Origin of the sequence: Flavobacterium sp. BFFFF1 (assembly GCF_002256285.1) — a bacterium.
Lineage (GTDB): Bacteria > Bacteroidota > Bacteroidia > Flavobacteriales > Flavobacteriaceae > Flavobacterium.
In genome coordinates this window covers 1-57,671 of record NZ_NKJE01000007.1, presented here as the reverse complement: position 1 = coordinate 57,671, position 57,671 = coordinate 1, and the positions used below count along the sequence as shown (strand labels likewise).

The 57,671-nt window shown below is 44.2% G+C and carries 50 protein-coding genes and 2 tRNA genes (1 of these 52 running past the window's edge); 30 read left to right on the top strand and 22 right to left on the bottom strand.

Features of this window, described 5'->3' with window-relative positions; all coding sequences use genetic code 11:
- The 6 genes from CFE23_RS06145 to CFE23_RS06120 form a co-directional block, all read left to right on the top strand.
- Positions 1 to 217, top strand: the 3' portion of a protein-coding gene (locus tag CFE23_RS06145; protein ID WP_291085608.1) for a LysE family transporter. Its footprint begins 419 nt before the window's first position; the window shows 217 of its 636 coding nt (coding positions 420–636); its start codon lies off the left edge, out of view; its stop codon occupies positions 215 to 217.
- Positions 217 to 537, top strand: a complete 321-nt coding sequence (locus CFE23_RS06140) for an MGMT family protein (RefSeq protein ID WP_291085605.1) — start codon at positions 217 to 219, stop codon at positions 535 to 537. Before CFE23_RS06145 ends, CFE23_RS06140 begins: the two co-directional genes overlap by 1 nt.
- 255 nt (positions 538 to 792) lie before the next feature.
- Positions 793 to 1,932 carry an Mrp/NBP35 family ATP-binding protein gene (locus tag CFE23_RS06135; RefSeq protein WP_291085602.1) on the top strand — a complete coding sequence of 380 codons (1,140 nt, stop codon included), beginning with the start codon at positions 793 to 795 and terminating at the stop codon, positions 1,930 to 1,932.
- A 136-nt stretch (positions 1,933 to 2,068) separates the two neighbouring features.
- Positions 2,069 to 2,308 (top strand): NifU family protein, encoded by a 240-nt coding sequence (locus CFE23_RS06130; RefSeq protein WP_291085599.1) that lies wholly within the window; start codon positions 2,069 to 2,071, stop codon positions 2,306 to 2,308.
- Between the two features lie 198 nt (positions 2,309 to 2,506).
- Positions 2,507 to 3,559, top strand: a complete 1,053-nt coding sequence (locus tag CFE23_RS06125; protein WP_291085596.1) for an NAD(P)/FAD-dependent oxidoreductase — start codon at positions 2,507 to 2,509, stop codon at positions 3,557 to 3,559.
- A gap of 141 nt (positions 3,560 to 3,700) precedes the next feature.
- Positions 3,701 to 4,027, top strand: coding sequence for a 2Fe-2S iron-sulfur cluster-binding protein (locus tag CFE23_RS06120; RefSeq protein WP_291085593.1), 327 nt, complete (start codon positions 3,701 to 3,703; stop codon positions 4,025 to 4,027).
- A gap of 350 nt (positions 4,028 to 4,377) precedes the next feature.
- On the opposite strand, the gene CFE23_RS06115 is transcribed toward CFE23_RS06120, so the two are convergent.
- From CFE23_RS06115 to CFE23_RS06105, 3 genes are all read right to left on the bottom strand, one after another.
- Complete coding sequence (locus CFE23_RS06115) at positions 4,378 to 5,574, bottom strand: YCF48-related protein (protein WP_291085590.1); 1,197 nt, start codon at positions 5,572 to 5,574, stop codon at positions 4,378 to 4,380.
- 169 nt (positions 5,575 to 5,743) lie between these two features.
- Positions 5,744 to 6,736 carry an AraC family transcriptional regulator gene (locus CFE23_RS06110; protein WP_291085587.1) on the bottom strand — a complete coding sequence of 331 codons (993 nt, stop codon included), beginning with the start codon at positions 6,734 to 6,736 and terminating at the stop codon, positions 5,744 to 5,746.
- 45 nt (positions 6,737 to 6,781) lie between these two features.
- Positions 6,782 to 7,510: an SGNH/GDSL hydrolase family protein gene (locus tag CFE23_RS06105; RefSeq protein WP_291085584.1), complete on the bottom strand. Its 729-nt coding sequence runs from the start codon at positions 7,508 to 7,510 to the stop codon at positions 6,782 to 6,784.
- 106 nt (positions 7,511 to 7,616) lie between these two features.
- Between CFE23_RS06105 and CFE23_RS06100 the strand changes: the two genes are divergently transcribed.
- The 6 genes from CFE23_RS06100 to CFE23_RS06075 all read left to right on the top strand — a co-directional run bounded on the left by CFE23_RS06100 (position 7,617) and on the right by CFE23_RS06075 (position 13,716).
- On the top strand, positions 7,617 to 7,979 hold the full coding sequence (locus CFE23_RS06100; RefSeq protein WP_291085581.1) for an S-adenosylmethionine decarboxylase: 363 nt from the start codon (positions 7,617 to 7,619) through the stop codon (positions 7,977 to 7,979).
- Positions 7,980 to 9,197 carry a DUF4178 domain-containing protein gene (locus CFE23_RS06095; RefSeq protein ID WP_291085578.1) on the top strand — a complete coding sequence of 406 codons (1,218 nt, stop codon included), beginning with the start codon at positions 7,980 to 7,982 and terminating at the stop codon, positions 9,195 to 9,197. It abuts the gene before it with no gap.
- 202 nt (positions 9,198 to 9,399) lie between these two features.
- Positions 9,400 to 9,612 carry a DUF350 domain-containing protein gene (locus CFE23_RS06090; RefSeq protein WP_291085575.1) on the top strand — a complete coding sequence of 71 codons (213 nt, stop codon included), beginning with the start codon at positions 9,400 to 9,402 and terminating at the stop codon, positions 9,610 to 9,612.
- Positions 9,605 to 11,122 carry a polyamine aminopropyltransferase gene (locus tag CFE23_RS06085; RefSeq protein ID WP_291085573.1) on the top strand — a complete coding sequence of 506 codons (1,518 nt, stop codon included), beginning with the start codon at positions 9,605 to 9,607 and terminating at the stop codon, positions 11,120 to 11,122. The genes CFE23_RS06090 and CFE23_RS06085 overlap by 8 nt, the downstream gene beginning before the upstream one ends.
- Entirely contained in the window at positions 11,100 to 12,719 is a 1,620-nt protein-coding gene (locus CFE23_RS06080; protein ID WP_291085570.1) for an NAD(P)/FAD-dependent oxidoreductase, read from the top strand. Before CFE23_RS06085 ends, CFE23_RS06080 begins: the two co-directional genes overlap by 23 nt.
- A complete protein-coding gene (locus CFE23_RS06075; RefSeq protein ID WP_291085568.1) occupies positions 12,697 to 13,716 on the top strand; it encodes a hypothetical protein in 1,020 nt (339 codons plus the stop codon). Before CFE23_RS06080 ends, CFE23_RS06075 begins: the two co-directional genes overlap by 23 nt.
- A 282-nt stretch (positions 13,717 to 13,998) precedes the next feature.
- On the opposite strand, the gene CFE23_RS06070 is transcribed toward CFE23_RS06075, so the two are convergent.
- The 4 genes from CFE23_RS06070 to CFE23_RS06055 all read right to left on the bottom strand — a co-directional run bounded on the left by CFE23_RS06070 (position 13,999) and on the right by CFE23_RS06055 (position 17,482).
- Positions 13,999 to 15,177: an acyl-CoA dehydrogenase family protein gene (locus CFE23_RS06070; RefSeq protein ID WP_291085565.1), complete on the bottom strand. Its 1,179-nt coding sequence runs from the start codon at positions 15,175 to 15,177 to the stop codon at positions 13,999 to 14,001.
- Positions 15,178 to 15,382: 205 nt separating this feature from the next.
- On the bottom strand, positions 15,383 to 16,048 hold the full coding sequence (locus CFE23_RS06065; protein WP_291085562.1) for a methyltransferase: 666 nt from the start codon (positions 16,046 to 16,048) through the stop codon (positions 15,383 to 15,385).
- Positions 16,049 to 16,322: 274 nt separating this feature from the next.
- Complete coding sequence (gene rimM / locus CFE23_RS06060) at positions 16,323 to 16,847, bottom strand: ribosome maturation factor RimM (RefSeq protein WP_291085559.1); 525 nt, start codon at positions 16,845 to 16,847, stop codon at positions 16,323 to 16,325.
- 14 nt (positions 16,848 to 16,861) lie between these two features.
- A complete protein-coding gene (locus CFE23_RS06055) occupies positions 16,862 to 17,482 on the bottom strand; it encodes a 30S ribosomal protein S16 (protein WP_291085556.1) in 621 nt (206 codons plus the stop codon).
- Positions 17,483 to 17,715: 233 nt separating this feature from the next.
- On the opposite strand from CFE23_RS06055, the gene CFE23_RS06050 reads away from it, so the two are divergent.
- The 9 genes from CFE23_RS06050 (at position 17,716) to CFE23_RS06010 (ending at position 27,441) form a co-directional block, all read left to right on the top strand.
- Positions 17,716 to 18,273, top strand: coding sequence for a DUF6252 family protein (locus CFE23_RS06050; protein ID WP_291085553.1), 558 nt, complete (start codon positions 17,716 to 17,718; stop codon positions 18,271 to 18,273).
- Positions 18,274 to 18,347: 74 nt separating this feature from the next.
- Complete coding sequence (locus CFE23_RS06045; RefSeq protein WP_291085550.1) at positions 18,348 to 19,562, top strand: ATP-binding protein; 1,215 nt, start codon at positions 18,348 to 18,350, stop codon at positions 19,560 to 19,562.
- 107 nt (positions 19,563 to 19,669) lie between these two features.
- Complete coding sequence (locus tag CFE23_RS06040; RefSeq protein WP_291085548.1) at positions 19,670 to 20,032, top strand: RNA-binding protein; 363 nt, start codon at positions 19,670 to 19,672, stop codon at positions 20,030 to 20,032.
- A gap of 171 nt (positions 20,033 to 20,203) precedes the next feature.
- Complete coding sequence (gene dnaE, locus CFE23_RS06035; RefSeq protein WP_291085546.1) at positions 20,204 to 24,706, top strand: DNA polymerase III subunit alpha; 4,503 nt, start codon at positions 20,204 to 20,206, stop codon at positions 24,704 to 24,706.
- 122 nt (positions 24,707 to 24,828) lie between these two features.
- Positions 24,829 to 25,146, top strand: a complete 318-nt coding sequence (trxA, locus tag CFE23_RS06030; protein WP_291085543.1) for a thioredoxin — start codon at positions 24,829 to 24,831, stop codon at positions 25,144 to 25,146.
- 138 nt (positions 25,147 to 25,284) lie between these two features.
- Positions 25,285 to 26,211, top strand: coding sequence for a DUF58 domain-containing protein (locus CFE23_RS06025; protein ID WP_291085540.1), 927 nt, complete (start codon positions 25,285 to 25,287; stop codon positions 26,209 to 26,211).
- A gap of 86 nt (positions 26,212 to 26,297) precedes the next feature.
- Positions 26,298 to 26,371, top strand: a tRNA-Asp gene (locus CFE23_RS06020).
- A gap of 219 nt (positions 26,372 to 26,590) precedes the next feature.
- Positions 26,591 to 26,953 carry a hypothetical protein gene (locus CFE23_RS06015; RefSeq protein ID WP_291085537.1) on the top strand — a complete coding sequence of 121 codons (363 nt, stop codon included), beginning with the start codon at positions 26,591 to 26,593 and terminating at the stop codon, positions 26,951 to 26,953.
- 11 nt (positions 26,954 to 26,964) lie between these two features.
- Positions 26,965 to 27,441 carry a hypothetical protein gene (locus tag CFE23_RS06010; protein ID WP_291085534.1) on the top strand — a complete coding sequence of 159 codons (477 nt, stop codon included), beginning with the start codon at positions 26,965 to 26,967 and terminating at the stop codon, positions 27,439 to 27,441.
- A 26-nt stretch (positions 27,442 to 27,467) separates the two neighbouring features.
- Here the strand turns inward: CFE23_RS06010 and CFE23_RS06005 are convergent, their stop codons facing one another.
- The gene (locus tag CFE23_RS06005; RefSeq protein WP_291085531.1) at positions 27,468 to 28,550 is read right to left on the bottom strand and encodes a glycosyltransferase; all 1,083 of its coding nucleotides are present in this window, start codon (positions 28,548 to 28,550) and stop codon (positions 27,468 to 27,470) included.
- Complete coding sequence (locus tag CFE23_RS06000) at positions 28,547 to 29,440, bottom strand: lysylphosphatidylglycerol synthase domain-containing protein (protein WP_363331563.1); 894 nt, start codon at positions 29,438 to 29,440, stop codon at positions 28,547 to 28,549. The genes CFE23_RS06005 and CFE23_RS06000 overlap by 4 nt, the downstream gene beginning before the upstream one ends.
- A 65-nt stretch (positions 29,441 to 29,505) precedes the next feature.
- Here CFE23_RS06000 and ruvC point away from each other — a divergent pair, with 65 nt between their 5' ends.
- From ruvC to CFE23_RS05970, 6 genes are all read left to right on the top strand, one after another.
- Complete coding sequence (gene ruvC, locus CFE23_RS05995) at positions 29,506 to 30,060, top strand: crossover junction endodeoxyribonuclease RuvC (RefSeq protein WP_291085525.1); 555 nt, start codon at positions 29,506 to 29,508, stop codon at positions 30,058 to 30,060.
- 38 nt (positions 30,061 to 30,098) lie between these two features.
- A complete protein-coding gene (gene hemW, locus CFE23_RS05990) occupies positions 30,099 to 31,229 on the top strand; it encodes a radical SAM family heme chaperone HemW (RefSeq protein ID WP_291085522.1) in 1,131 nt (376 codons plus the stop codon).
- 91 nt (positions 31,230 to 31,320) lie between these two features.
- Positions 31,321 to 31,698, top strand: a complete 378-nt coding sequence (locus CFE23_RS05985) for a GxxExxY protein (RefSeq protein WP_291085520.1) — start codon at positions 31,321 to 31,323, stop codon at positions 31,696 to 31,698.
- A gap of 40 nt (positions 31,699 to 31,738) precedes the next feature.
- Positions 31,739 to 32,512: a cyclase family protein gene (locus tag CFE23_RS05980; RefSeq protein WP_291085517.1), complete on the top strand. Its 774-nt coding sequence runs from the start codon at positions 31,739 to 31,741 to the stop codon at positions 32,510 to 32,512.
- Positions 32,513 to 32,533: 21 nt separating this feature from the next.
- On the top strand, positions 32,534 to 32,908 hold the full coding sequence (locus CFE23_RS05975) for an MmcQ/YjbR family DNA-binding protein (RefSeq protein WP_291085514.1): 375 nt from the start codon (positions 32,534 to 32,536) through the stop codon (positions 32,906 to 32,908).
- A 77-nt stretch (positions 32,909 to 32,985) separates the two neighbouring features.
- A complete protein-coding gene (locus CFE23_RS05970; protein WP_291085507.1) occupies positions 32,986 to 33,723 on the top strand; it encodes a PH domain-containing protein in 738 nt (245 codons plus the stop codon).
- Between the two features lie 98 nt (positions 33,724 to 33,821).
- Here the strand turns inward: CFE23_RS05970 and CFE23_RS05965 are convergent, their stop codons facing one another.
- From CFE23_RS05965 to CFE23_RS05930, 8 genes are all read right to left on the bottom strand, one after another.
- The gene (locus tag CFE23_RS05965; protein ID WP_291085502.1) at positions 33,822 to 34,922 is read right to left on the bottom strand and encodes a DUF4407 domain-containing protein; all 1,101 of its coding nucleotides are present in this window, start codon (positions 34,920 to 34,922) and stop codon (positions 33,822 to 33,824) included.
- A 118-nt stretch (positions 34,923 to 35,040) separates the two neighbouring features.
- Positions 35,041 to 36,720, bottom strand: coding sequence for a M56 family metallopeptidase (locus CFE23_RS05960; RefSeq protein WP_291085499.1), 1,680 nt, complete (start codon positions 36,718 to 36,720; stop codon positions 35,041 to 35,043).
- The gene (locus CFE23_RS05955) at positions 36,717 to 37,088 is read right to left on the bottom strand and encodes a BlaI/MecI/CopY family transcriptional regulator (RefSeq protein WP_291085496.1); all 372 of its coding nucleotides are present in this window, start codon (positions 37,086 to 37,088) and stop codon (positions 36,717 to 36,719) included. Before CFE23_RS05955 ends, CFE23_RS05960 begins: the two co-directional genes overlap by 4 nt.
- Before the next feature lie 99 nt (positions 37,089 to 37,187).
- The gene (locus CFE23_RS05950) at positions 37,188 to 38,261 is read right to left on the bottom strand and encodes an energy transducer TonB (RefSeq protein ID WP_291085493.1); all 1,074 of its coding nucleotides are present in this window, start codon (positions 38,259 to 38,261) and stop codon (positions 37,188 to 37,190) included.
- Positions 38,258 to 38,797 (bottom strand): sigma-70 family RNA polymerase sigma factor, encoded by a 540-nt coding sequence (locus CFE23_RS05945; RefSeq protein WP_291085490.1) that lies wholly within the window; start codon positions 38,795 to 38,797, stop codon positions 38,258 to 38,260. Before CFE23_RS05945 ends, CFE23_RS05950 begins: the two co-directional genes overlap by 4 nt.
- Entirely contained in the window at positions 38,797 to 39,240 is a 444-nt protein-coding gene (locus CFE23_RS05940; RefSeq protein ID WP_291085488.1) for a WG repeat-containing protein, read from the bottom strand. Before CFE23_RS05940 ends, CFE23_RS05945 begins: the two co-directional genes overlap by 1 nt.
- Before the next feature lie 105 nt (positions 39,241 to 39,345).
- Entirely contained in the window at positions 39,346 to 39,801 is a 456-nt protein-coding gene (locus tag CFE23_RS05935; RefSeq protein ID WP_291085485.1) for an energy transducer TonB, read from the bottom strand.
- Between the two features lie 2 nt (positions 39,802 to 39,803).
- A complete protein-coding gene (locus tag CFE23_RS05930) occupies positions 39,804 to 41,192 on the bottom strand; it encodes a dipeptidase (RefSeq protein WP_291085482.1) in 1,389 nt (462 codons plus the stop codon).
- A gap of 109 nt (positions 41,193 to 41,301) precedes the next feature.
- On the opposite strand from CFE23_RS05930, the gene CFE23_RS05925 reads away from it, so the two are divergent.
- Both CFE23_RS05925 and CFE23_RS05920 read left to right on the top strand, forming a co-directional pair.
- Positions 41,302 to 41,383 (top strand) — tRNA-Leu (locus tag CFE23_RS05925).
- A 785-nt stretch (positions 41,384 to 42,168) separates the two neighbouring features.
- Positions 42,169 to 42,915 carry a hypothetical protein gene (locus CFE23_RS05920; protein WP_291085479.1) on the top strand — a complete coding sequence of 249 codons (747 nt, stop codon included), beginning with the start codon at positions 42,169 to 42,171 and terminating at the stop codon, positions 42,913 to 42,915.
- 95 nt (positions 42,916 to 43,010) lie between these two features.
- Here CFE23_RS05920 and CFE23_RS05915 read toward each other — a convergent pair whose 3' ends face one another.
- From CFE23_RS05915 to CFE23_RS05895, 5 genes are all read right to left on the bottom strand, one after another.
- Positions 43,011 to 43,832 carry a mechanosensitive ion channel domain-containing protein gene (locus CFE23_RS05915; RefSeq protein WP_291085476.1) on the bottom strand — a complete coding sequence of 274 codons (822 nt, stop codon included), beginning with the start codon at positions 43,830 to 43,832 and terminating at the stop codon, positions 43,011 to 43,013.
- A gap of 254 nt (positions 43,833 to 44,086) precedes the next feature.
- Positions 44,087 to 45,853 (bottom strand): DUF885 domain-containing protein, encoded by a 1,767-nt coding sequence (locus tag CFE23_RS05910; protein WP_291085473.1) that lies wholly within the window; start codon positions 45,851 to 45,853, stop codon positions 44,087 to 44,089.
- 1 nt (position 45,854) lies between these two features.
- The gene (locus CFE23_RS05905) at positions 45,855 to 47,897 is read right to left on the bottom strand and encodes a CotH kinase family protein (protein ID WP_291085470.1); all 2,043 of its coding nucleotides are present in this window, start codon (positions 47,895 to 47,897) and stop codon (positions 45,855 to 45,857) included.
- Between the two features lie 51 nt (positions 47,898 to 47,948).
- On the bottom strand, positions 47,949 to 49,988 hold the full coding sequence (locus CFE23_RS05900) for a thioredoxin domain-containing protein (protein WP_291085467.1): 2,040 nt from the start codon (positions 49,986 to 49,988) through the stop codon (positions 47,949 to 47,951).
- Between the two features lie 182 nt (positions 49,989 to 50,170).
- Complete coding sequence (locus CFE23_RS05895) at positions 50,171 to 51,076, bottom strand: NifU family protein (RefSeq protein WP_291085464.1); 906 nt, start codon at positions 51,074 to 51,076, stop codon at positions 50,171 to 50,173.
- A gap of 131 nt (positions 51,077 to 51,207) precedes the next feature.
- Here CFE23_RS05895 and CFE23_RS05890 point away from each other — a divergent pair.
- Positions 51,208 to 57,671 (top strand): choice-of-anchor L domain-containing protein (locus CFE23_RS05890; protein WP_291085462.1); only part of this gene is annotated, 6,464 nt, incomplete at its 3' end.

Below are 57,671 nucleotides of genomic sequence, written 5' to 3'. Positions count from 1 at the left end.
CCACTATTTTGAGTTCAGGCTGCCGTTTATTTATACGTTCGTATTTGGTTCCGGGCTGGGTGCGTTTTTTGGGTTCTACTGCTACATCGCTTTCTTTAAAAAGATGCAGTCCAAAACAACCTTTATTCTGAAAAACATGAACTATATTATTGGTTCAATAACAGGACTTGTATCAATCATTACATTGGTAAACATCATTTTATATTACTTCAGCTAGTGGCTGCCGACGACAATTTCTTTGAACGGGTATACGCCGTAGCGAGACAGATTCCATACGGAAAAGTCACTTCATACGGCGCGATTGCCAAAGCCATTGGCAGCGCGCGCTCCGCCAGGATGGTCGGCTGGGCCATGAACAATTGCCCCGATGATGTGCCGGCGCACCGGGTGGTAAACCGCGTTGGGCTTTTGACAGGCAAGCACCATTTTGACGGCACCAATTTAATGCAGCAGCTTTTGGAAAGCGAAGGCGTTGAAGTGGAAGACAACCAGATTGTGGATTTTGAAAAGCATTTGTGGAAGCCGGAAGTGCAGTAGGCCATTTCCATTTTTCAATATAAAAATTTGATTTTGATTGACTTTAAGTCTTAATAACACGTACATTTCGCCAACTATATTTTGAAGGGAGATCGGCGTTGTCACTTTTAAATCCGGTCGATTCCACTTATCAGGATTCCAAATTAAAGCCATAGACAAATCCAATCCAAATCCTTTAAAATCACAACTATTCCTATTATCTTTGCTCCCGAAGCTTCAGGACTTAATTTAGTCTTAATAAGACAGCAAAAAACTATGAAACTAGACAGAAAAGAAATCCTAAAAGCGCTCGAAACCATCACGGTGGCAGGCGAAGGTAAAAATATGGTCGAAAGTGGTGCCGTGACTAATGTACTCACTTTCGGTGACGAAGTAGTGGTCGATGTCGTGTTGCATTCGCCGGCATTACATATTAAGAAACGTGCGGAAGACGATATCCGTAAAACCATACTGGAAAAGATATCGGCAGAGGCGAAAGTAAAAGTAAATATTAAGGTGGAAACACCGGAAAAACAGGACGCCAACCAAATTAAAGGCAAGGCGATTCCCGGAATCAGCAACATCATTGCAGTGGCGTCCGGGAAAGGCGGTGTCGGGAAATCAACGGTTACGGCGAACCTGGCAGTAACATTGGCGCAAATGGGATTCAAAGTCGGTGTCCTCGATGCCGACATTTATGGACCATCGATGCCCATCATGTTTGACGTGGAAATGGCAAAGCCCATTTCAGTGACCGTGGATGGCCGCTCTAAAATGAAGCCGATCGAAAGTTATGGCGTGAAGATATTGTCCATCGGATTTTTTACCGCACCGAGCCAGGCCGTGATCTGGCGTGGTCCCATGGCGTCGAAGGCATTGAACCAAATGATTTTTGATGCAGATTGGGGCGAACTTGACTTTATGCTGATCGACCTTCCGCCTGGAACCGGTGACATCCATTTGTCGATCATGCAGGCGCTGCCAATAACGGGTGCGGTCGTAGTCAGTACCCCACAGGCAGTCGCATTGGCCGATGCTAAAAAAGGCGTTTCGATGTTTCTTTCGGAGAGCATCAATGTACCTGTTTTGGGAATTATCGAGAACATGGCGTATTTCACTCCGGAAGAATTGCCTGAAAACAAATACTATATCTTTGGGCAGGAAGGTGCAAAAAATTTGGCCGAAGACCTCAATGTGCCGTTTTTAGGTGAAGTGCCCATCGTACAATCGATTCGCGAAGCCGGCGATTATGGCCGGCCTGCCGCATTGCAGACCGCCTCGGTTATCGAAACGGTTTTTGAGGAAATTACCCGCAATGTGGTTCAGCAAACCGTCAACCGGAATGAGAATCTTCCCGCTACAGAGGCCATCAAGATTACGACCATGGCAGGCTGCTCAGCAGTGAAGAAAAATTAGCAAATTTGAGGATTTGGAAATTTGAAAATGTTACGGCAGACAATTTCCAGGTCAATAGTACTAAAAGCGTATAGATTGAACAACCGGAACACATTTCCGAATTTTCGAATCATCACATTTTCAAATTAAAAAAAAAATGACAACAGAAGAATTAACGCAGAACATCGAAATGGCACTGGCAGAAATTAGGCCGTTCCTGAATTCCGATGGCGGCGATATCACGCTGATCGGGATCGAGGATGACAAGCACGTCACCGTTCGCCTCGAAGGCGCCTGCATCGCCTGCAGCGTCAACCAGATGACATTGAAAGCCGGTGTCGAAACCACGATTAAAAAATTCGCTCCGCAAATCGAAACTGTAAAAAATATTGCTTAAGCTTTTTTGGCGTGCCCCTTCGGGTCGGGCTCTCGGCTTAATCTTGCCTGAAAAAGGCAAGGATACCGCCTCGATCCCTCACGCGGTACCGGACCAAATATTTGCCAAAACGTGATGGTTGTCATAAATGGTGTCCCGCTTTTTCAGGAATTTTGCACACTAAGCTGAAAACAGATGAATGCCGGAATTTCAAAAACAATGATTAAAACAGATATACTTATAATAGGAGCGGGACCCACGGGGCTTTTCGCTGTATTTGAAGCAGGTTTATTAAAACTGAGGTGCCACATCATTGATGCGTTACCGCAAATTGGAGGACAACTTGCGGAGCTTTACCCGAAAAAGCCTATTTTCGACATTCCCGGTTTTCCGGAGGTTTTGGCGGGCGATCTCGTGAACAACCTGATGGAACAAATCAAGCAGTTCCAACCCGGATTTACATTGGGTGAACGCGCTGAAACGATTGAAAAGCTTGACGACGGGACTTTTATCGTCACCACCGACAAAGGCAAAAAGCACCATGCAAACGCCGTAGCGATTGCCGGAGGGCTTGGCAGTTTTGAACCGCGCAAACCCTTGATCGAGGACATCGCCTTCTATGAAGATAAAGGGGTGAAATACTTTATCAAAAACCCTGAAAAATTTCGTGATAAGAAAGTGGTAATTGCCGGCGGCGGCGACTCGGCACTGGACTGGAGTATTTTCCTCTCCAATGTCGCCTCTGAAGTTACCCTGATACACCGCCGCAACGAATTTCGCGGGGCACTCGATTCAGTCGAGAAAGTCCAGGAACTCAAAAACCTCGGAAAGATTAAGTTGATTACGCCGGGAGAAGTCGTCGGGCTGAATGGTGCTGAGCGACTTGAATCGATTGATATTGACGAGAACGGTGCACACCGCAAAATCGAAACCGATTATTTTATTCCGTTGTTTGGATTGTCGCCAAAACTGGGCCCGATTGCAAACTGGGGACTCGAAATCGAAAAAAATGCGATTAAAGTGGACAATGCTTTGGATTATCAAACCAATGTTCCGGGCATTTATGCGATTGGCGATGTAAATACGTATCCCGGGAAATTAAAGCTCATCCTTTGTGGTTTCCATGAGGCGACATTAATGTGTCAAAGTGTTTACCAACGCCTGAATCCCGGCAAGAAATATGTAATGAAGTACACCACGGTGTCTGGAGTGGATGGTTTTGACGGATCCCGAAAGGAAGCGGAAAAAGCGGTCGTAAAATCGATTGACTAAATTAACACTATAATGCAGACGCCAGCCCCGATGGAAGCGGCATCCTTTTTATTTGCCTTTGACGGGCGCGGTTTCGGCGGCTTCGTTCATCGCAAATAAAAAGATACAGCGGACAGCGGGAAACAGCTCCAACAACAAAAGATGGATATTACCATAAAAATAACGGATCGGGAAGGCCAAATCCACGAGGTTCAAGCGCCTACTGATATGTCCATGAATATCATGGAACTTTGTAAGGCTTACGAACTGGCACCGGAAGGTACAATAGGGATTTGTGGCGGCATGGCCATGTGTGCCTCCTGCCAATGTTATGTCCTGAATGATGTCACGCTGCCCGAAAAAGGCGACGACGAAGAGGCCATGCTGTCTGAAGCATTCTATGTAAAGCCCAACAGCCGCCTGGGCTGCCAGATCCACATCACTCCAGAGCTGGACGGTTTGGAACTCGAACTGGCTCCTGAGTACTAGTCTTCCTAAAATAAGAAAGGCCTCGAAAAGGGGAATTCCGAGGCGATTCAAGATATAAACAAACTACTATAAAATTTTTTTGGGGTTAGGTTTTGTTATACCGTTAATCTGTGTTATCAATTAATTACACGACAAACATATAACACACTAAAATCCCTCAAAAATAAAATAGGCGAATGATATTTTTTAAGCGGTAAAACCTTTATTCCTGCAATGCTGCGAGCGCTTTGGGTAAGATGCATGCCACGAAACGGGAATAATCGAGCTGTGAAGGATGCCGGCCAGCGGAAGCAACCCGGGCCGGATCTCCGATTTTTTAGGTTTCGATTGCGAAGGTGTATTTTTGCGCCTTATTCTTTAATTATTTTTCCAATTTTGACAATCTCGTTGTTTGCGTTAAGCAACTGGTATAAGTATACCCCTTTTGAAAGATCAGACAGTTCAATTGTATTTGAATTTGATAACAATCGATGATCAATCAAATTTTCGCCAAGAGTATTATTCAGTTTAAAATGAATTGGAAACATCAAATTGGAATCAACTTCAATTTTTAAACGATCAGCGGTTGGGTTTGGATAAACCGCAATGGTGTCAGGCGCAGTAGCTGCAATACCCAGACTTCCACCATTTGTGGTTTTAAATATTTCACCAATTCCGCCAACTACAAATCCAACGTTATCACTGGTGAAATAAATATCATAAAACATAGCGGTACCGAGGTTTTGCGAGGTCCAGGTTTCACCACCATCCATTGTTTTTAAAATATTATTTTGAGATTGACTAACAGCATATCCGACAGTATTTGAGGAGAAATAAATAGATTTAACTCCAACACCAAGATCAGCTTGACAGTCAGTATTGATACAATTCCAACTGGTTCCGCCGTCTGTAGTTTTTGTAAAAGCCGCATAATAGTAACCACCAAAAAAGCCTTTATCTTCAGTTGTAAAAAACAGAGTGCTCACAATGGAGATTGAATTAGGATTAGCGTTTGGATTGGAAAGTGTCCAGGTTTCTCCTCCGTCAATGGTCTTGAAAATTGAGTTGGAATTAGCATGAATATAACCCACATTTTGAGAAGGAAAACTCATAGACATACATGGCATAGAAGATTTTAAAGCCCAGTTGTTTCCGCCATCGGTAGTTTTATAAAGCCCTGTGCTACTGCTCAAGAATCCTATTTGATCTGTGGTAAATGTAATTTTATTGATATCTGTAATGGTTGAATTGATGATTTCCCAACTATTGCCGCCGTCGATAGTTTTTAATATGTTATTTCCAACCGCAAATCCAACAGATTCGTTAATAAAATAAACTGACTTTAAAGAAATGTTTGCATTGGAATAGACCGTATTCCAGGTTTCACCGATATCGGTAGTTTTCAAAATAGTTCCTCCGATGCCCACCACAAAACCAACGTTTGCCGAAGGGAAGTGTACTCCCGTGAGGATATCATTTGTGCCTGAAGGTTTTTGAACCCATTGCGCCATAATGGTTGCTGAGGTTAAGAAGATGAGACTGACAAAAAATAGTTTTAATCTTTTCATGATTTCTTATGTTTTTAAGTTAGTAGTAACATCGCACTTTTCGCTATTCAATTGATGCGATATCGTTTCTTGAAATTTCTTGTACCAGGTAATTTTGGTATGAACATGCCCTAAACTTAAAACAAAGATAAATCAACAGTAAAAAATGGAAATTATAAAAATGAGACAATTACTTATGAATTTCAACCAGGTGCTTGCTTAACTCCGATGGTGTTAAACCAGTCTTAGATTTGATAAACGTTGAAAATGACGAAGGCGAATCAAATCCCAACCGGAATGAAATTTCCTTGTGCGAGGAATCTTCGAACAACAAGATTCGTTTGGCTTCCAGTAGAATTCTGTTGTGAATTACCTGCAATGGACTTAATCCAGCATATTTAGAGGTTGCAGCAGCTAGTTTTTTTTCTGTCGTGGACAGTTTTTGAACATAACCTTTTACACTCAAGTTTTCGCAATAATGAACGTCAAGAAGTTGATAAAAATGCAACAATAGTATTTTATTTTGATCCGATGAAACCTGCTCAGAATGAACCCGATTTTCGAGAAGTAAAGACACCAAAGCACATAATAAATGGGTAACGGAAAGTGCACTTTCCCTGGTATTGCGAAAAATAGCCTCTTTGATAAGGTTCGTCAAAACCATACATCCGTCCAGTAAATCTTTACGGTTCTCAAAAATAACGGCCGCTTTTTCATCAAAAGAATGATTTTTCAGCGCAGCACGCAACTCGGGAGAATTGATTTTTTCCTCCGTAAATTGGATGATAGTTCCTAATGAACCATTCCGGTTCATTAGATGTACTTGTTGTGGGGAAATGATATAACAGCTGTTATCTAATGCTGGATAATTATTGAAATCTATCAATTGATTACCTCCGCCACGTGCGATCAACATGATTTCAAAATAGGCATGACGGTGCTCTCTTTTGTAATCATAAGGATTGTTATAGTCCAGGGGTAGGATATTGACGTGAGTAGAACCATACTCTAATGAATGCACAGGTATTTCTGATTCCTTTCGTTTGTGATCCATAGCAGCTATTCTTACTTTAATTAGTTTACAAACATCAAATTTAGGGCAAACAAAAGAAGATGCATTTTGCCAAAATTTGGCTGAAAATAATACAATCGCTTTATATTCAAGTATTGGATAAGCTGCCAAAGTTAAAAAAGATTGCTGATAAATTGAAAAACCTCAAAAAGGGTGTTAGTTTCTTATGGCTGTTAATGCCTTTGGAACGATCCTTTCTACAAACTGCGCATAAGCCAACTCAGACGGATGCAGGCCATCGGAAGCAACCAGTGCCGGATTGTTCAGTCCTTCCCTGGTGATATCAGTGATGTTTACAAAAACAATCCCATTGTTTTCGGCATAATTCCTTGCGAAATTATTGTATTGGTCAATCGCAGCTGAAATGGCAGCCTGATTGCCTGCGCCTTCACCATAGGGTGTGTAGGCATAATCCGGAATGGATACGATAATGACGTTATTTTTATCCCCTTTAGCCAAAATGGTCGCCATGGTCACGAGTTCAGGAAACTCCTGTTGGTACAAGGAAAAAGGTTTTCCCTGGTATTGATTATTTACACCGATCAGCAACGTAACCAAATCAAATGTATTCGGAGGATTTTGAGCCGCGATAGCGTTCTTAAGGTTGGTTGTTGTCCATCCCGTCTGCGCAATAATTTGCAGGTCATAGTTTGCGGTAATAGTATTTGCGATGCTTTCCTTTAATTGGAATGGGAAGCGGCAGGTTTCACAGACACTTTGCCCAATCGTGTAGCTGTCGCCCAGAGCAAGGTATTTGATTTGCCGTGCTGTTGGGGTGGTTGGTAAAGGATTAGCAGTAACGGGATCAGTCGTATCATCATTGCTGCTGCACGAAATCAGCAGAAAAAGGCATGCTATTTTGGTTAATACAGCGATTACTTTCATGGATTGTGATTTTTTATTATCTACGGGAGGCTGCCAATTTTGGTTTTTTTAACTTTTTTGTAACAAATGAAAATAGCGTTCGTATAATCAAAGTCAAAATACTTTAATGGATACATCCGACTATTCCCCAGGTCTTCATCAACTGCTTACACTTCGTGTTTCTGTTTCTGATAAACTTACTGAAAGTAAGGATTTTATTCTGTTTACGAAAGAACTGCTTGCAAAATTCGAATTGGAACAGGTGGGTCTGGCGGTACACGATTTTGAAAATAGAAGTTTCACACTGGCTTTCTGCCTAAAGGAATCCCACATTTGTATTCATACCTGGCCTGAATTTAAGCAGCTGACGCTCGATGTATATCTATGCAATTACTTACAGGACAACTCTGAAAAAGTGAAGGCCATTTCAGAAGCTTTCATTGGATATTTCGAAGCTGAAGTCATTAACAATTTCCAAATAAACAGATAGATGCTTAACAACTGTACAAAATGCGGTGTTTCCACGGAGCTTAATTTATCATTTACTGCGGACAGTTTTGCCTGTCCCGGCTGCGGCAGCCATTATACGCTTGACAAAGGAGAATGGGTCTTTAGGAACATGTTTAAAACAAAACCGCCTGAAACCGCGTTAAAAGTTGGTGCTAAAGGCGTTCTGAAAGGCATCTCATATACTGTTTCGGGGGTAATTGTAAAACGAGCCTACCGGAATTTTTTCTGGAACGAATATATACTTCAGGACGGCAAAGGTAACTTCCGGTTTTTATCTGAAGCTGATGGTCATTGGATTTTTCTAGAGGAAATTCCTGAAGTTTTTGAAATTAGCAACCACCCTAAAACCATTGAGTATAAAGAACAGGTATACGATTTGTATGATTACACGACCACCCATATAGCAGGTGCTGCCGGTTTTTTTGATTTCAGGCTAAGTGATGATGGAATTCAAATGGATGAGTTCATTAATCCACCATATATTATTTCCGTTGAGAGTATGAATGGGAAAACCAGCACGTATTTTGGAGAACACATTAATCCACGTGAAGTTAAGAAGGCATTTGATCTTCCATACATCAGAAGCAGGGTAGGTATTGGACTCGTGCAGCCGCAACCCGTTGACACCAGGCTGATGGCCATGATTTTCTGTGTCTCGATAATATTAATGTTCCTAACCCATGTTTTTATTTATAGTGGGCAATCAGAACAAAGCGTTCTCAATACGGCACTGGTTCCGGACAGCAAAGACTTTACCAGCCCTTCATTTGAACTTAAAGGCGGATCTGCCCCTTTGAGCGTTTTTGTAAATGCAGATGTAGACAATTCATGGGCAAACATACAGGTCGCCCTTGTGGATGAGAAAACCAGTGATGAGGTTTATGCCAGTAAAGATGTAGAATATTATCACGGTTACACCGATGGAGAAAACTGGTCGGAAGGCAGTACAGGGGACCGGTTTAATATCTGCGGCGTTTCAGCAGGTAAATACCATCTTGTGATTACCCCTCAAATTGCTGCTGACAATTTTTCAACGAAATCCGTCAGTGTCAGGGCCGTGTGGAATGAACCTTCTACACGAAATGTATGGTTGCCGGCCATATTCATGGGCGTGATTGTATTGGCATTTTTTTATTACAACAAGAATTTTGAAACCAGGAGATGGGCAGACAGTGCTAACTCACCTTACAAAGAATAATATGGAAAAAGGTATTAAGCTTTTAAAGAACAATATTCCGGCCCTAATCATTGGGGTATTTTTCTATGGATTATTTCTCTACTTTTCATACTCCGGCAACAGGATGTGTGACTGTGAAAGTACCGAAAAGTACAGGCCAAATAATCACGGCGGACGAACCTCAGCATATCATTATTACCACAAATAACCAAAGTCAAATTTTATGGAAAACCTAATTAAACCACTCTTGAACTCTGTTGTATTTTCAGTTTTAGGCATCGTTATCTTATTCATTACGTATGCCATCGTCGAAAAAATCACTCCGGAAAATACCTGGAAGGAAATAGTACAAAAGAACAATACTGCGATAGCGATCGTTTTCGCCGCCTTTATTATCGGTATTTCAATCATTATCAGCGCTGCCATTCATGGCTAGTAAATTCCTGAAATTCGAATACCTTTTGCTTTTTGCAGTCTTTACCATCGCGACCTGCGGACTGGTATACGAACTCGTGGCCGGAACGCTGGCGAGTTATTTATTGGGAGATTCCGTAAGGCATTTTTCCTTTATCATAGGGGTGTACCTTTTTTCAATGGGTATCGGCTCCTATTTTTCAAAATTCTTCCGTAGGAATATGCTCAATACCTTTGTTGAGATTGAAATACTTGTCGGTGTAGTTGGCGGACTAAGTTCTGTAATTCTTTTTATCTTATTTGAAAGTGTCAGTTATTTCCAGCCGATTTTGTATTCGCTCGTGTTCCTGACCGGTTGTCTTGTGGGTCTGGAAATTCCGCTGTTGATGAATATCCTGAAAGACCGCGTTCGGTTTCGCGATCTGGTGTCGAACGTTTTTACATTTGATTATATTGGCGCTTTGCTTGCATCATTGCTGTTTCCGTTGGTATTGGTGCCAAAACTGGGTATAATGAGGACTTCACTTTTGTTCGGGATGATTAATATCGGTATTGCAATAGTGCTTTGTTTTATGCTGAAAAATGAATTGCAAAGGACTGGCATCTTAAAGATAAAGGCAATCGGATCATTCCTTTTATTGCTGGTGGTTTTTATTTTTGCAGACAATATCCTCGCGTATTCGGAAGGTAAATTATATGGAGAGAATATTATCTACACGCATTCAACACCTTATCAAAGAATCGTACTGACACATAATAAAAACGATTACCGCCTCTACCTGAATAACAATCTGCAGTTCAGTTCCGCAGATGAATACCGCTACCATGAGGCGTTGGTGCATCCCGCTATGTCAATGGCGAAAAAAGCGGAACATATTCTTGTTTTAGGAGGCGGTGATGGTCTTGCCGTTAGGGAAATTCTTAAGTATAAAGATGTAAAAGATATTACGCTCGTCGACCTCGATGAAGGCATGACCAATCTTTTTAAGACGAATGTCATCCTGACTGGTTTCAACCATAATTCCCTGAATCAAACCAAAGTAACCGTGCTGAATAAAGACGCCTACGTCTGGGCAAAAAGCAGCAATATGGTTTTTGACGTCGCAATCATCGATTTTCCTGATCCGTCAAATTACAGTCTTGGTAAATTGTACTCACTGAATTTCTATGCAACAATCAAACATCTGCTTTCACCTGATGCTGTTGTTGTCGTTCAGACCACCTCGCCTTATTTTGCTCCGAAATCATTCTGGTGCATCAATAAAACCATGAAGGAAATTTTCCCGAAGGTTGATTCTTACCATGCTTATGTGCCTTCTTTCGGGGAATGGGGTTACACCATTGCCGCCAACAATACCGCAACACATTTTGATGATGTACACCGAAAAGTTTCCGGTCTCCGGTTTTATAACTATAATTTCAACAGGTTCAATTATTTTCCTAAGGACATGATTTCAAAGAATATAGAGATCAACAGACTTGATAACCAGATTTTAGTACGTTATTTTGATGAAGAATGGGGGAAATTATAGCCGTCGCAGGTTCCTGAAAAATGTTGGATTGACAGCTGCCATGCTGCCATTGCTTCAATACTGTAAAAATGAAGCGCTAAAGCTGGTGCTGCGTATTTCCGGAACAAATCATATTTTAGGACACCGTCTTTGGATAAAGGATTTTCCAAAACCCATCCAAAAAATCGAGATTCCTTACCTTATTATTGGAGGCGGAATTACCGGGCTGAGTGCGGCAAGGCAATTTAGAAAAAACGGAATTAGTGATTTCCTGTTGCTCGAACTGGAAAACCATTTGGGCGGAAACGCTTCTAATGGACAGAATCAATATTCAAAATTTCCATTAGGGGCACATTATCTTCCGTTGCCCAATTTCAGCGATAAGAAGCTATTGCAGTTTCTTGAAGAAGAAAAAATAATTACCGGTTATGATACTTCCGGCTTTGCAATATTTGATGAAACTCAACTCACGTTCTTCCCTCAGGAGCGTCTTTTTTATAATAATTCCTGGCAGGAAGGCCTTGTGCCAAAAACCTTAAATGAAGCAGGCCGCGATAATTTTGATACTTTTTTTGAAAAAATGGAAAAGTACCAGTCAGCTAAAGGAGCCGATGGTAAATTCCTGTTTGATATCCCAGTCAAAATGTCTTCTGCGGATAAGATGGTTCGGGATTTCGACAAGATTACAATGAAAGAATGGCTGCAACAACAGGGATTGGTTTCAGAAACTTTGTGCAATTATGTTGATTATTGCTGCCGTGATGATTTCGGATTGGGAATTGATTATGTGTCGGCCTGGGCAGGAATCCATTATTTTGCAGCCAGGAAGCATGATTCCACTGCCGATAAAAAAGAAAATGTATTGACTTGGCCTGAGGGCAACGCACGTCTGGCCCAACATTTAAAAAAGTACAGTGAGGGTAAAAACCTTCCGAATCATCTTGCCTATGAGGTAAAGATGGTTGATGATAAGGTTGAAGTGAAAGCTTTTGACAGCGTGAAAAAGCAATCAGTGTCAATTGTTGCAGATAAAGTCCTGATGGCTTCACCACAATTTGTAAACCAATATTTATTTGAAAGCCGAAAGCAAACAGCATCAAAATTTCACTATGCCCCGTGGTTGCTGGCAACGCTTACTGTTAGAGACCTGATTGACAATGAAAGCTATCCGCTGAGTTGGGACAATGTCATTTATGGGTCAAAAGGGCTGGGTTATGTTCATGACCAACACCAGTCATTGGCACAAACGGAAACCCGGAAAGTGATTACATATTATTATAGTTTTTCCGGGCCTGATTTGAGAAAAATGCGGAAAGAAATCTATTCCGGAAAAGAAGAAAAATGGAAGAAGCTGGTATTTGATGATCTTAAAATGGCCCACCCGGATATAGAAACGCAAACTGAAAGTATTGATATTCATCTGCTCGGACACGGCATGATCAGTCCTGTTCCCGGATTTATTTTCGGTGATGCCAAAGCACAAGCCGCTAAGCCGATAGGAAACAGGATTTTTTTTGCGCATAGTGACTTATCGGGGATTTCTATATTTGAAGAGGCGTTCCATCAGGGAATTGATGCCGTAAACCAAATGACCCATGCAGCAACCCTGGATTCATAAAGCCAAAACGGATGGTATTTTTATCCTCGCCCCTTCATTTCTGGTGCTGGGAATCGTCTTTGTTTTTCAATCACATCTCGAAGCGCTGCAGGAACGATACCCTTTTTACACCTGGTTGTTCCTGATTGTTTTTATTGATGTGGCCCATGTTTATGCTACACTTTTTAAAACCTATTTTAAAACGCAGGAGTTTCAAAAAAGGAAAACACTGTTGACGCTGCTTCCGGTCGGTTGTTTTGTAATTGGAATGACACTTTTTGCATTCGGTAGTGCTGTATTCTGGAGGGTTTTAGCCTACATCGCGGTGTTTCATTTCATTCGCCAGCAGTATGGTTTCATGCGACTGTATTCCCGAAAAGAACTGAAGACGCCCAGAAGTATTTTTATTGATAACCTAATCATTTATTCCGCGACAGGATATCCGATGTTGTTTTGGTTCTTATCGCCGGCGCGGAAATTCAACTGGTTTACCACAGATGATTTTTTCAGTTATGAGAATGCGGCCACGCTAAATGTGCTGCAATGGATTTATTTTGCAATCATGGGATTTTATGTCTTGCGTACGTTACATAAATATGTCACTGAAAAATATTTCAATATCCCAAAGAATGCGATCATTATAGGAACGGCATTGTCCTGGTATTTCGGAATAGTATATTTTAATGACGACCTGATTTTTACCCTGCTGAATGTCGTATCCCATGGTATTCCATATATGGCCCTTATTTATTTGAAGGAGATCCATACAAAACCTGAGCCTGAATTGGGGAGATTGCATTTTCTTAAAGCTTTCCGCGGCATTTTTATCTACATCGGAATCCTGTTAATTATTGCTTTTTCAGAAGAATACCTTTGGGAGATCCTGGTGTGGAACGAGCAGTTTTCTGTGCTTTCGCCAGGTATGGGAAAATATGCCTTCCTATTGGTGCCATTGCTTACTGTGCCTCAGTTTACACACTACATTCTGGACGGGCTGATATGGAAAACCAAAAAATAAAAGATGTTGTGCTGGAATGATGGTTGAGGCAAAATTTTAAGAAAAAGTGTAATTTTCCCATAACCACCTGTTTTCGGAAATTTGTATTTTTACCATAGGGAAGGGGATAATGGAAGTATTCCCTACAAAATTCTGAAATGGTTTTAATACGGGAATCCCGTAAATTTTGTTAATATTTTGGTTCGTTTGCTGACCTGAATAAAGTAACATACTATTGTAAGACAACGCCTAATAAAAAAAGCTTCCGTTTCGGGAAGCTTTTTATCGTAATAATTCTTTCGCTTATTTGAATGCTGCGATTCCCGTAATGTCCATACCGGTAATCAGCAGGTGAATGTCATGTGTTCCTTCGTAAGTAATAACCGATTCGAGGTTCATCATGTGCCGCATGATAGAGTATTCGCCGGTGATTCCCATGCCGCCAAGGATTTGCCTGGCCTCACGCGCGATTTCGATTGCCATGTTCACATTGTTTCTTTTCGCCATCGAGATTTGAGCAGTAGTCGCTTTTCCTTCGTTTCTTAAAACGCCAAGCCTCCAGGTCAGCAATTGCGCTTTCGTGATTTCAGTAATCATTTCAGCCAATTTCTTTTGTTGCAATTGTGTGCCGGCAATAGGTTTGTCGAACTGCACGCGTTCTTTAGCATACCGTAAAGCGGTGTCATAGCAATCCATTGCAGCACCAATCGCGCCCCAGGCAATGCCATAACGTGCAGAATCAAGACAGCCCAGCGGTGCACCCAATCCCGATTTATTAGGAAGTAAGTTCTCTTTTGGAACTTTTACATTGTCAAAAATCAATTCTCCGGTAGCGGAGGCACGCAGCGACCATTTGTTGTGGGTTTCAGGAGTAGAAAAACCTTCCATGCCACGTTCCACGATCAATCCGTGAATCCTTCCGCTTTCATCCTTTGCCCAAACTACGGCAATATCTGCAAAAGGAGCATTCGAGATCCACATTTTAGCACCATTCAAAAGATAATGGTCACCCATGTCTTTAAAATTTGTGATCATGCCGCCAGGATTTGATCCGAAGTCAGGTTCAGTCAAACCAAAACAACCCATGAATTCTCCGGATGCCAGTTTTGGCAGGTATTTCATACGCTGCTCTTCGTTTCCGTATTTCCAGATGGGATACATCACTAATGAAGATTGTACCGAAGCGGTCGAACGCACGCCCGAATCGCCCCTTTCAATTTCCTGCATGATTAATCCGTAAGAAATCTGGTCAAGACCTGCGCCGCCATATTCTTCCGGAATATAAGGGCCAAACGCACCAATATCTGCAAGTCCTTTAATGATTTGTGTCGGAAATTCCGCTTTTTGCGCGTAATCTTCGATTATCGGTGACACTTCGCGTTTCACCCATTCGCGGGCCGCATCGCGCACCAATTTATGCTCGTCAGATAATAATTCGTCAAGATTGTAGTAATCAGGGGCCTGGAAAAGGTCTGGTCTCATGTTTTTTGTTTTTCAGCGTTCATTAAAATCCATGCAAAAATAGGCAAACAATTGCATTTAAAAAAACAAACGAAACCGATTTCGTGAAGTGTTTTATTTTTTTTGGCAACCCCTGCGGGCCGGGCTGTTCGCTGCAGGTCCTCGCCCTTCGGGACTGCGGGCTTTACGCTGCCCTCGAAGTTTCGGGGCCTGTTGCGGTTTGGGATTACATATTAAGGTAGAAATCCTGAGTCAGCGCCATGTATTCCGGGGTGTATTGATGGCGGGCCGTTTCAACGGTCAATTCGTCAACGGGGAAGTCAGGGACTTGCATGCGGGAAAAAGCCAATAGGCTCCTATTAATTTCGGAAGTGGGTGTGCCCCTGACACGGGTGATTTTTTTGGGGAATAGATTTTCAGTCGCGGCGAGCGCAATAAAATCAGGTTCTTCCTTATAAGGTATAATCACGCAGAAAATTCCGTCTTCGGAGAGTAGTAAACCAGCGGCTTCGATTAAATCGGAGAAAGGCAGTGACATGTTTTGCCTGGCCTGATCCCGTGCAGCATTTCCTGAAGATACATTTTCGCTGTAAAATGGCGGATTCGACACAATAAGGTCATATTCCTCTTCTTCAAGCTCCGCCATAAAACCGTCAAGCGAAGCATGGAAGCAAAACAGGCGGTCATTCCAGGGGGAGTTTTCAAAGTTGTCGACGCATTGTTCAAATGCATCCGCATCGATTTCGATGGCTTCGATGTGTTCGGCATCGGTGCGTTGGGCGAGCATTAATGCGATCAGGCCAGTTCCCGCACCAATATCAAGAATGGAAAACGGCATATTGTCGATAGGTGCCCAGGCGCCAAGCAATACGCCGTCAGTGCCTACTTTCATGGCAGTCTTGTCCTGTTGTATCGAAAATTTCTTGAATTGGAACAATTTAATTGATAGTTGACGATGGATAATTGATAATGAAACGGCGTGCGTAAATTGACCTTCAATTTCCTAGCCCCGATAGAGCTGGTATCCTTGCTGGAGCGATAGCGGAAGCAAGATAAAGGCGAAAGCGGGAATAGCTCCTGAAAAATTAACAATTAACAATTAACAATTAACAATGAAACAATTGATAATAAGGCAATTGGTTTTGACGCGTAAAATTATTAATTAACTAAAGGTACATCTCGATCAATCCCTCCGGTAAATCCATCACGATTTTTTTATTTGCGCGGTCAACTTTCACAAGGAACTGGTCAATCATTGGGATTAGGATTTCGACATCACCATTAATCACTTCAAACAGCGGTTGTGCCGTGCTATCATTGATCGCGACAATTTTCCCGAAAACGCCCACGCGCTTGTCTTCGATTTCAAAACCGATGACTTCGTGGAAGTAAAATTTGTTGCCGCTAAGTTTCGGCAGCATGCGCAGCGGAAGGTAAATGCCACAATTGAGTAAGTCATCTGCTTCGGCTTCCGTTTTTACGTCTTCAAAACGGATGCGGAGGAAGTCATTTTTGTGTAACGAACTACTCTCAATAAAAAAAGGAACCAGATGTTTGTCGATTTCAACAAACACTGATTCCAGATTTTCGTACAAGCCGGGTTCGTCGGTGTCCAGATAGGCCAGGACTTCACCCTTAAAGCTAAATTTTTTTGCAATCTTACCTAAATAGAAACAATCTTCTTTACGCATGAGCGCTTTAAAAATTAAGCCTGAGCTTCTTCGTTGTTTTCTTCTGCAGCAGGTGCCTCTTCAGTTGCTTCTGCAACAGGAGCCTCTTCAGTAGCTACTTCAGCCGGAGCTTCAGTTGCTTCTACGGTTTCAGCAGCTTCTTCAACTTCTTCAACCGGTGTAGCGGCAGCAATTGCATCGGCTTCAGCCTGTGCGGCAGCAGCAATACGTTTTGCATTTACATCCTGTTCAGCCTTAAGTGCTTTTGCTTTAGCGTCAGCCTGTGCTTTAGAAAGGGTGTCTTTTTTCGAATCTACTTTACCAGCTTTTTCGTCTAACCACTTGGCCAGTTTTTCGTCAGCCTGCTCTTGCGAAAGTGCTCCTTTGCGAACACCTCCATCAAGGTGGTGTTTCAATAATGCACCTTTGTAAGAAAGGATGGCTCTCGCCGTGTCGGTTGGCTGCGCCCCATTGTGCAGCCACTGTACAGCGCTGTCAAGGTTCAGTTCAATCGTTGCGGGATTTGTGTTTGGATTGTACGTACCGATTTTTTCAAGGTATTTACCATCTCTTTTTGAGCGCGCATCAGCGGCTACAACCCAGTAAAAAGGTTTTCCTTTTTTTCCGTGTCTTTGTAATCTAATTTTTACAGACATAATCTTAAGATTAAATTGTGGGGTACTCGACCCCGGTTAATTAAGGGCGCAAATATACAAATTAATTTAACTGAAGCTACAATTATGTTGATTTTTAATCAGTAACGTTGCTGTAAATTAGTTAATATTTGGCGATATGGCGAAATATTATAATTTTCTTTAGCATATTTCGTTTTAAAAACTATTTTTGTAACCTGAATTATTTGAATACCCAATCTAAAATTATTATTTTAATGAAAAAAATAGTATCTCTGTTATTGATTTTAGTTGCTTTTTCCTCTTGCGAAACCGACGTAAAGTTCAGTGACCCAGGACTTCAGGGGAGAAAAGACAATTTTATCTGGAGAGCAGATCTTACGCAAGCGAGCTTTGAGGCCACCGATCCGGCAGTCGATCCTAATGTTGGTAATTTGACAATACTTGGATTCAGGGGGCTTGAAATTGTGAGCCTGCAAATACCATTCGATTTTGGTTCAGTGATCGGTTCAAGTAATCCTGAAACATACCGTTTTGGATATGATAATGCGCATCCTGAAAATGATGATGACATGGTAGTTGGTTATAGTTATCAGGATAACGGACTCGCGTTGGAGTATTATACAGGGACAGGATTTAATGTTGATGCCCAGGAGCGTGGAAATGCCCAGGTTACAATAACGGAGTATGATCCAATTGCTAAAGAGGTTTCGGGTAATTTCAAATTTAATGTGAAATATCAAGGTGATAGTGATATTGTTCCTGAGAATGTAAATTTCCAGGAAGGTGCTTTTTACCGTGTTAAAATATACTAGACAGCTTTATAAACAGCTTTAAAAAAACCATCCATTCGGATGGTTTTTTTTTCTAAACCATAAAATTTTCAGCGATGATCCTCCCTCCAATCCCAGAAAATGAAGCAGAAAGATTAAAAGCCTTAAAAGAGTACTCTATTTTAGATACTTTGCCAGAGGAAGAATACGATGACATCACAAAACTCGCTTCCCAGATTTGCCAGACGAATATTTCAACGATCAGCCTGATTGATGAAAAGCGACAATGGTTCAAGTCGAAGATAGGAGTGGATGATTACGAATCTTCGCGCGATGCTGCATTCTGCGCGCACGCCATTATTAACCCGAACGAAATTTTTACAGTCAAGGATTCAAGGCTTGATGAGCGTTTTCATGACAATCCGTTGGTGGTCGGAGAGCCTCATGTCGTTTTTTATACGGGAATCCCACTGGTCAGTCCCGATGGCCTTGCGCTCGGAACTTTATGTGTTATTGACGATAAACCAAAAGAGCTCAGTCACGAGCAATTGAAAGCGCTGAAGTCGTTGTCTAACCAGGTGGTGAGTCTTTTCGAACTTCGGAAAAGCAAAATATTGCTTGAAAAATATGCAAAAGACCTGGTCAATAAGAACAAAGAACTGGAGAAGTTTGCTCATGTTGCGGCGCATGATATCAAATCGCCATTAAATAATATTTCCGGGCTGAGCCAGATTCTGATCTCAGATTACAGTGGTAAACTGGACAAAGACGCGTTAATGTATCTGTCCATGTTGGATGAATCTTCTAGTATACTGCGAAATCTTGTAGACGGAATTTTAGAGCACAGCAAAGGTGATGCCATCCTCGTCGAGAAACGAAGCGTCTTTAATTTAAGTGAACTGGTAAATGAGACCATTGCGTTGCTCGACAACCAATCGGAATACCGCTTTATATTTTCGTTTCAGGACCAGAAATTGTACACCAATCGCGTCGCACTGCAGCAAATATTGATTAATCTCGTTGCGAATGGAATTAAGTACAATAATAAGGATGAAGTGGCAATCGAAATCGGGTTTGATGAAGCTGACGAGTTTTATGAGTTTTTCGTGAAAGACAACGGCAATGGTATCAAAGCCGAAGACCAAAGAAGGGTTTTCGATATTTTCGAAGTGCTGACGAATGAGGATCGGTTTGGTAAAAAAGGCAGTGGTATTGGGCTTTCGACCGTCAGAAAACTCGTTGAAGGACTTGGCGGGACAATTAGTTTAGAATCGGAAATCGGGAAGGGAACCCGCTTCCTGTTCACCATCACGAAATATAATTTCTTATAATATACGTAAAACATTTCGTATTACACTGTTATAAATAACCAAATAAATAGTGCCATTGAGAAAATTAGGTTTACATTTGTTTAAATTTTTAAAATAATAGCACTAGTATGAATATTTTTGTAGGAAATCTTCCGTTCAGTATTGAGGAAGCAGATTTAAGAGAGTCTTTCGAGGCTTATGGTACAGTAGATTCAGTTAAAATTATCAGCGATAAATTTACCGGAAGAAGCAAAGGGTTTGGATTTGTTGAAATGACAAATGACGATGAAGCCCAAAAAGCAATTGACGAACTTAACGGCGCTTCAGTTCAGGGTCGTAATATCGTAGTCAATAAATCAGAGCCAAAACCGGAAGGTGAAAGAAAAAGCTTTGGTGGAAATCGTAGCGGCGGCGGTGGAAATCGCGGTGGTGGTTACGGAGACAACCGCGGCGGTGGTGGATACAACCGTGGCGGAGGCAGAGACTACTAGTCGCTGACGCAAAAAGAAAGTTTTACAATTTTCAACATATTAACCATCCGGCTTCATTGTCGGATGGTTTTTTTTTGTTGAAAACTTCCATTTTCTGTTTGCTTAAAATACGCTATTTTTGAAAATCATGCTTTGCTATTTTCTTCATTTGCAAAGAATTCATATTCAGCTATGTACTTAATTTTCGATACCGAAACGACCGGATTGCCAAAACGTTGGGATGCTCCCATAACCGATACATCCAACTGGCCCAGGTGTGTTCAGATTGCATGGCAGCTGCATGACGACATGGGCCGGCTCATCGAGCACCAGGATTACCTGATTAGCCCGGAAGGGTTTAATATTCCCTATGATGCGGAACGGATTCATGGTATTTCGACTGAACTGGCGCAATCACAAGGTGTGCCGCTGCTTGAGGTGCTCCAAAAATTCAATGCGGTTTTAGAAAAGGCTAAGTTTATTGTGGGCCAGAATATCGGCTTCGATGTCAATATCATGGGTTGTGAGTTTCACCGTTTCGGGTTGGACTCTAAAATGGCCGCCATGCCTGTCCTCGATACTTGTACCGAAGTTACCGCTTCTCTTTTAAAACTTCCTGGAGGTCGGGGTGGAAAATTCAAACTGCCTACGCTAACAGAGCTCCATGAATACCTATTCAACGTGCCTTTTTCCGAAGCGCATAACGCCACCGCCGATGTTGAAGCCACAACGCGTTGTTTCCTTGAGCTGATCCGGCGCGAAATTTTTACGAAGGAGGAGCTCGATGTGCAGCAGGATTATTTCCGCGAATACCAGCAAATCAATACAGCAGAGATACAGCTTATCGGTCTAAAGCACATCAATCTTAAGGCCGCCTCTGACGAAATCCGCGAGCAATTTAGAAAAGCAAACCAATCGGAAGCTCCTGTTACGCCAACGGGAGCAAATACAGCGATTGATGTCGACTTCGTGCATTTGCATAACCATACGCAGTTTTCCGTGTTGCAGTCTACCATCAGTGTGGCATCGCTTGTTAAAGCAGCAATCCAGCATAAAATGCCCGCGGTAGCCATTACAGATCATGCCAATCTGATGGGTGCGTTCCACTTTGTCCGGGATATCTTAAACCACAACAAATCCGCTGAATCCAAGAATGCAGCTGCTTTGGAGAACGGGGAGCAGCCTTCTGAAGTTGTGATGAAACCCATCGTAGGTTGTGAGTTTTTTGTTTGTGAAGACAGGAAAGACAAAACCCGAAAAGATAATGGGCACCAGGTGGTATTTTTAGCTAAAAACAAGAAAGGATACCACAACCTGGCCAAATTGTCCTCCATTGCGTATACTGAGGGATTTTACTATGTGCCGCGTATCGATAAAAATGCCATCGAAGCGTACAAGGAAGACCTGATCGTGCTTTCGGGCAACCTGTATGGCGAAATCCCCAATAAAATCCTGAATTTGGGAGAACACCAGGCGGAAGAGGCGCTTTTATGGTGGAAACAACAATTTGGCGCGGATTTCTATATCGAACTCATGCGCCACAACCAGGAGGATGAAAACCGTGTGAACCAGACCCTCGTCGAGTTAGCCCAGAAGCACGAGGTCAAAATCGTCGCGACGAATAATATTTTCTATATTGATAAAAAGGATGCGAATGCACATGATATTTTGCTGTGTGTACGGGATGGCGAGAAACAGGCAACGCCAATAGGCCGAGGCCGTGGTTTCCGTTATGGTATGCCGAATCAGGAATATTATTTCAAATCCGGCGACGAAATGAAAGCGCTTTTTCATGACTATCCCGAAGCAATCCGCACCGTTGCTGAAATCACCGATAAAATTGAAATATACAGCCTGGCGCGTGAAGTGCTTCTGCCGAAATTTGTCATTCCCGATGAATTTCTGGTGTCTGAGGACCACACCGATGGCGGTAAACGTGGGGAAAACAAATACCTGCATTACCTCACTTATGAAGGTGCAAAGCGGCGTTATGCCGAAATAACACCCGAGATTAAGGAGCGGATAGATTTCGAGTTGTTGACGATCCAAAACTCCGGCTATCCAGGTTATTTCCTGATTGTCCAGGATTTCATTGCCGAAGCCAGGAAAATGGATGTGTCAGTAGGGCCCGGAAGGGGATCAGCCGCTGGCTCGGTGGTAGCATATTGCCTCGGGATTACAAATATCGATCCATTGGAATACAACCTGCTTTTTGAGCGTTTCCTGAATCCGGATCGTGTGTCGCTTCCCGATATTGATATCGACTTTGATGATGAAGGACGCGGAAAAGTAATGGACTATGTCATTCGGAAATACGGCTCAAAACAAGTGGCGCAAATCATCACCTATGGTACGATGGCAGCGAAATCAGCGATTCGGGATACTGCCCGCGTGTTAGACCTTCCTTTGTTTGAAGCCGACAAAATCGCGAAGCTGATTCCTTTCAATCTGAACCTTGCGAAAATTTTCTCGATGGAGGAGTCCAAACTCAAGGCGTCCTTGCGTCCTGAGGATTTCGAAAAAGTACAGGAACTGATTGGTTTGGCCAAAGAAAATGACCTCGGCGGAGAGACCTTGCAACAGGCGCAGATACTGGAGGGGAATTTGCGGAACACCGGAATACATGCCTGTGGCGTAATCATTACCCCCGACGATATTACCAACTTTGTCCCCGTGGCCACCGCAAAGGATTCTGAGTTGTATGTGACGCAATTTGACAACTCCGTTGTAGAAAGTGCAGGACTGCTTAAGATGGATTTTCTTGGGCTTAAAACACTTACGCTGATCAAAGATACCGTGAAACTCGTCAAATACCGTACGGGTAAAACAATCGATCCCGACGCGTTTCCAATTGATGATGTGAAAACATATGAACTGTTCCAACGGGGCGAAACGGTTGGGATCTTCCAATATGAAAGTGCCGGAATGCAGAAGTACATGAAGGAACTGAAACCAACGGTTTTTGGCGATTTGATTGCGATGAACGCCTTGTATCGCCCTGGGCCAATTGCCTATATTCCAAGTTTTATCAAACGGAAAAATGGGGAGGAACCGATTGTCTACGATCTTGATGCGTGTGAAGAACTGCTTAAGGATACGTACGGAATCACCGTTTACCAGGAGCAGGTAATGCTTTTGTCACAGAAGTTGGCCGACTTTTCGAAGGGCGATGCCGATGTCCTGCGTAAAGCAATGGGAAAAAAGCAGCGCGATGTACTCGATAAGATGAAGCCGAAGTTTATCAACCAGGCGATGGCAAAAGGACACGCGGAAGACAAGCTCGAAAAAATCTGGAAGGATTGGGAAGCGTTTGCAGAATATGCGTTCAATAAATCGCACTCCACTTGTTACGCGTGGATTGCTTACCAGACCGCTTACCTTAAAGCCAATTACCCGGCCGAATACATGGCAGCGGTACTTTCCAATAACATGAGCGATATTAAGCAGGTATCATTTTTCATGGAAGAATGTAAAAGGATGGGACTCGAAGTGTTGGGCCCTGATGTGAATGAGTCATTTTATAAATTTACCGTAAACGAAAATTACGCGGTCCGCTTTGGTATTGGGGCGGTAAAAGGCGTTGGGATGGGTGCAGTTCAGACGATTGTGGAAAACCGGAAAGACGGCAGGTATAAATCCATTTTTGATCTCGCAAAGCGGGTTGACCTGCGGGCGGCAAATAAGAAAGCCTTTGAAAACCTGGCGCTTGCCGGTGGTTTCGATTCGTTTACAGGGACGCACCGCGCGCAGTATTTTCATGACGAAGGCGATGGAATTACCTTTTTGGAAAAAGCAGTCCGGTATGGTTCAAAATTTCAGGAAAATGAAAATTCCTCCCAGGTGAGTTTATTTGGAGAGGCCAGTGACGTGCAGATTCCGGAACCGGTTGTGCCGCCCTGCGAAGACTGGAATACGATGGAAAAACTCGCAAAAGAGAAGGAGGTTGTCGGGATTTATATTTCAGGACATCCATTAGATGATTATCGTTTTGAAATGCAGTATTTCTGTAGTAATAAACTCGAGTCGCTTAAGAACCTGGAGCAGCACGTAAACAAGACGCTGAGCCTTGGGGGTATCATTACCAATGTGCAACACCGTACCGCAAAAAATGGCAAGGGCTGGGCTTCATTTATGCTGGAAGGATATGATGAGAGTTACGAGTTCAGGATATTTGGAGAAGAATACCTGAAATTCCGCCATTTCCTGATTCAGAATAATTTCACCTTTATTAAGGTTTTGGTCCGGGAAGGCTGGGCCGATAAGGAAACTGGTAAAAAAGGCGAGCCAAGACTGCAGTTTATGCTGGTGCAGTACCTTCAGGATGTACTCGCCGCTTTTGCAAAGAAACTAATCATCAATCTCAATATTAATGAACTTCAGCCTGATGTGGTGCATCACCTGAGCCATGTTTTTCAACAGAATAAAGGCGATAATTCGGTTACCTTTGAAGTAGAGGAAACCGAACAGATCAAGAAAATCATCGCGGCTCCCGAAGTGAATTTAGAGGATGCTGTTATCGCGGATGATGCTGACGGTGCTGAAGTGGACGCTATGGAGCTCAGTGTAGCGACGGAGATCGAGGAGACGAAAATCATTACGAAACTTTCTATGCCGAGCCGCAAGCTCAAAGTAAGGATCTCGAATGAACTGCTTCGGGAGCTTGAAAAGATGCAGCTTAATTTTAAGTTGAATTAGCGCAAAACTTCTCCGTATCAATTACAAATATAATTTCATAACCAAAACTGATTTACATATAAAAAAAGTACCATCTTAATTGATTACTTTTGGCGTATTAAATATCCTTAAAAATTAATATTATGGCATTAGCAATAACAGATGCTACTTTTGATGAGGTAGTGTTAAAATCAGATAAACCGGTGATGGTCGATTTTTGGGCTGAGTGGTGTGGACCTTGTCGCATGGTCGGGCCGGTAATCGATGAAATCGCAACAGAATATGATGGCAAAGCGGTAGTCGGAAAGGTGGACGTAGACGCCAACCAGGAATTTGCTTCTAAGTACGGCGTCAGAAATATACCAACGGTCCTGGTTTTTCATAAAGGGGAAGTGGTAGGACGCCAGGTAGGTGTTGCGCCAAAACAGACCTATGCAGATTCTTTGAACGCATTGTTGTAATAAAAACGGTATCGCATAAATCAAGGCCTGGAGAAATCCGGGCCTTTTCATTTTTTGGCAACATTTTAATTTTTAATCTTTCAATCTTTTAATACATTTGACACAAGCCGTCGAAAAAGACGGACTCAAGAAGTAAAGATGAAGATTGAATCGCAATTAGAAAAAATATCGAGTTTCCAACATTTGGAACTGCTGGCAAACCAAGTCGTAGAAGGATTTATTTCCGGGATGCACAAAAGTCCGTTTCATGGATTTTCTGCCGAGTTTGCAGAGCATAAAGTCTACAATTCCGGCGAAAGTACAAAGCACATTGACTGGAAGCTTTTTGCCAAGACCGACAGGCTGTATACGAAACGTTATGAGGAAGAGACAAACCTGCGCTGCCACCTGATTGTTGACAACTCTTCTTCGATGCATTACCCGAAACTGAATGACGGTCAGCCTTTCTATGAGAGTAAAATTGGTTTTGCGGTCCTGGCGTCCGCAGTGTTGATGAATCTGCTTAAAAAGCAACGTGATGCGGTAGGCTTAAGTGTTTATTCTGACAACTACGAATACTATGCGCCCGAAAAGGGCAGCGAACGCCACCACAGGATGTTACTCGACAAACTGGAAGGACTGCTGCAGGCCGCAAAGGAACCCCGGAATACCGATATTACCACGTACCTGCACCAGATTGCTGAGAAAATGCACCGTAGGTCAATGATCGTTATATTTACGGATATGTTTCAATCCGGGAACGAGGAAGCCATGTTTAACGCATTACAGCACCTGAAACACGACAAGCACAAAGTGGTGCTTTTTCATGTGGTGGATAATAAGACGGAACTGAGTTTTAATTACGACAACACGCCCAGGAAATTCATTGATTTGGAAACCGGTGAAGATGTCAATATCTTCGCGGACAATGTGCGTGAGCAGTATGAAAAGCAGGTGGAAAGCTATTTTTCAAAATTAGCAGCCACCTGTATACAGAACAAGATTAAGTATGTTCCGGTGAGTGTCGGCGATAGTTTTGAAAAAATATTGACCACATACTTGGTTGAAAAACAAAGTTTTGGATAATTTGAAATAAAAAGCCTGTATTTTTTTTAGAAAAACACTTGCAGGAATTAAAATCTATAGTATATTTGCACTCGCAATTAAGCGCAGGTTTGGTAGTTCAGTTGGTTAGAATACATGCCTGTCACGCATGGGGTCGCGGGTTCGAGTCCCGTCCAGACCGCTAAATTGGGGAAAGCCTTTCATCACGAAAGGCTTTTTTGCCCAAAAAGCATTTAAGATTAGTTGTGTTGTTTAGGCACGAAAGTGCCAAAGGTTTAGTAGTTAGACCAATGAAAAGCTTTCCATTTATTTGGAGGGCTTTTTTGATTTAAGCTACCATCAATCCTGCTCAAAATTCCAAAATATTTTTTATTACATTTGGATTCAAAACGTTACTGTTATGAAGAAGCTGTTTGCATTAATGCTGTTTTTATTTGTCGCTTTGGCAACGCATGCCCAGGATCCAAAAGACCCCGATTTTGAGGTGAAGGATCGGCTTTTTAAAAAATACAAGAACGAAGTCCGCGCCTATGACCGGAAACATTTTGACGACCTGTTCATGGAATTTTTTGAAAAGCAGGCAGAGGAGTCCCCTACACTGACAAAAGAAGAGTATTATACCTATACCGTCAAAATCGCCATCTATTCAGAGAAATACGGGCTGCTTTATAAAAAGGAAAAAGCACAGGCGCAAAAAACGAAAGACGAATGGCTTTCAAAGCAGTATAGCGACTATCTTGCAGGCCGCCCCGCAAAACCCTAATATCAATCAAGTTGAAAAAGTTTGTGTTGTTCACCTGTTGCCTTTTGCTGTATTCGTGCCAATATTTTTCGCGCGAAGTACCGTCAAAAGACGCCTTGGTAAAACAGCAACTGGATGCCATCAATTGGAAGGAGGTAGACGAGTTTCCCTCCACATCGGCTTGCGACAGCCTCACAGACAAATCGGTCCACAACCAATGTTTCCTGGATTTTATGACTGCTGAGATTCAGCGGAGGCTTAGTGTGGACACGCTCACCGTGAAATATGCCCAATTGGACACTATTGCGGTCAAAGTAACTGTTTTCCGCGATGCCAGGCTGAAATTTGAACCCCAGTTTCCGGAAAATACGGCTTATGACAAAGCGATGATGGACAGCATTATCCAGTCGAAACTCACCGACTTCCCGATAGTCAGCCCCGCATTAAAACGTGGGATTCCGGTCAATGTCGAATTCACACTTCCCGTCATCCTGAATGTAATGCACTGATTTTCTTTGTGTACCCTCCTCGAAACTTAAAACCGACGGCCTTTCCACTCGAATTTTCCAAAGACCGAGTACACTGCCACCGCTGTACTGAAGAAAGGATACACCGCCGCTGATATTGGATGAAAACGAACTTCAGTCTTAAGAAATCGGGACGCCTTCAGAATCAACAAATAATCAATCGCTATTTTTAGGATAAGGAATCCTGGTAGCGCCAATCGCGTATGATTGATTGCAAATAAAACCAATCCGGCAATCCACCCCAGATTTCCTAACAACACAACCATTCCCAAAAACTGCCCGAACTTACTCTGGTATCCCGCAGCTTTCGATGCCCAGCGTACGCGTTGGTTAAACAGTTCATGCCAGGTAGAGGATGTGTTGGTGTGGACAATGCCGTGTGGCGACTTTAAATAGCCCACCAGCTTCGGAAATTTACTCATCGCTTTTTGAAGGAGAAAGACATCATCCCCGCCAGGATAGCCTTCATTACCACCGAACCCATTGAGCTTACTGAACAGCGTCTTCGTGTAGGCGAAATTCGCCCCATTGCACATGAAGCCTTTACCCAAATGAAAACTCCCAATTGTCGCGCCTTGTAACGAGGCGAGGTCTGCGTGTTGGAAATTAGCTAAGAAAGAGTCCGTAGCGCGATAGGCAACGGGTCCGCAAATCATTTCAACATCGTTTCCCCTTAGGAACGAATCCATCATCGCGAGCCAGGTTTCGGGCACTTCACAGTCGGCATCCGTAGTGATAATCCATTCGAATTGCGCAATGTCTATGGCTGTGAGGATGGCATCTTTTTTTGGAGAAGCAGACCTTCTGACGCTTTTTAGGAGTCGATAGGCAGTGCTTTCCAATACAAATCCGTCGGAAGAATCGTCATCGACCAGAATCACTTCAAACAATTCCCGGGGATAATTCAGTTTTGAGAAACTATCCAGCAGCAATGGAAGGTTTTCGGCCTCATTCCGAAATGGGACCACGATGGAAAAACGGGTGATGGGAATGGTATGTTCCATTACAGGCTCCGTTGCTTTGTCAAATCCATAAACAAGCGAAGCAATCGCAACCGCATATACAATAAGAATGATATAAATGACAATCATGGCAAAGGTTTAAACCGCAGGACAAAATAGCTGCCAATGCCAACTGGAACCACAACATTTAAGAACCAAATTGCGGTGGTCACAAAGATGACGATCCACTCGTTTACGCCCAATTGCCCGAAGAAGAACACCGCAACACTTCCTTTCACTGCAAAATCAAAGAACTGGAACGATGGAAGGGAAGATGCGAGAAGATAACTGATGGCGATGGTTGATAAAACCATCAGATAGGGTAGCTTTACGCCGAAGCAGACCAAAAGCAAATACTGCTGGTGTGAGAAAAATACATAGCGAAAAAATGCCAACCCCATGTTTTTTAGGTGGATATTTCTGGGCAGCGTATTGATTTTGTGGAGCAGTTTTTCAATTGAATATCCTTTTATCGAGAACCGTTTCATAAACAGCAAGGCGACAAACCCCACACAGCAACCTATAAAAAGGAAAAGAATAACCTGGGAATCGATTATGGCATGTTTCGTATTAAAGTAGAGTAAACCAAAAACACCAAAAATGAGGGTGTGCATCATTTGGGCGCCGTTGCATATTAAATTCAGGAATACAATTTTTTTCGCCAAAGATTTTTCATAAAAAAGTGCTTTCCCTGCATATTCGCCTACACCATTTGGCGTAAAAATTCCGGCCGTCAGCGAAGCCATCACTTGTCTTGTGGCCTCAAAGAGGGAAATGTCACGAATTGACATAACCAGATTCCGCCATTTCAGAATCTCGAAAAACCGATTCAAAACAGCAAGGATTACGACGCCAATAAGCAGATAGGTTGCCTTGGGGTTTTCCAGCAAATGCTGCACTTGCTTCCAATCCAGCCTGGTATGGCTTAGCCTGTCATAGATAAAATAAAAAGCCGCAGCGACGATCAAAACTTTGACCATTGCAAACAGGAATTGTTTAGCTTTGTCTGGGATAGCAACCATTACCGCAAAATAACAAATTAAAATTGGCAAACGAACGCATCATATTGGGAATCGACCCCGGAACCACCATTATGGGTTTTGGATTGATAAAAGTCACAGGAAAAAAAATGGAGTTCCTGCAGTTGAATGAATTGCAGTTGAGCAAACTCGACGACCACTACCAGCGGCTGAAAATTATTTTTGAACGCACCATCGAGCTCATTGAAACACACCATCCTGATGAAATTGCGATCGAAGCACCTTTCTTTGGGAAGAACGTACAGTCGATGCTGAAATTGGGCAGGGCACAGGGGGTAGCGATGGCGGCGGGCTTGTCCCGACAAATCCCGATTACCGAATACGAACCGAAGAAGATAAAAATGGCCATTACCGGCAATGGAAACGCTACGAAAGAACAGGTAGCCAAAATGCTGCAGCAGCTTTTAGGGTTAAAGGAGTTGCCTAAGAATCTTGATTCAACCGATGGCTTAGCCGCCGCAGTTTGTCACTTTTTTAACTCGGGTAAGGTCGTTGGCGGAAAGAGTTATACGGGTTGGGATGCTTTTGTGAAGCAGAATGAAGCGCGCGTTCAAAAGTAACCGATAGCAGTAAATTTTATAACCATACAAATCTGAAGATGTCCGGAATATACATTCACATTCCTTTCTGCAAGCAGGCCTGCCATTATTGTGACTTCCATTTTTCGACTTCGATGAAAAACAAGGAAGCAATGGTCCTGGCTTTAGCAAAAGAAATCGGGATGCGGAAAAATGAATTCGGTAATGAGTTTGTTGAAACCATTTATTTTGGTGGAGGCACTCCTTCAATATTGCCAATTGACGATATTCAGTTGTTGATTGATATGGTTTATGAAAATTTTGATGTTGCGGACAATCCTGAAATCACACTGGAAGCCAATCCTGATGATTTAAGCGATGAACGAATCCGTGAATTAGCAAATTCACCCATTAACCGCCTAAGTATCGGCATACAGTCCTTCTTTGAGGAAGACTTAAAGATGATGAACCGCGCGCACAATTCAAGGGAAGCAAAGCATTGCCTGGAGGAAGCGAGAAAGTATTTTGACAACATTTCCATCGACCTGATTTATGGCATTCCCGGCATGAGCAATGAGAAATGGAAGCAAAATATCGCAACTGCTTTATCATTTGGCGTGCCACATATTTCGAGTTATGCGTTGACCGTTGAGCCAAAAACAGCTTTAAAGAAACTCATCGAAACCGGGAAAATCGCCGCGCCAAAAGACGAAACAGCGCAGGAACATTTTGTAATACTTACCGAAATGCTTGCGAAAAATGGATTTGTGCATTATGAGCTTTCCAATTTCGGGAAGCAAAATTACTTCTCACGGAACAATACCGCCTATTGGCTTGGCAAAAAATACCTGGGGATTGGGCCGTCGGCGCACAGTTATGACGGTGTTTCCAGAAGCTGGAATGTGGCCAATAATTCCCTTTACCTGAAATCTATTGGGGAAGATAAAATACCAAATGAAACTGAAGTGCTATCCGTAAATGACCGTTATAATGAATACGTCATGACCGGGCTTCGAACGATTTGGGGCGTTTCTTTGGCTAAAGTGCAAGATGATTTTGGCGGCATTTTTTCAAATCACTTAGCTGCGGAATCTGCTAAATACATTCGAGAAGGTTTTTTGAAAATAGAGCACAATACGCTCAAAATAACTCATAAAGGCAAGTTTCTGACAGATGGTATCGCGAGTGATTTGTTTTTGGTAAATTTGTGATAGCGCACCGCAAAGTGCGCAAAGGATTGCGCGATGGACACAATGCCAGTCACGGAATTAGAGATAAATATACGCCACGAAATTAATTACTATGATTGAAAACGAATTGTCAGCAGTTGTATTTGATTGCGCTTTGAGAGTGCATCGAAAATTAGGTCCCGGCCTATTGGAAAGCACATATGAAGCGTGTCTGTTTTACGAATTGAATAAAACGGGACTGTTAATTGAAAGACAAAAGCCAATGCCTTTATTTTATGACGACGTAAAATTAGACATAGGGTATCGTCTTGATTTGATGGTTGAAAATAAGCTTATTTTGGAGCTGAAATCGGTCGAAACTTTAAGCGATGTCCATTTTGCGCAGTTGCTTACGTATTTGAAATTGTCAGAATGTAGATTAGGAATGCTGATTAACTTCAACGTTTCTTTGATTAAAAATGGAATACGCCGTATCGCAAACAATCTTTAGCGATCTTTGCGAAACCTATAAAACTTTGCGTTAAGAATTGATGAAAGCAACAATCACACACAACAATAAAACGTTCACAGCCGACTTGTCCAAGCCGCTCGACATCTCCATACCATTGACCAATACAGACGCCAATCCGATCGCATGGTATCTCGAAAAGCCAGTAATCGAGCCGGTGCGTTCCGGGGATTGGATTGGAAAGGTATCAGCAGGGAATTCGTCGACGAATTTCAACAATATATTTTTCAATCCGCACGGGCATGGTACCCATACGGAATGTGTTGGGCATATTACCAAAGATTTTTACAGCATCAACGAAAGCCTGAAGACTTTTTTCTTTTTGGCTGAAGTCATTTCCTTACAGCCCGAGGTGTTCGGCGATGACCTGGTGATCACCAAAGAAATGATTGCGCAAAGAATCCCCGAACAGGCGCCGGAAGCACTCATTATCAGAACACTTCCGAACCGGCAGGAAAAGCTTTCAAAAAAATATTCCAATACCAATCCGGCATACCTGCAGGAAGCAGCCGCTATTTTTCTAAGGGAAAGCGGCATCAGGCATTTGCTGATAGATTTGCCCAGCGTGGATAGGGAGCATGATGAAGGCAAACTGTTGGCGCATAAAGCTTTCTGGAATGTGAAAGACGTGAATGTACTGAATCCCGATGCCCGGTTGGACTGTACGATAACAGAGTTGATTTTCGTGCCGGATGACATTGCCGATGACGTCTACTTACTGAACATCCAGATGGCGTCATTTGAAAACGATGCCAGTCCGTCAAAGCCGGTATTGTACGCGGTTAAATCGGTTTAAAAATCTTAAAATCTAAATAAATTGGACATTCAGCAATATTTTGAATTCTGCTTAAGCAAAAAAGGCGTTACGGAGCATTTCCCATTTGATGAAGATACACTCGTGTTTAAGGTAGGAGGGAAGATGTTTGCACTTTCTTCTTTGTCCGAATGGGAAAAAGGGAATCCTTCGGCAAATCTCAAATGTGATCCAGGGAGAGCGGAAGAACTTCGCGCCGAATATAACGGCATCACTCCAGGCTGGCACATGAGTAAAGTGCATTGGAACACGGTGAAAATTAATGCGGATGTTCCTGATAAAATATTGAAAGAACTCATCAACGATTCTTATGAGCTGGTTTTCAAAAGCCTGACCAGGAAATTACAGGCTGAAATTAATGATTTGGAAATGGGATAATTAGATAATCTGGAAATTACATATTACTTTTGCGTGACAAAACCCAGTTACTTTGTGACTTTGCAACTCAATAAACAATGAAAGACAGCATCAAGAAATTCCTGAACGAGGAACAGGATCCAAAAGCAATCGAAAAAATCACAAGCAAGCTCAATGACCTGCTGATGAAAGGCGAGGAAGTGGGTTACATTGGCGTTCAAAAGAAACCGGCAATCAATGTGTTTCCGGACAGTATTGTAGCCTCCAATAAAAGATTAATTCTTTGCCGTCCTAAGAATTTAGGGTTGTCGATGGATTTTACCGATTATACCTGGGACGATATCGAAAGTGTTTTTGTAAAGGAAAATATCCTGGGTTCCGAGTTTTCTTTTACCACCAAAACGGACCTGGCTATTTCTATTGATTATATCCCGAAAACGCAGGCCAGGAAATTATATACGTATTCAAAGGAACAGCTTGACATCTTGAAAAACGGAGCGCCTGTGCCATTGGCTGCGCCTTTTGATGAACCCAAAGTGGAAGACGAAATCAAGGTGGCAGAAATTCCGGCAGTCGAACCAGAGCAAATCGAAGAAGTGGCTACAGAAGAAGTTACCGATTTCGCAGAAATCATGCCGATTGCCCAGCCCGAATTTGCGGCGACAAGCTTGGCGGCAAACATTCAGGCAGAAACCAATAAAGACAGGCCTTTGAATGAAATGTCTAGCGAAGAGTTGTTTGTCAAGCTTCAGAATTACAAAAAGTTACTGGATAACGGCCTGATCATGCAGGGTGAATACGACAACCTGAAAAAGGAGATTCTCGGATATATGTAAATGGAAGTTAAGAATTCAAAGAGCGTAAGTATACCATAGAAAAGTCCGGAACGATGATGTCTCCGGACTTTTTTTTTCGCCATTCCGAACTTTTTATTTTATAAAGTTTTTCTTTGTTTTTCAACAAAATTGTTTGCCTGCAATTCGAGCAATTCCGTAGCCTTTTTTCGCTGTAGGTTGTACAGCGATTTGTCTTCAGCGATATCAGCATATACTTTGTCATGCATCGAAGCGCTTGTTTTAACCAGCAGTTCACGTTGGTACTTATCCTGTGATAATGTGGCTTTCAGCGCAGTTTCCAGGTCTTCGAGCTTGTAGTCGTATTCTCCTTTCGGCGACAACAACTTTGCGATAATGGGCGCCGTTTCGATAGCGAGAAACAGCAGCATAATGAAAAACGACGGCAGCCAGGGCAATTTATCGAGCGCGTTGATGCGCGCCATCAGTCCGTCGAATCCTTCAATGATAGGCTTTGTCAGCGAGACTTTCTTGTCAAGGTCCGATTGAAGGGTTTTCGTTTTGGCTTCCTTTTCCGCAATTACCGCCAGGTTTTTCTTCCGTAAAGTGTCCAGTTCTTTTCTCGCCAGGTCGTGCTTGGCAATTTTTTCTTTGAATACGGGGCCTTTGCCAATTTTCAGTGTGCCTTTAGTGCCTTCTGCTTCGGTGATATAAGTGTCGTATAAGGTGTTGACTTCTTTTTCTTTGGCAACAATTTCGGTTTTTAGTGAATTGATATCGGCCTTATTCTTATCGAGGTCCGACTTGAAATAATTGGCAATTTCCTTTTTATTATTCAGTTCCATGGCATTTTTTTCTTTCAGCAGCACGGTGTTGATTTCCTTTTCAAAAATTTTGATCTCCAAAGGCTTGGAAATGACAATAGCGATAATGATGGCCAGAACAATCCTGGGTAAGGCCTGTAGGAATTCACTGCCGAAGCGCTCCCGTTTGCGAATGGTGGAAACAATAAAACGGTCCAGATTGAAAATTAGTAATCCCCACACAAGTCCGAAGGCAATCGCAGGATAAATATTATCAAAAACGGTGTAAAGGGCATATGCGCCTGCGATAAAGGCCATGACGGCAGTAAAAAAAACGGTGGCGCCGATGCCTGCGAATTTGGTTTTTTCGCCTTCGGAACAGCCTGAAATCAGGTTTTTATCTGCTCCGGAACAGAGTAGGAAGAATTGTTGCAGCATAATAATTTTGATTGATGATGATGTCTGCAAAAGTAACGGTAAAAACAGTAAGTTGTTGCCTGTGAGCGCTAAAAACAAGACTAAAAAAAATCCATCCCTTTGGGGATGGACTCTTGTATTACTTATCTAAGGCAAGGACGATAGGAATGGTGTAGGGCAGTGCAATGGGTTTGCCGCCACGGGTTCCCGGTTTCCATTTTGGAGACATTTCCAATACCCGAATGGCTTCTGCGCTTGTTTTTTCATCTGTTTCCCGGAGGATTTTGATGTCTTTGAGGCTGCCGTCTTCTGTAATTACAAAAGAGGCCACAATCTTGCCGTTACCCTTATAGCCGGCAGGGATTTTGTAATTGCTGCTGAAGAATTTAATAAATTCAACCATACCACCAGGAAATTCTGCCTGGGTATCGTCAGCGTACCGATCACCTTCCTGTAAAGCTATTGCGGTGGCTTTCGCTTTCGTTGTTTTGGAAGTATTTTGATTGTAAATGGTTGCCGTATAGACGGAAGAGCCGTATTTGAGGTGGCTGAATTTTAAGGTTTTGTCAAAATAGTCCCGTGTATAAAAAGAATATTGGAAAGGCTGCGGAAATTTGGCGCTGCGGGCATTTTTCATGACTGAACTGCCACTAAAAAAAACAAAGGAATTTGCTGCGTATTGATCCAGCGCACTATTCTTAACAGCAACACCGTCAATCCAGATGGCGTATTTTTTCGGATTGCGGAAATCCTGATACTCCGCTGTCGTTGGCGATTTTTCTACCAATGGTGCCGGGACATACCACAAATATTTGCGTTGCTGCTCCAGCGTCATACTTTCGTAAGGCTGATCAATTGTAACGTTGTCAATGTAATCGTGAATCTTGACCTGCACGCCGGCATAATAGCGGTTTCTTGCCTGATCGTCACTAGTCCCGCGGGTTGAAGCGGTTAAGGGTTTTGCCTGTGCTTGATTGTCAACACAGATAAAGAACACCAGCCCAAATAAGACGGGCAGTACGCACATTTGTTTGGCCAATCCTCTAGCCTTTGAAGTGGTTTTTGTCATCATAAGAAATCTTTTTTTAGTTATAGAAAAATTAAGTGTACTTGCAAGTGGATGCGCCGCGAGGCCTTGTGCTTTTGACAGCAGTAGCGATTGGTAGGACGGAATGTCCTTATAGGAAGACAACACGCGCTGATCTGCCAGAAATTCATGGTTGAGCTGTATCGCTTTTTTGTACAGCAGCAGCATTGGATTAAACCAAAGGATTGTCCGGAGCGCTTCGATAAACAGGATGTCTAGTGAGTGTTTCTGCCGAACGTGCGTCAACTCATGCGCCATCAACACGGCGTCGTTATCCGGGTCGTAATAGTCTTGCTGATTTACGAAAATGGTGTTTAGGAAGGTGTAGGGCGGCACTTGTTCCTTCAGTAAAACGATGGTTGCTTCGGGATGCCTGATAGAAGGGGAGCTCATGGCCAGCCGTTTGAACTTTTTCAGGTTCAGGATAAAACGCAGTGTCAGGATAAACGTGACCAGGCCATACAAAGCGTATCCAACGAGTGACAGGTAATCGGTGGTGGGTTGCTGCTGAGGTTGTGCCTGGAGTAAGATCGTGGCAGGCGCCGGGTTCAGCGGCAGGCTGATTTCACGCACCGTTTCGATCGTGATCAGCGGAAGCACCAGGGAAACCGCGAGTGCAGCCAACAGGTAAAACCTGTTGAAATGATGCATCTTTTCTTTTTCGAAAAAGGCATAGTATACCGCCAGGAGGACGAGCATACTCATTCCGGATTGTACGACGAAATCAATCATTTTTTCTTTTTTTGAATTTCTTCGTCAATGATTTTTTTCAGGGATTCCAGCTCCGACGTGCTCAGGTTCGTTTCGGTCGTAAAGAATGAGGCAAATTGCGATGCCGAGTTTCCAAAGAAGTTTCGGATCAACCCATTCACATGTTTGGCAAAATAATCGGATTTACTGACTAAGGGAAAGTACTCCCTGGAATTTCCAAATTCCCGATAGCTGATAAACTGCTTATCAGCCATGCGTTTCAACAGGGTTGCGACGGTGGTCGTAGCTGGTTTAGGCGCTGGATAGGCGTCCAGCAGGTCTTTCATAAACGCTTTCTCAAGCGTCCAGATGTGTTCCATCAATTGTTCTTCTGCGGTGGTAAGGCTCATATGCTCTATATTTATAGAAATAACTCTACAAATGTAGAGATTAATTTTACATGAGCAAATTTTTCTGAAAAAATTTTATGTCTTATTCCGGATGGAGCATCAGTTGCTATTGATTGTCAGGGGTACGCTGTATTTGGAGCGCACGGGTTTGCCATCCTGATAGGCGGGTATCCAATGTCCTTCCAGCGCTTTAAACACGCGTAACGCTTCCTCTTTGGTGCCATGGCCCAGGTCTTTCAGGACTTCCAGCCCGGTCATCGAGCCATCCGGTTCAATCACAAAGGACACCATGATTTTGCCATTAAAAGAGCCTTCCGGAATCCTGAAATTCTTTTGGATGAAACTGTTGAAAGCTGAAATTCCCCCTTTAAATGTAGGCTGAAAAGTGTCTACTCTTGCAGAATCCTTACTTATTCTTGACTCATAAACGATGGCATTGCCTACAAGCAACTGCTCCTTTTGTGCAAATGAGGCCGTTGTTGGTTTCAGGGTCAGCGAATCGTGGTGTCTCGGAGCAGGTTTGAGCTTGACACGATACGCAGGCCTCCCGGGAGCAAAAATAATCAGCAATTTTCCGGTTTCGCTCTGGTTTTTTTCGACGGCCCGTTTTTTTAGCAATTCGTATTCGGCATCGGTCAGCGGATTTGTTGCGCGGATGACGATGCGATTCTTATAGACTTCCGTATTCGCGATAACTTCCGGCTCTTTTGTTGCTGAAGTGACGCGGTATACCTGGGGTTCGGTTTTTGGTTCAATGGTGCGCTGATCCTCTTTCTTGTCAATTGAAAGTTCGTCAATTGTTTCTTTTTCTGCGGCATTTCTCTTTTTTTCCGGAGCATTATCACGGATTTCCTTCCGAATTTCCCGTCTCATAGTATCAATCGTAACGACGCTGTCCGTTAAAATCTGGGGTACAATGACCTCTTGCTTTTGAGGGAGTCGTGGCAGTTGGTTTTGTTCCTTATCTGTAAGAACGATGTACAAAATGATACCAATAAATACAGTTAACAAAGCAATAACCGAAATCAGTAATGTTTTGGTGGCTGCTGCTTTTTTTACCGCTTTTTCTGCTTTTAAGCCAGTGTCGATCTTATTCCACAGGTTGTCAGAGGGCATTTCATCGAAAGCGTCCCTGCCATTTTTGAAAAAGTCAAATAGTTCCTGGTCGCTCATAACGTATTATTTTTAAGGTCATTGTTGAAAAAGGCTTTTTTGAGCTTTTCTTTAGCATAATTCAGCTGCGATTTTGAAGTGCCCTCTGAGATGCCCAGCTGTTCCGCAATCTCTGCGTGTTTGTATCCTTCGACTGCATACAGATTGAAAACGATGCGCGCGCCTTCCGGGAGTATGGACAACATTTTTTCGATATCGTTCGCGGCAAGCTCATTGGTAACGGTATTGTCGACGGCGAGAAAAATAGTGTCGGGTTTTAGTTCGTCGGTAAAATTTGTTTTCTTACGCAGTTCCATCAGGCAGCAATTTACCGCGATGCGAAGGATCCAGCCTTCAAAGCTTCCTTCCTGTTTGAACTGCCCGATTTTTTTAAAGAGGGTGAGGAATGTATTCATTGCCATCTCTTCAGCGCGCTCCCGGTCCCTCATGTACCGTTTGCATGTACCGAACACCCTGGAAGCATATTGTTTATATACCAGGTTCTGGATTTTAGGATCCTGTTTAACGCACCCTTTGATTAGTTCACTTTCCGACATTAATTGCTGTGTCTTTTTAAAGGGATTTCGGCATAGACCGGTTTTACGATTTCGTTGCCCTCATTATCAATAAAGCCGTACTTGTTGTCCACGCTCACCAGTGCCCAATTTTCTTTGTAATCGCCGAATTTTCCGATTTCGTCATATTTCGCCTCCACGATGAGGTCTCCCTCTTCATCAATAAATCCGATATGACCATCTTCCGATTGAACTTTTGCCCAATTGTCCTGGTATTCCCCAAAAACGCCAATCGAAGCGTAAATCGGTGGTACAATCTCATTCCCATTGGCATCGAGATAGCCTGCCAGGCCACTGTCAGAATACACCATGATCCAGCCCGATGTGTTTTTCAGTACCGCCTCAAAACGGTCAATAGATACATTCTTGTGCTGTGCATGGACCAGTACGCTTGCCATCAAACATAAAAAAAGAAATTTTCTCATCGGTATAAAAATTAGGTTTTCTTGTTAGATGCCGCCTAAGAAGCAAATGGTTGGAATGAAAATAAAAAAAATCCGTTGAAGGAACGGATTTTTTAGTTGTACAGCTTATTTTCCTGTCTCTGCCGGCGTGTCTGGGGTGGTCACAATTCTTATCGGCAAACTAAATCTCGTCCTAACAGGCCTTCCGTTTTGTATCCCAGCCTTCCATTTTGGACTTTGTTGTAACACACGAACAGCTTCCTGTCCGGTGCCAAAACCCAAATCGCGGAGCACTTTGATGTCCGTCAACGTGCCATCTTTTTCTATGACGAAGGTCACCAGGAGATTTCCATTTATTGCTTCGGTAGTGGCGGGGGTAACGAATCTCGTACTGACGAACTGTAAGAACGCGGTAATCCCACCGGGAAATTCGGGGCGTAATTCTGGCGTATTGTAAATGGTATTGTCCGTTTCCGGTACTGTCTGGAAGCTGGCATTAGCGATTTCGGTTTCAATGCCTTTTTCCTGTGATAAAGCCGTCAACGATAGCAACAGCGATAACGATAGCAATAGGTTTTTCATCGTTATTTGGAAAGTGCGACAAAGTATTTATAAAAAAGCGGAATCGTTTCAATGCCTTTCAGGTAATTGAATACCCCGAAATGCTCGTTCGGCGAGTGAATCGCATCGCTGTCGAGGCCAAATCCCATCATGATGGTCTTGCTTTTCAGTTCTTTTTCAAATAGTGCTACAATAGGAATACTTCCGCCGGAACGCACCGGAATGGGTTTTACCCCAAAACTCTCTTCATAGGCCTTTGCCGCTGCCTGGTATCCAATACTGTCAATCGGGGTCACGTAACCCTGTCCGCCATGGTGCGGTTTTACTTTAACCGTCACACCCGATGGCGCAATGCTCTCAAAATGCTTCGTGAATAATTCCGTAATTTCTTCCCAATCCTGGTGCGGGACAAGGCGCATTGATATTTTTGCGTAAGCTTTACTCGCAATAACTGTTTTGGCGCCTTCGCCAGTGTAACCGCCCCAAATGCCGTTGACATCCAATGTTGGGCGGATCGAGTTGCGTTCGTTTGTCACATAGCCTTTCTCGCCATAAATATCGTTCAGGTCTAAAGCTTTCTTGTAATTGTCAAGATTAAAAGGCGCTTTTGCCATTTCGGCTCGCTCTTCGGTGGTGAGTTCTTCTACGTTATCATAAAAGCCGGGGATGGTGATGTGGTTGTTTTCATCGTGCAGCGACGCAATCATTTTCGCCAGTACATTGATGGGGTTCGCAACCGCGCCGCCATAAAGGCCTGAGTGCAGGTCGCGATTCGGTCCGGTCACTTCCACTTCCACATAGCTCAATCCGCGCAAACCTGTCGTAATAGAAGGCTGTTGGTTCGAAATCATCCCGGTATCAGAAATCAGGATCACGTCGCATTTTAGTTTTTCCTGGTTCTTTTCGACAAACCAGCCCAGGCTTTTTGATCCGACTTCCTCTTCGCCCTCAATCATGAATTTGACGTTGCAGGGCAGTGTATTGGATTGTACCATATACTCCAATGCCTTTACGTGCATGTACATCTGTCCTTTATCATCGCAGGCCCCGCGGGCAAAAATGGCGCCTTCTGGATGCAGTTCTGTTTTTTTGATCACGGGTTCAAACGGGGGAGAAGTCCACAAATCCATCGGGTCTGGTGGCTGCACGTCATAATGCCCGTATACCAGAACCGTAGGCAGATTTTTATCAATTGTTTTTTCGCCGTATACGATGGGATAGCCTGGTGTCTCACAAATCTCCACAAAATCACAGCCTGCTTTTTCAAGGCTGGCCTTTACGGCTTCGGAAGTATCGATTACATCCTGTGAATACGCGGTATCGGCGCTGACGGAAGGAATTTTCAGCAGATCGATCAACTCGCTGATAAAGCGGTCTTTGTGCTGCTGTACATATGATTTTATATTGTCCATAATGGTTTGTGTTTTTGAACAGCCAAAATACAAAAAATCTGTATAAAGTTTTTTTTCAAAAATTTCTTTGCAGATTAGAAGTTATGCTTATATTTGCACCCACAATTGCGCGGATATGGTGAAATTGGTAGACATGCCAGACTTAGGATCTGGTGCCGCAAGGCGTGTAGGTTCGAGTCCTATTATCCGCACTGAAAAAGCTTCTCTATACGGGAAGCTTTTTTGTTTTTATAAAGATGTGAAATCAAGCCGCGAGGCAAATAGGTTCCCCCGACGCTTCGGGGCTATTATCCGCACTGAAAAAGCTTCTCTAAACGGGAAGCTTTTTTGTTTTTATAAAGATGTGAAATCAATCCGCAAGGCAAATAGGTTCCCCCGACGCTTCGGGGCTGTTATCCGCACTGAAAAAGCTTCTCTAAACGGGAAGCTTTTTTGTTTTGATGCTGTTCTATAAATAGTACGTAAAACTATTTGCCACGATACAACACTAAAACTTTAACAAAATATACGGGTTTGCCGTAAGGAAAGCATGCTATTGTTTCGTAGGGAAAACAACCGCCCCTTCCCTGAAGGTAAAATACAAATTTTCGGTGACCTGATTTTACGGAAAATCCATACTTTTTCTAAAAGTTATACTTGCGTGCGTTTCACCCCCGCGCGCGCCGCATTGCCGTTTTGTACAAAAACGTGCGAACAAAACTAATGAAGGCATTTTGGCCTAAAGACTTCGCTATAAGGAACCCAACCCAAACCATCGCTCCCGAATGCATTTGATTATTGAGGGACTTTTAATGACGTGGCCCAATATTCATACTATAGGCGTACTTATTGTAATTATAGTATAAGGATAATATTAGTATAGTGTAACTATTAAAAATATATTTTAAATACTTACACTATATCAATATAATATGAATAACACCAATACAAATGAAAGAAATATTTATTATTTTTATTCTTTAAAACAAAACAACCCATGGCAAGAATCAACGCAAAAGGCCATTTGTCCGGTGCAGTAGGGCCTGTGTATTTCAGGATATTAAATGGCAAGCCCATTGTGCAAAGCAAGCCGGGTAAAGGAAACGTAAAGCAGGCAGCGGCAACAAAAGCAGGGGCGTCCGAATTTGGGGCGGCGAGCAAAACTGCAAAATGCATCCGTGCCGCGCTGTTTCCCATACTCCAGGACCTCGCCGATGTTACGATGTTCCAAAGGTTTACCGCTGCAGTTTATGCAGCCGTCAGGGCAAATACTACCGTAACAAAAGGAAACCGCAGGCTGGCAGACGGCGACCTGTCGCTTTTGGAAGGTTTCGAGTTTAACCACAACAGCCCGTTTGCGAAATACAGCTCCCTTTCGCCGCAAATCACTTGCCTTCCCGATGGGAAACTCGCCATTTCACTGGCCGATACCGCTTCTGCAGAGGCATTTAAGATCCCCCATCCTAAAGCATCGGGAACTGAACTCCGGGTAATGGTTACAGTGGTAGATCCGCACAGTGGTATGTTTGTAAACGACGAAAGATTTAGCGTCTCCATATCCGGGTCCTCAACCGTCGTACCGGCACAGGCATGGACGACTGCTATTTTACCTGCAGGGCATCTGGTGTTTGTAACAATGGCACTTCGGTATTATCGTGAGGACCGTAGTGCGGGTAACATTCCGTTGAACAGCCGCGAGCTGCATCCGTGTAGGATGGTTCGGGCTTTTCTGACCGGGGAGTGAATGTGCAGGATTACAGGTGATGTTGGTTGACGTGTGGCTGGTAAACAAAAAAGCTTCCGCAAGGGGAAGCTTTACCATTGTTGACAGCATGCTGTCTATTTCTTCGACGACTCTTTCACAAAAGGCTGCGTTTCAATACCGGCAAGCTGTAAAGCTAATTTCACTTCTTCGAGTACTTCCGAAACCATCAAACCATAATCCGCATTGGTGGCCCATGGTCGGATGGCGAGCCGCACCGAATTGTCCGTGAGGTCCGTCACAACGACTGCCGCTTCGGGCTGTTTTAGAACTTTTTCGTTGGCTTTCAAAACCGAATGGATGATTTCTTTGGTGCGCTTGAGGTCGGCATCATACGCAATCGAAAAAATTAAATCCGCCCTGCGTGTTCCCGCCATCGAATAATTGATGATCGTATTGTTTGACAAAGCGCCGTTCGGGATAAAAATCGTCTGGTTGTTGCCCGTCAACAGTTTCGTCACAAAAATCTGTATTTCTGAAACGGTCCCAATCACACCCTGTGCCTCAATCGTATCGCCTACGCGGAAAGGCTTGAACACGATAATCAGCATGCCACCCGCGAAATTTGACATCGAGCCCTGGAGTGACAAACCGATGGCGAGTCCACCCGCACCTAAAATCGCCACAAATGCCGAGGTTTCTACGCCAAGCCTGGTGATAAAAACGACAAACAAAAGGATGCGCAGCGCCCATATTAAAATATCGGCCAGGAATTTCGAAAGCGTGGGCTCAAACTCACGCTTTATCATAATCTTCTGTACAATCCTTTTGACAATGCGGATGGCGTATATTCCAATGATCAGCACAGCAAATGCTGAAATCAGGCGGGGGGTATAATCGGCGAGTGCCCTGCCGATTTTATCGGTGTAACTGGTAATGTATTCCGGAGTAAGGGTCATAGTTAAAATCATTTTTTTCAAGGCGCAAATTTAACCCTTATCTGCACCTTTTTTTCTAAAGCAAAGTTAATTTTTACAAAAGTGACGGCTGTTTGCTGTGACTGCCTATTGATAGCGGGCTCACCCTGCGGGCCGGGTTATCCGCTGTAATTCCCGCCTCGTCATCCTGACGAAGCTGCAGGCTGCCGCTGCTCCCGACGCTTAGGGACTGGCACATCCGCCCGGATGGAACGTGCTGACTCCAATGGGCCATACTACCGCTGCCCGTTCATCCAAGCATCCATTTTCTGTTCCAGCAACGCCAATGGCATCACGCCCGATTCCAGGATTTTCTTGTGGAATTCACGGATATCGAACGTCTTGCCCAGTTTCTTTTTAGCGCGTTCACGCAACTCAATAATCTTTAACTGCCCGATTTTATAAGACAATGCCTGCCCGGGAATCGCCATATAACGCTCAATTTCCGAGGTGATGGTGGCAACACTTTCCCCTTCATTGTCGAGCGAATATTGTATCGCCTGCTCCCTCGTCCAGCCCTTGGAATGGATTCCGGTATCGACAACGAGCCGTATGGCGCGGTGCATCTCGTCGTTCAGCATGCCTAAATACTGATACGGATCTGTGTAAACGCCAAGTTCTTTGCCCAGGCTCTCCGTATACAATGCCCAGCCTTCGCCGTAAGCGCCAAACCAATTGAATTTCCTGAAGTCAGGCAACGCTGTGTTTTCCTGCTGTATGGAGATTTGGAAATGGTGCCCGGGTATCGCTTCATGCAAAAATACGTCTTCATCCTCGAGTGTATTGTAAGTCCTCGCGTCCGGCACCGGTACGTAAAAGATGCCTGGCCTGGAACCGTCTGCGGAACCCGGTATATATTCGGGACTGGCGCTTTTCTCCCGGAACGCTTCAGTGCGCCTGATCTCAAATGGCGTTTTGGGCTGTACAGAGAATAATTTGCCAATATTCGGTTGGATTCTTTTGTAAATCGAATCAAAATGGGCGAGCACCTGCTCCGGAGCGGTGAAAGGCATCAGGTGTTTGCTGTTGCGGATCTCATTCATAAAATCCTTCAGGCTACCTTTAAATCCGACCTGTTTTTTCACTTCTTCCATTTCTGATTTTAGCAGTGCGACCTCCTGTAATCCCAGCGCATGAATCGCTTCCGGCGTTTTTTCAGTAGTGGTCCATTGCTTTGCCAGTGCGGCATAGGTTTCCCTGCCCATCGGCAGGCTGTTGATGCCGCTTGACGTCCTTGATGCCGCAAGGTAGTCGGTTTTTAAGTACTGCGTGATTTTTACAAACTGCGGCACGAGCTTTTTGGTGATGGCTTCGGCATATTTTCCAGCCAGGTCTTTTTTAACATCTGCAGAAAATGATGCAGGCATTGTTTTAATGGCGGAATAATAGAGATTGTCCTCCGCCCTGGACGTAATCAGTTCCTCAAACTGGGGGATGACCTTAACGGTCAGTGCCTTTGGCAACACATATCCTTTTTCAATACCTTTTTTCATGTAGACCATCGCCGAATCAATCCAAGCCGAAAATTTACCCATCCGGCTCAGGAAATCGCGGTAGTCCTTTTCCGTTTTAAACGGCTGTGCGCTCGTGCCTCCTGCAAACTGACCCATCGTGAGGTGCGTTCCGGTAAACTGGTTCAGCGGAAGCAGGTTCGTGGGGTATTTCAGCATCTCCCGACCAATACCCACCTCCCATTTCATGATGCCATAGCTGATTTTTTCTTCGGCTGTTAATTCCGATTCGTCGATGCCGGCAAGGGCACCGTCGTATTTTTCAAAAAATGCCTTTTGGCTCGCCCGGTGGGAATCAGTCATTTCAAAAGCCAGGTCACCATTGAATTGGTTTTGGCCGTTGAGTGTCGCATCCAGTGGATTCAGCTTGTTCTTATCATCAAAGTAGTTTTTGCATAAGGCGGTAAAATCTATTTTTGCTGCTTCTTTTTTGCAATGGATCATACAAATGGTAAGCAGCATGATGCTGGCCAGCACGGCTGTTTTTCTCATATTACTGTTTGGTAAATTTTTGAATTTTGGTTTTGTTGCCGGAAAGCAGTTTTAGCACATACAACCCGTTAGACAACAGGGAAGTGTCTATTGTCACCGTATTTGTGTTGGGTTTAAACGATTGGACCCGCCTTCCGCCCAAATCATAGATTTCTATAGCCGACAGCACTTCGCCGGAGTTTACTGCTAAAACATCATGCGCCGGATTTGGGAAAACGGCAATGGCCAATTCTTCATGGGCCTCAAGCCCCAGTGTTGCCATGCTTACCGCAGTCCAGCTCGAAGCGAGGCTGTTGTCCAGCGCGGTGTTCGTCAGTTGCAGGAAGCTTCCATTGCCATCTGCATTGGGCCACGGTGCGCTGTCATAATAGTGTACCTGATCGATAACATTGCCAAACGCATCCGCCAAGACCAGGTCCTGGTTGTTGTTTGATAGGTTGCGGGTGAACTCGCCGTACGGAGCAAATCCATAACGGCTGGTAAATACCGCAGATTTGCTCGCAATATAAACGCTTGCATTCGCAGACAATGTCTGGTTCGCCGGGAATTGGTAAACAAAACCCGTTCCTTTGAAATAAATGCCGTTTAAATTCACAGTTGTAGTTCCGGCATTTTTAATTTCGATGAACTCCTGGTCATTGCTGTTTGTAAAGGTGCCGTTCGTGTTGGGGTTGTAGTTGATTTTATTGATTACCAACGCGGGGACGGCAACATTGCTGCAATCGGAATAACTGCCGATGTGGTTGGTCATCCATGTTACCCGCTGGTTGATCCAGAACTTCATGGTCAGGATTTCCGTGTCGAGATCAGGGATGGTTCCCCATTGGTTGTTCTCGCGCACTGCAGCGGCGCTGATATAGGACAGGGTGTTGTCTATAAAATTGTTGATTGTGGTAAGGTTCATCGGCTGTCCTGGCTGGGTGACTTCATGCCAGCGCTTTGACAGGTAACACTTAAACGTGGGGTCATTGAACAAATCAGTCCAGAATTTCGCGCCGTCATTGCCGCCATCTGAAAATTGCCACACGTCAAAGTGGCTTCGGTCAAAACCATAAATAAAAAGGTCATTGCCATACGTCAGGTTAAAATCCCATATGGGACCCGCACGCAACTTCCCATTGCGGTCTTTGTGGAAGTAGGTGCTGAGCTGGTAGCCATCGGCATTGCTGCCCAATTCATTGGACAATATAAAGTCAATAAACGAAGGAATGTCGATCATCGAAGGATAACCCGTGGTCACAGCCGTATTCGTAACGCTGTTCTGGAAATTGTTGAAATAATTGAATATGTAATTGTTTTGCTGCGTGGTGACGTCTTCAGGTTTTGGCAATTCATGGATAAAATCGGTGCCCCAGCCATTGTAGTTGGGCATGGTCCAGGCCACAGGATCACCGCCGGTCGTCTTGTCGCATTTCGTGATGTAGCCACCGCTCAGATTGGGCAAAGTGTTTTGGGTATTGTTGATCTTGGTGATGTCGACGCGTCTTGAATCGGCTTTTACCTTTTCCTGCAGAATGTACAAACCTTTGTACTGGCCATTGATGACCACTTCGCAGTAGGCGGTACGCGTGGCGTAGTTCCCCAAACTGCGCGCGATGTTGTATGATAGGTAATCCCGGATCAGCGAAGGGTCAAATGCCAGGCTGTTCAGGATCCAGTCATTCTCTGCGGGCATGCCCAGCAGGCTGACATTATTGTTGGTGACGTTGTCCGACATTTTTGTGGAAAAGCCGTATTGTTTTTTTGGGAGATCCTGTGAACTCGAACCGCGTATTTCAATGTCGATGCGGCCATTGTAATTCAGGAAAGCCGGGGTATTTTGGTCCGTTACATAATTTTGCAGGCCTTCTCCCCTGTAAATAATTTTCATATTGCCGAAAATCCTGGGGTCATCCGGAATTTCCTGGTTGTTGTCGGTGTTGATGATGGCGATGGGCAGGTTGCTGTCCGTGAATGGCTGTGCAAAAGCCTGGTGCTGAAAGGCCAATAATACCAGCAAAATCGAGCGCCATAAAAAGCGATAGGGCGAAAAACTTCTTTCCATTATTTCTTAAATGTGACGTAAATGTAAATAAAAAGTTACTGTCTGATGAATTCAGTTGATTTTCAGGCGATTTTTTACCTCATCCACATTTTCGGTCGGCAGTTCACAGGTTTTTTCTCTACAGACGAAAAAGATTGTTTTGCCCTTTTCAAAGCGGTGCTCCAGGAAGGGGAGCTGGGAAGGGGCAGCAGCACCGGCCAATAACAGGTGCGGAAGATACGCTTTGTTTATGGCTGCAGCATGGGCGGAAGCCTCGGCTCCGGTGATGGCAAGTTCCAGATTCTGGCCGGAGTAGTTCAGGCAGAGGTTCAGCCAATTTGAGAAAGCGGAAGGATAATCGATAGAAGCGGTGACTTTGGAAAGCATGTTTCCCGTGACCGATTCATAATACGCATTTCCAAAGTAGATGGAGAGCGTATACAAGTTATGCGCCATGACGGAGTTTGAAGCCGGGATGACATTGTCTTCGGTTTCAAAATGTTTGGCGATCAGCGGCGCGTCCAGTGTCGAAGTGAATGAAAAGAAGCCGTTTTTTTCATCATAAAAATGATCAAAACAATAATCTGTTAACTGCTTTGCTTCATGAAGCCATTTTTCATCAAAAGTGACTTCGTATAATTTTAACCAGGCCTTGATCACAAAGGCATAATCTTCAAGATAGGCGTTGATCGATGCCTTGCCGTTTTTATAATTCCGGTAAAGGTTTCCACCATCATGCCAAAGATTTTTTCTTATAAACGCAGCATTTTGCAGTGCGGTGTCCAGATACAATGGGTTGTTGAACGTTTTGTAGGCATCAGCGAAACCGTTGAGCATGATAGCATTCCACGCGGTGAGGCATTTGTCATCCAGGCCGGGTTTTTTCCTTTTTTGCCTTTCGGCAGACAGTAATTTTTCCCAAAGCTGTTTTTTCTGCTGCAATTCGGGAAGCGGTATATGGTGCGTGGAGGCAATTTCTTCCAACGGCAATTGCTGGATCAACACATAGTTTCCGTGTTCCCAGTGCCCGAAATCGTTGATGCTGAAAACGGCAGCAAACCATTCAAAATCGGTTCCGAGGATGTTTTTTAACTCGGTTGCCGTCCAGACATAATAGGCGCCTTCTTCGGATTTCCCGCTTTCATTCAGGCTGTCAGCATCGAGCGCCGAATAGAAGCCACCTTCCGGACTGAGCAGCGCGCTGAGGCAAAAACCTAAGGTTTTGTCTACCACTTCCCTGTAAAGCGGATTTTCTGTGAGGCGGTAGGCGTCACAGTACAGCGAGACCAATTGGCCGTTGTCGTAGAGCATTTTTTCAAAATGTGGCACATGCCATTTCATGTCAACGGAATAACGCGAGAATCCACCGTCGACGGCGTCAAAAATTCCACCGTAGGCCATTTTGGTTAAGGTAAGGTTTACAAATTCAAGCAATTCCGCATCGTTGGACTGAAAAGCGTAACGCAGTAAAAACTGGTAATTGTTGGGCATCATAAACTTTGGCGCGCGGGCCATGCCGCCAAACTCATGGTCAAAACTGCGGCGCCATTTTGTGACGAGGGTTTCCAGCAATGCGGCGTCGTATGAAAATCTTGGGACTGGTTTTTCGACAACAGCTGGTGGTACCGGTGCGCTGATTGCATGCAAGGCACTGCTCAGTTTGTCGGCGTATTCGGTAAGTTTTTCAGGGTTGGAACGGTGAAGTTCCTGAAGCTGTTCGAGGGTATTGATCCACTCTTCCCTGCGGAAATACGTGCCACCCCACACGGGTCGCCCGTCGGGAAGCGCCACGACGTTCAGGGGCCAGCCTCCTTGGCGCGTCATGATCTGGACGGCTTTCATGTATACGGCATCGACATCGGGGCGTTCCTCACGGTCGACTTTGATGGAGATGAAGTGGGCATTCATGATTTGGGCCGCATCTTCGTGTTCAAAAGTTTCGTGTTCCATCACGTGGCACCAGTGGCAGGCGGAATAGCCTATGCTGATGATGATGAGTTTGTGGGCTTCGGCGGCTTTGGAAAGCGACTCCGGATTCCATGCCTTCCAGTGGACGGGATTATTGGCGTGCTGGAGGAGGTAAGGGCTGGTTTCTGAGAAAAGTTCGTTCATGATGGGATGGTTTATAGCCCCGATAGTAGTGGAAATCCTATTTATTTTTTGACCATAAGCCCCTCGACTGGGCTGGGGTGACAAAAAATAAATAGATTGCAACGGATAGCGGGAATAGCTTCTAAAAATAAAAAAAGCGCTCCGGAAAGGAACGCTTAAAGGTAGTTTTTTGTGTGGAAAGTTTATGCGTTTAACGCCTCCACCTTGATGTTATCGTTTTTCAGCATGTCCTTGAGCATGTTTTCGATACCATTTTTAAGGGTGAAAGTCGACGAAGGACAGCCGTTACAGGCTCCCTGGAGGATGACCTTTACACGGTGATCTGCCTCGTCATAGGAATCAAAAAGGATGTTTCCGCCATCAGCCTGAACTGCAGGTTTTACGTATTCCTCAAGAATGTTGATGATTTGCTGGGAAGTTACGTCAAGGTTATCAAAATGTTCAATTTTCTGCTTCTCGGCGGTAGGGTTTTTTTCGAGCTTGCTGTTGTCTATAACGGTACCTCCGTTTTCAACGTATTCCTTGATAAACGAGCGCAGCTCGAGGGTAATTTCCGACCAGTCGGCGATATCGTATTTTGTTACCGAAACATAGTTTTCGTCGATAAAAATTTCTTTGACAAATGGAAATTTAAAGAGTTCCTGGGCCAGTGGTGATGCGGCCGTTTCGTCGATGTTCTTAAATTCGGCAGCCACGGTGGTCAACATGCGGCTCACAACGAATTTAAGCACGGATGGGTTGGGTGTCGTTTCACCATACACTGTTGTTGGTTGTTTTTTGTCCCATGGTTTTGGTGCTTCTTCCTTGATGATCGTACCGCCGTTGGCAACGAATGCGTCGATTTGCTCTGCCACCGCATCCTTTACATCGTCCCATTCTACGATGTTATACCGTTCAATGGCAACAAAGTTGCCGGAGATATAAACGGTCTTTACAAAGGGAAGGTAAAAAAGCTGTTGTGCCAGTGGAGAGGCTGCCGCTTCATCGATATTCTTGAATTCATAGTTCGTGGAACGGGTAATAAAATCAGGGAATTCGAATTTTAATATGGTGGGATTCTGGGATTCTTTAATTATAACATTTTTCATAAAAATTGTATTTTTTTGCAAATTTAACAAAGAAATTTTTGACGAATAATTACATTTGAGATTTTAATATAAATTAACAGAAATATCTGTTTTTTTTAGAATATAAACACGCTATCTACAAACATACTGCAATGAAAAAAACTTTACTATTATTAACCTGTTTATTTTTCGCCTCGATCGGTTTTGCACAGACGGATCTGGTGATTACAAACACGAATAACCAGAATGTTTATGTGCCGGGTACTTCCGTTAAATATACGATTACGGTTACGAATTTCGGGCCTAATGCCGCCAATTCCGTGCATACCGTTTGCCCTATTCCTGCGGGAATAACCACGTACTATTGGGAGGGAAGTAACTTCTCTTTTGGTTCAGCCTCTGATACTGTTGACGCGGTGGACGATACGGAGTTCTATGCACTTCCGGTTGGTGGTGTGCTCACGTACACGGTATTTATCGAAATCCCGAGTGATTTTACGGGTCCACTGACACTGGCAGCGACGGTGACTTCAGCGGCGTCTGAGGTGAATGCTTCCACGAATCAGGCCACGGATACCGATTTGATTGCGAACGCTGATATTGCGGTCACGAATACTGATTACACCAATATTTATACTTCCGGCCAGGCGTCTGTTTATACGCTCACGGTCACCAATAATGGGCCTACCGATGCGGTACATGTCATTGTAAAAAATACGGTTCCGATTGGGCTTGACGAAGAAGTTATGTCCTGGTCCGGAACCAATGGTACATCCGGTACCGGAATTAATCTGGACGATGTGATTGATTTTCTGCCGGTGGGCGCGAGTGTGGTGTACACTGTAACCCTCAATATACCCGCTTCGTTTAATGGAATCCTGATCAACAAGGCCAATATTTATTCGTCGTCAACGGATCCCAACATGGCCAACAATACCGTAACCGATACCGATGCAAAAGCATTTGGGGCCGACCTGGTCATTGTGAACACAGACAACAAAGCCAATTATGTAGCCGGTCAGCCCAATGTATATACCGTGACAGTAACCAATGCAGGTCCTGAAACCGCCACGGGTGTAGTGGTGTTTTTACCGGCACCTGCAGGAACAACGATTACAAGTTGGTCAGGTACGAACGGATCTTCGGGTACGGATGCGGTACAGAATACGATCGCCTCCCTTGCGGTGGGTGCTGTGGTGACGTATACGGTGACCGTGGATATTCCTTCCGCGTTTACCGGCAACCTGACGACGGAAGTAGCTGTTACGTCGGATTTAGCCGATCCCAATCCTTGCGAAAAATGTACAGATACAGATTCGGCAGGCGCTGATATCCAGGTAATAAACACAGATGGTGTGGCGACGTACCAATCAGGAGGTACGCAAACCTATACCCTTACAGTGACAAACGCCGGCCCGAATGACGCACAAAACGTTCGCGTTTCCGACACTTTTCCGGCTGGGGTAAATGTGGTGAGCTGGAACGGCAGCAATGGTTCAAATGGCGGAGGCAACTTCGGCGATACCATTTTGCTGTTGAGCAATGGGCAATCTGTGACTTACACGATCACGGTAACCATCCCTGCCTCTTTTACGGGGAATTTGGTAAGCCAGGCCAGTGTCACTTCAGATACACCTGACCCAGTTCCAGCATGCAGCCAGTGTACCGATACGGATACACAGGCCCTGGCTGACATTAGCGTTGTCAACACAGACGGCGCTGCCACTTACAATGTAGGAATCGTCAACTCGAAAACATATACGGTTACCGTTACCAATAATGGCCCCGCAGATACCAGAAATGTACAGGTGTCTTTCGCAGTACCGGCAACAGCAACACAGGTATCCTGGTTTGGGAACAATGGTACTTCCGGTACCGGTACATTAAACACGCTTATTGCCGCTTTATCTTCCGGCGCGTCGGTGGTGTATACTGTTTCCTTGCAGATTCCGGCCTCGGTCACAGGAAATTTCACGACCACAGCGAGCGTATCGACCACGATCACAAACGATCTGACAGCAGCAAACAATAGTTCCCCGGATATTGACACACCACAAAATACGGCTGATGTCATCCTTGTGAATACAAATAATATAGAAGTGTATACCGCGGGTACGGCAAATGTTTACACTGTTACGGTGACCAACAAGGGGCCATCGACTGCTACAGGTGTGAATGTGATTTTTCCATTGCCTGCAGGCACCACTTCGATGAGTTGGACGGGAAACAGCACCAGTGGCAGTACTGCATTAGATGACACGATTGGCACACTTTTGGCAGGACAATCGGTTACTTACACCGTGACGGTAAATATTCCCGCGACATTTACCGGCAGCCTTACGGCCCAGGCCAATATCGCTTCCACCACGTCCATAGATCCTGTAACGGCCTGTGCGCGGTGTACCGACATTGATACGGACGGCGTTCCCCAGGCTGATGTTGTCATTACCAATACCGACAACCAGTCATTTTATGTAGCCAACAGCACCAGGGTGTATACGTTGACGGTAACCAATAACGGACCCCAGGCGGCAACACAGGTTCATGTTCAAAACCCACTGCCGGCAGGAATCACGACAATGACATGGACTTCCACAGCCACACCTTCAGGCAGTGGCGCGATAGATGAGACCATCCCTTCTTTAGCAAATGGGGAATCAATTGTTTATACGGTAACCATAACAGTGCCCGCATCCTTTACCGGAAGTCTTGTGAACACGGCGACCGTAAGTACGACACCGGTCGATTCCTCAACTACGAATAATACGGCAACAGACACAGATGCCGTCATGCAATCGGATATCGTTGTGACGAACACAGCAAGCAACCCCACTGCGCCAAAAGGATCGACGGCCCAGTTTACAGTAACCGTGACCAATAATGGGCCTCAAACCGCAACCGGTGTGTCGGTTTCAAACGCTATTCCCGCCGGTGTGACTGTAATGAGTTGGACGGGAAGCAATGGTTCCAGCGGTACCGGTGCCGTTGCCGATGTAATCCAGATGTTGACAGTAGGTGGAACCGTTACGTATACCATTACGATTACAGTGCCCAATGCGGCATCGGTGAGCAGTACTGCCTCGGCAACACTTGCTTCTGATCCCAATGCTGCGAATTCACAGGCTACTGCCACCATCACACCGACTTCCCTTGCAGGTAATGATATTTCGGTAACGATCACTGACGGGTCTCCCACTTATGTGTCTGGTCAAAACAGGGTTTTTACTGTAACGGTTACTAATAACGGCGCTACGGCAGCTTCAAACGTGCAGGTTAGTAGTATTGTACCTGGAAGAATATCGCCTGTGGGATATGTATGGAGCGGTAACAGCGCTGCCGGAAATACCGGGGCGATCAGCGACATCATCGGAACGTTAAATGCGGGGCAATCTGTGGTGTACACGATTACCGTCTCCGTTCCTTCCGACTTTCCCCAGAATGAGAATTTAATAAACTCGGTCACTGTTACGGCGTCAAATGACCCGGTCAGCGGGAACAATACCGCTACTGACCTTGATACACCATCGCCTTTTGCAAACCTGGTTGTCAACAAAACAGACAATAGCCCGACCTATGAGCAAACCAGTTTGGTGGATGACAACATCTACGATACTACTGGAGCGGTTGAGGTAAAGAAATATGTGACGTACACCATTTCGGTGGTGAATTATGGACCGAGTGATTCTTATAACATACAGGTGACCGATAACCTGCCACAGAACACCAATATTGGGGGTGCGCCAATCACTGCTGCCGATGTAAAATGGGCAGGAAATGGCGCCAGCGGCACTGGGGTTTTACAGAATACGATTAACCATCTTGCAGTGGGTGAAATAGTGACCTATACGGTAACCGTTTTTATTCCTATGCAATTCCAGGTATACTCGACTCCGCCTACACCCCAGGTGGACAGCAGCCTGATCAATACCGTTACTGTGAGTTCGTCAACGCCGGATCCGGTCATTTCAAACAACACCAGCACCGATATCGACACGCCTGCGCCGCGAATCATGTTCTTCGGCAACAATGCTGCCCAATTTGGCATTGATCATGATCCGTTGAAGCTGGCGCAGGGCTATGTCGAAAATGTTTTGATCCGGTCACACTGCGCGAACGTTTCTAACTTTCAAATGTTCTCAAAAGATGGCATCAACAGCAGTTACGGAATCGGTTATTTTAAAAGGCAGCATTCGGATTTTCCTATTGAAGATGGTATCGTACTAATTTGTGGTGGATTGATTGCTGATGGAGATGGTGGAGGTGCCAAAGGCCCCAATACCAGTATCGTTGACGGTCCACCCTGGGGAGGATCCAGTGATTTCAACACGGGTTACATGACGCCTGGCGTAAATATTCCGCTTAATTCCACCAATGATCAGTCTTACCTCCAGTTTGATTTTGTACCCTCGGCACAGGAAATGAGTTTCAATTTTATTTTTGCTTCGGAAGAATACAGCCGTAATATTTTTGAATGTACCTATTCAGACGTGTTTGCATTTATCCTCACCGACAATGCCACACCAACGGTCCACAAAAATCTTGCAGTCGTTCCTAATACCAATATTCCTGTAAAAGTTACTTCTATTCACCAGGCTGTTCCTCCAAACGTTTGTACTGCAGTGAACCCACAATATTTTGGGAAGTACAATTGGGATCCGGCAGACCCGTCGGTAGCGGCTAATGCGGCACACAACTTCAATGGACAAACTGAAAATTTAGTGGCCAGCGCTACAGTGATTCCCGGACATTCTTACACCATCAAGCTGATTATTGCGAACCAGGATGACCATTCGCTGGCATCGGCAGTATTTATCCAGGGTGGCAGCTTCAAGTTTGAGGCGCAGGTCACAGGAGATGGACCATTGGCTGGGATTGATGATTTTACCGGCGACAACGCCGTTTGTGGTGGCCAGAGCAGAAGGATAAAATACGGCAATGAAGCCTTGCCCAGTGCAAGTTATTCCTGGTTGAGAAACGGGGTAAGGATTGATGGTGCCACTGATTATTTTTATGATGTGACCCTACCGGGCATCTACACCGCGGTGGTGACTTTCGCTACCGGTTGCCAGAAAACAGATGATATTGAAGTGCGTTTTACGGAGCCATTGCCAACGAAAGAGCCTAAGGATATTCCCATCTGTAAACAGGATGCTCCATTTGTTTTCAACCTGGACCAGACTAATTATATACTGAACGGATTCAGCCCGGCGGACTTCCCCGTTACTTACTATGAAAACGAACAGGATGCGATTGATGAAGGGAATAATGATATTTTGACGCTTTATGGCAATCTCGATAATTATATCGTGAATGACCCGGCAGCATTGCCAAAAACAATCTATGTCAGGATTGCCAATATGGGCAGCGGCAGTGGCTGTGTTGACATCAAGCCGGTTGTCCTGACAAGGGAATTTTCGGAAGGCCAGATTTCCTATGCTGACACACCTCACTGCGTCAATGGCGGTACCGTTCCTGTAATACCTTCAGCTGCCTTTACATCCGGAGGATATTATGAAGCGACACCGGGAGGTTTGGATATTGATTTCCTAACGGGAGAAGTTGACCTGAATAACAGCCAATCCGGTACCTATACCATAAAATATAAAATTCCGGAAGGGACCTGTGACGCCTATGAGTCGGATCCTGTGACCTTTGTGGTGAGCGGCTGTCTGGTGACTGTGCTTGAGCCGATTCCGCCAATTTGCGCTGGCGAAACCTTCAATTTGGTTACCTCGGCGGTAAATCAGGCTTCAGTTACTTATACCTGGTCGGACGCCAATGGTGTCATTGGCACGACAGATGTGCCCCATCTTGATAATATCACAGCGCCTGCTACAGGTGGAAGCTACACGTATAGCGTGGTAGCATCAGTCGGAACAGAATCATCCGCTGCCAGCACGCAGACCCTTGTGGTAAACGATATCCCTGTTGTAACGATTTCGGGACCTAATAACGTTTGTACGAATGACGTGGCTCAAATTGTTTTTAGCGGCCCTGCGGGAACTTCAGTCAAATTTACTGACGGTACTACGGAAACAATAATTGTCATCGATAGTACGCTATCTTATCCGTTTGATACGCCCGCGCTTAGTGCACCGGTTACATACCAGATTGTTGATGTAACAAGCGACACTGCGCCCGCCTGTTCACAAACGATAGTGGCGGGAACGACAGATACGTTCCTTACAATTACGGTAGGCCTGCCTGACGCAGAAATTACAGGCCCTGCGGTACCTACGATATGTGCGGATGGGACAATCAATATCGATGTCCATGGAACCTCCGATGCGACGGTTCATTATACAATTACAAACAGCTCGGGAACGCAGGCGGGTACGCCTCTGGTACTTGATGCATCCGGTGATGGAGTCATTGAAGTTTCGGGAATTACGGAAACCACCACATACGAGTTGGTTGATGTCACCACCTCATGCTTTGCCAGCCTCACAGGAGAGCGTATCACGATAACAGTAAATCCGCTGCCAGTAGTAACTTCATTTACTGCCACCACGGCGACGGTTTGTGAAGGCACTGATGCCGCGTTTGATATTGTAGGAACGGGCGGTGCTACTGTAAACTTCCATGACAGTAATAATGCTACGTTTAGTTACATTAT

Bases quoted from the DNA above. Each gene is read 5' to 3' on its own strand.
- rimM (WP_291085559.1), bottom strand. From the start codon at position 16,847: ATGCGTAAAGAAGATTGTTTCTATTTAGGTAAGATTGCAAAAAAATTT.
- CFE23_RS06085 (WP_291085573.1), top strand. From the start codon at position 9,605: ATGGCTAGTAAATTCCTGAAATTCGAATACCTTTTGCTTTTTGCAGTC.
- CFE23_RS05920 (WP_291085479.1), top strand. From the start codon at position 42,169: ATGGCAAGAATCAACGCAAAAGGCCATTTGTCCGGTGCAGTAGGGCCT.
- trxA (WP_291085543.1), top strand. From the start codon at position 24,829: ATGGCATTAGCAATAACAGATGCTACTTTTGATGAGGTAGTGTTAAAA.
- CFE23_RS05965 (WP_291085502.1), bottom strand. From the start codon at position 34,922: ATGCTGCAACAATTCTTCCTACTCTGTTCCGGAGCAGATAAAAACCTG.
- CFE23_RS05905 (WP_291085470.1), bottom strand. From the start codon at position 47,897: ATGGAAAGAAGTTTTTCGCCCTATCGCTTTTTATGGCGCTCGATTTTG.
- CFE23_RS06125 (WP_291085596.1), top strand. From the start codon at position 2,507: ATGATTAAAACAGATATACTTATAATAGGAGCGGGACCCACGGGGCTT.
- CFE23_RS06040 (WP_291085548.1), top strand. From the start codon at position 19,670: ATGAATATTTTTGTAGGAAATCTTCCGTTCAGTATTGAGGAAGCAGAT.
- CFE23_RS05935 (WP_291085485.1), bottom strand. From the start codon at position 39,801: ATGAAAAACCTATTGCTATCGTTATCGCTGTTGCTATCGTTGACGGCT.
- CFE23_RS05915 (WP_291085476.1), bottom strand. From the start codon at position 43,832: ATGACCCTTACTCCGGAATACATTACCAGTTACACCGATAAAATCGGC.
- CFE23_RS05910 (WP_291085473.1), bottom strand. From the start codon at position 45,853: ATGAGAAAAACAGCCGTGCTGGCCAGCATCATGCTGCTTACCATTTGT.
- CFE23_RS06005 (WP_291085531.1), bottom strand. From the start codon at position 28,550: ATGATTGTCATTTATATCATTCTTATTGTATATGCGGTTGCGATTGCT.
- CFE23_RS05930 (WP_291085482.1), bottom strand. From the start codon at position 41,192: ATGGACAATATAAAATCATATGTACAGCAGCACAAAGACCGCTTTATC.
- CFE23_RS06000 (WP_363331563.1), bottom strand. From the start codon at position 29,440: ATGGTCAAAGTTTTGATCGTCGCTGCGGCTTTTTATTTTATCTATGAC.
- CFE23_RS05960 (WP_291085499.1), bottom strand. From the start codon at position 36,720: ATGATTGATTTCGTCGTACAATCCGGAATGAGTATGCTCGTCCTCCTG.
- CFE23_RS05950 (WP_291085493.1), bottom strand. From the start codon at position 38,261: ATGAGCGACCAGGAACTATTTGACTTTTTCAAAAATGGCAGGGACGCT.
- CFE23_RS06100 (WP_291085581.1), top strand. From the start codon at position 7,617: ATGGATACATCCGACTATTCCCCAGGTCTTCATCAACTGCTTACACTT.
- CFE23_RS05895 (WP_291085464.1), bottom strand. From the start codon at position 51,076: ATGAAAAATGTTATAATTAAAGAATCCCAGAATCCCACCATATTAAAA.
- CFE23_RS06120 (WP_291085593.1), top strand. From the start codon at position 3,701: ATGGATATTACCATAAAAATAACGGATCGGGAAGGCCAAATCCACGAG.
- hemW (WP_291085522.1), top strand. From the start codon at position 30,099: ATGTCCGGAATATACATTCACATTCCTTTCTGCAAGCAGGCCTGCCAT.
- CFE23_RS06080 (WP_291085570.1), top strand. From the start codon at position 11,100: ATGAAGAATGGGGGAAATTATAGCCGTCGCAGGTTCCTGAAAAATGTT.
- CFE23_RS05900 (WP_291085467.1), bottom strand. From the start codon at position 49,988: ATGAACGAACTTTTCTCAGAAACCAGCCCTTACCTCCTCCAGCACGCC.
- dnaE (WP_291085546.1), top strand. From the start codon at position 20,204: ATGTACTTAATTTTCGATACCGAAACGACCGGATTGCCAAAACGTTGG.
- CFE23_RS06135 (WP_291085602.1), top strand. From the start codon at position 793: ATGAAACTAGACAGAAAAGAAATCCTAAAAGCGCTCGAAACCATCACG.
- CFE23_RS05940 (WP_291085488.1), bottom strand. From the start codon at position 39,240: ATGAGAAAATTTCTTTTTTTATGTTTGATGGCAAGCGTACTGGTCCAT.
- CFE23_RS06055 (WP_291085556.1), bottom strand. From the start codon at position 17,482: ATGTCTGTAAAAATTAGATTACAAAGACACGGAAAAAAAGGAAAACCT.
- CFE23_RS06015 (WP_291085537.1), top strand. From the start codon at position 26,591: ATGAAGAAGCTGTTTGCATTAATGCTGTTTTTATTTGTCGCTTTGGCA.
- CFE23_RS06105 (WP_291085584.1), bottom strand. From the start codon at position 7,510: ATGAAAGTAATCGCTGTATTAACCAAAATAGCATGCCTTTTTCTGCTG.
- CFE23_RS05985 (WP_291085520.1), top strand. From the start codon at position 31,321: ATGATTGAAAACGAATTGTCAGCAGTTGTATTTGATTGCGCTTTGAGA.
- CFE23_RS06025 (WP_291085540.1), top strand. From the start codon at position 25,285: ATGAAGATTGAATCGCAATTAGAAAAAATATCGAGTTTCCAACATTTG.
- CFE23_RS06070 (WP_291085565.1), bottom strand. From the start codon at position 15,177: ATGAGACCAGACCTTTTCCAGGCCCCTGATTACTACAATCTTGACGAA.
- CFE23_RS05970 (WP_291085507.1), top strand. From the start codon at position 32,986: ATGAAAGACAGCATCAAGAAATTCCTGAACGAGGAACAGGATCCAAAA.
- CFE23_RS05945 (WP_291085490.1), bottom strand. From the start codon at position 38,797: ATGTCGGAAAGTGAACTAATCAAAGGGTGCGTTAAACAGGATCCTAAA.
- CFE23_RS06050 (WP_291085553.1), top strand. From the start codon at position 17,716: ATGAAAAAAATAGTATCTCTGTTATTGATTTTAGTTGCTTTTTCCTCT.
- CFE23_RS06045 (WP_291085550.1), top strand. From the start codon at position 18,348: ATGATCCTCCCTCCAATCCCAGAAAATGAAGCAGAAAGATTAAAAGCC.
- CFE23_RS05955 (WP_291085496.1), bottom strand. From the start codon at position 37,088: ATGAGCCTTACCACCGCAGAAGAACAATTGATGGAACACATCTGGACG.
- CFE23_RS05980 (WP_291085517.1), top strand. From the start codon at position 31,739: ATGAAAGCAACAATCACACACAACAATAAAACGTTCACAGCCGACTTG.
- CFE23_RS06115 (WP_291085590.1), bottom strand. From the start codon at position 5,574: ATGAAAAGATTAAAACTATTTTTTGTCAGTCTCATCTTCTTAACCTCA.
- CFE23_RS06130 (WP_291085599.1), top strand. From the start codon at position 2,069: ATGACAACAGAAGAATTAACGCAGAACATCGAAATGGCACTGGCAGAA.
- CFE23_RS06065 (WP_291085562.1), bottom strand. From the start codon at position 16,048: ATGAAAGTAGGCACTGACGGCGTATTGCTTGGCGCCTGGGCACCTATC.
- CFE23_RS06095 (WP_291085578.1), top strand. From the start codon at position 7,980: ATGCTTAACAACTGTACAAAATGCGGTGTTTCCACGGAGCTTAATTTA.
- CFE23_RS06075 (WP_291085568.1), top strand. From the start codon at position 12,697: ATGCAGCAACCCTGGATTCATAAAGCCAAAACGGATGGTATTTTTATC.
- CFE23_RS06090 (WP_291085575.1), top strand. From the start codon at position 9,400: ATGGAAAACCTAATTAAACCACTCTTGAACTCTGTTGTATTTTCAGTT.